Below are 41,158 nucleotides of genomic sequence, written 5' to 3' on the forward strand. Positions count from 1 at the left end.
TGCCCGGCGGCGCAGGCTTGCCGGGCCTACAGGGGCACAACACCGCCATGCCGGGTAAGCGTCAGTTTGTAGGCCGGGTAAGCGCAGCGCCACCCGGCAAAATCAAAACGCAAACCGCAGAAAGCAAAAACCCCGCCGAAGCGGGGTTCTGTAAGAAGTTGAAGCTGACCGGTAAGCCGGGTTCTGTCGTGGACAGTCATTCATCTAGGCCAGCAATCGCTCACTGGCTCAAGCAGCCTACCCGGGTTCAGTACGGGCCGTACCTTGTGAACCCCTATTTGGCCTTGCTCCGGGTGGAGTTTACCGTGCCACGGACTGTTACCAGCCGCGCGGTGCGCTCTTACCGCACCCTTTCACCCTTACCTGATCCCGCTTGCGCGGGCCATCGGCGGTTTGCTCTCTGTTGCACTGGTCGTGGGTTTCCCCCCCAGGCGTTACCTGGCACCCTGCCCTATGGAGCCCGGACTTTCCTCCCCTCCGCCCGTCTCCCCCCGAGAGGGGACGACGACGAAGCGGCGACTGTCTGGTCAGCTTCGGCGCGAAGTATAGAGGGTTTGCGCCACGATGTCACCCTTCGCTCAACATCCCGACCTGCAAGGTCGCGGCAATATTGCGCGAAGCGCGATAAATATTGTCAGACGCGCCGCGAAACGCCTCGTCCAGCGTGCAGACCGTAGTTAATACGCTGAACACGGCATCAATGCCGTGATCGTGCACCACGCCCACATCGGCGGTCAGACTCCCGGCGATACCGATCACCGGCTTATGGTATTTTTTGGCCACCGAGGCAATGCCCGCCGGTACTTTGCCATGAATGGTCTGGCTGTCGATGCGGCCTTCACCGGTCACCACCAGCGTACAATCGTGAATATGTTCTTCGAGGTTCAGCGCGTCGGTCACAATTTCAATGCCGCTGCGCAACTCGGCGTTGAGAAACGCCATCAGCGCCGCCCCCATACCGCCCGCCGCGCCTGCGCCCGGTACGTTTTTCACATCCACATGCAGGGATTTTTTAATGACGTCCGCGTAGTGAGCGAGGTTTTTGTCCAGCTCAATAATGCACGCCTCGCTCGCTCCTTTTTGCGGGCCGAAGATACGCGACGCGCCCTGGTCGCCGAGCAGCGGGTTAGTGACGTCACAGGCCACACGGAGGGTGCACCGGGCAAGACGTGGATCCAGCCCCGTCATATCGATCGAATTCAGGCTCATCAGGCTGCCGCCGCCGTTGCCGATCTCCGTGCCATTGGCATCGCACAGCTTCGCGCCCAGCGCCTGTACCATGCCTGCGCCGCCGTCGTTGGTGGCGCTGCCACCGATACCGATAATGATATGGCGCGCGCCCTGTTCCAGCGCATGCAGAATAAGCTCGCCGGTACCGCGCGAGGTGGTGATCAGCGGATTGCGTAACGCGGGCGGCACCAGCGCCAGGCCGCTGGCCGCCGCCATTTCAATAAAGGCGGTCTGCCCGTCGCCGGAGATGCCCCAGCGCGCGTCAACCACCTCCCCCAGCGGGCCGGTGACCGGGACGACGAACGCCGTGCCCCCGGTGGCGGCAATCATGGCTTCCACCGTGCCTTCACCGCCGTCCGCGACCGGGACACAGACATACTCTGCCCCGGGAAAAATTTCCCGAAAGCCTTTTTCTATTGCCTGCGCCACTTCTGAAGCGGACAGGCTTTCTTTATATGAATCAGGAGCGATGACGATTTTCATATCTGTAGCCTGTTACCGCATGTCGCAGGAGGGATTTGCTTTTCGGCTTACTTATCAGGCCCGGCAGCGTGACGCCACCGGGCGCGGGGATCAGCGGGAGACTTCCACTTTCGCCAGTTTTTCGTAATAGCAGGCAAGCGCACTGTGATCGTCGTTGCCATGACCATCGGCACGCAGGGCCTGCATCATTTCCATGACCGCCGCGGTGAGCGGCAGCTGCGCGCCCACGCCGTGAGAGGTATCCAGCGCGTTAGACAGGTCTTTGATGTGCAGATCGATACGGAAGCCCGGTTTAAAGTTGCGATCCATCACCATCGGCGCTTTCGCCTCCAGGACGGTGCTGCCCGCCAGACCGCCGCGGATCGCCTGGAAGACCAGATCCGGATTAACGCCCGCTTTGGTCGCCAGCGTCAGGGCTTCCGACATGGCCGCGATGTTCAGCGCCACTATCACCTGGTTGGCCAGTTTGGTAACGTTGCCTGCACCAATATCGCCGGTATGCACCACGGATCCCGCCATGGTTTTCATCAGATCATAATATTTATCGAAGATAGCTTTATCGCCGCCCACCATCACCGACAGCGTGCCGTCGATGGCTTTTGGTTCGCCGCCGCTGACCGGCGCATCGAGCATATCAATACCTTTGGCTTTCAGGGCTTCGCTGATTTCGCGGCTTGCCAGCGGTGCGATAGAGCTCATGTCGATCAGCACGGTGCCCGGTTTCGCGCCTTCAATAATGCCGCCTTCCCCCAGCGCCACCTCTTTTACATGCGGGGAGTTCGGCAGCATGGTGATGATCACCTCACACTGTTCGGCCACTTCTTTTGCCGTTGCGGCGGTTTCGGCACCGGCGGCAACCACTTCCGACACGGCATCATGATTGCGATCCACCACCACCACTGAGTAACCGGCTTTCATGAGGTTCTTGCTCATCGGTTTACCCATGATACCCAGGCCAATGAAACCCACTTTCATCGTCATAATTATGTCTCTCTTGTCGTCGTGGTTATTTTTTAAAGGCGTCGGCTAACTTCTGCGTGGCGGCGCGGAATACGCCTAAATCGCTGCCGACGGCAACAACGGTCGCGCCCCATTCCAGATAGCGACGGGCATCAACCTCTACCGGGGCCAGAATGCCTGCCGGTTTGCCGTGCGCTTTGGCGCGGGCAAAAATGTGTTGAATGACACGCTGCACTTCCGGGTGCGCGGCGTTGCCGAGATAGCCCAGGCTTGCCGCCAGGTCGCTCGGCCCAACGAATACGGCGTCCACGCCGTCGGTGGTGAGAATGCCGTCAAGGTTATCCACGCCAGCCTGGCTTTCGATCTGCACCATGATGGAGATGTTTTTGTTCGACTGGGCGAAGTAATCCGGTACGGTGCCGAACATATTGGCGCGATGGGATACCGATACGCCGCGAATGCCTTCCGGCGGATAACGGGTGGCGGCTACCGCCAGCACGGCTTCGGCTTCGGTTTCCACGAACGGGATCAGGAAGTTATAAAATCCGATGTCCAGCAGGCGCTTGATCACCACCGGATCGTTGGTCGGTACACGAACCACAGAGGCGCTGCTGCTGCCTTTGAGCGCCATCAACTGCGGCACGAAAGAAAGTACGTCGTTAGGGGCGTGTTCACCGTCCAGCAGGATCCAGTCAAAACCGGCAAGGCCCAGCACTTCTGTGGTAAACGGGTTTGCCAGCGCCGACCAGCAGCCAATCTGCACCTGATTCGCCGCCAGCGCAGCTTTAAATGTGTTCGGGAAAACAGTGTTATTCATTGTATATACCTTGAATTAACCGATACTTAAATTATGCGTTTCTGTCGCCAGCAAAATCCCGCTCTTAATTATTTTCTGATTAAATGCAATTCCTGATGGCATTATTTAAAACACCAGAATACAAAGAAAACGAGAATAAGTATAAATAACGTACGCCGGTTGCGCATTGTTGCAATGCTCAATTTACTCATCATAAAGAACAAAGTTATTGAGCATCTGCACAAGGTTCTGGGCGCTGATGCACATATTTTATCTTGTCTGCGCGGTGGGGCTTGCGAGGGTAACGATGAGTGATGGCGATCACATTATTCAACTGTGACACCTGCCATGCTTTATTCCGTTACCGCTCCCTTTAAATATTAATAACCAGAAAGCGACGCTTAAATTACTCATTTTTGCCCCATAAATTGACTGGAGAATACTGGACAATGGCCGATATCGAAATCCGACAATATTCGCCGGCAGCCTTTTATATTAAGGTTCATGACACTGATAACGTCGCAATTATTGTCAATGACAATGGCCTGAAAGCCGGCACCCGCTTCCCTGACGGGCTTGAACTCACAGAGCACATTCCGCAGGGGCATAAAGTGGCGCTGACCGATATTCCGGCTCATGGCGAAATCATCCGTTACGGCGAGGTTATCGGTTATGCGGTGCGTGATGTCGCGCGTGGCAGCTGGATTGACGAATCGACCGTTGAACTGCCGGAAGCCCCGCCGCTCAATACCCTGCCACTCGCGACCCGCGTACCTGAACCTTTGCCGCCGCTGGAAGGTTACACCTTCGAAGGCTATCGCAACGCGGACGGCAGCGTCGGCACCAAAAACCTGCTCGGCATCACCACCAGCGTGCACTGCGTGGCGGGCGTGGTGGATTACGTGGTGAAAATCATTGAACGCGATTTACTGCCGAAATACCCGAACGTCGATGGCGTGGTCGGCCTGAATCACCTTTACGGCTGCGGCGTGGCGATCAACGCCCCGGCAGCGGTGGTGCCTATCCGCACCATCCACAATATTTCCCTCAACCCGAACTTTGGCGGCGAAGTCATGGTGGTCGGCCTCGGCTGTGAAAAACTGCAACCGGAACGCCTGCTGGAAGGCACCAGCGATGTGCTGGCGATCCCCGCTGACGGGGCCAGCATCGTCCGTTTGCAGGATGAGCAGCATGTCGGCTTTAAATCCATGGTGGATGACATTCTCGCCGTGGCGGAACGCCATCTCGCAAAACTTAACCTGCGCCAGCGCGAAACCTGCCCGGCCTCCGATCTGGTGGTCGGCACCCAGTGCGGCGGCAGCGATGCCTTTTCCGGCGTCACGGCGAACCCGGCGGTAGGCTACGCCTCGGATCTGCTGGTGCGCTGTGGCGCGACCGTGATGTTTTCTGAAGTCACTGAAGTGCGCGACGCCATCCATCTGCTCACCCCGCGCGCCATCAATGAAGAAGTGGGTAAACGCCTGCTCGAAGAGATGGCCTGGTATGATAACTATCTGGATATGGGCAAAACCGACCGCAGCGCCAACCCGTCCCCCGGCAACAAAAAAGGCGGGCTGGCGAACGTGGTGGAAAAGGCCCTCGGCTCTATCGCCAAATCCGGCCAGAGCGCCATTTCAGAAGTGCTGTCGCCTGGCCAGCGCCCGACGAAACGCGGCCTGATTTACGCGGCCACCCCCGCCAGCGATTTTGTCTGCGGCACCCAGCAGGTCGCCTCCGGCATTACCGTGCAGGTGTTCACCACCGGGCGCGGTACGCCTTACGGTCTGATGGCCGTACCGGTGATCAAAATGGCGACCCGCACCGAGCTGGCGACTCGCTGGTATGACTTAATGGACATCAACGCGGGCACTATCGCCACCGGGGAAGAAACCATCGAGGAAGTAGGCTGGCGGCTGTTCCACTTTATTCTGGATGTTGCCAGCGGGCGTAAGAAAACCTTCTCCGATCAGTGGGGCCTGCATAACCAGCTGGCGGTGTTTAACCCGGCTCCGGTCACCTGATGCTATAGCCATAACGGCGTAGTACCCGACCTCATCTTCATCCGGAGATGAGGTTTTTTTTGTCCTCACTTCTTTGTTTCGAAAATCCATCCCTTCGATCAGGATCACAAAAATTACTTTCAAATACCTTTATTTTATTTCGAAAGAAATCATTCGAAAGGTAACGGAGAAAGTATGTATCTTATCTCGACCAGAACCATGCTCACCAAAGCGCAGCAGGAAGGCTATGCCGTACCGGCCTTCAATATCCATAACCTTGAGACTTTACAGGTGGTGGCAGAAACCGCCGCTGAACTGCGCGCGCCGCTGATTGTCGCCGGTACGCCGGGCACCTTCAGCTATGCGGGCACCGGCAACCTGATCGCCATTGCCGCGGATCTGGCACGCGCGCTTGATCATCCTCTCGCCATGCATCTCGATCACCATGAAACCCTTGCCGATATTGAAGCCAGAGTCGTGGCTGGCATTCGCTCAGTGATGATCGACGGCTCTCATCTGCCCTTTAGTGAAAACGTGGCGCTGACGCAGCGCGTTACGCAGTTCTGCCATCGCTATGACGCCAGCGTGGAAGCCGAGCTGGGGCGGCTTGGCGGCCAGGAAGACGATCTGCATGTCGACAGCCGGGATGCGCGTTTCACCAGCCCGGAGCAGGCAAAAACCTTTGTTGAACTCACCGGCGTGGACTCCCTTGCGGTCGCTATCGGCACCGCGCATGGCCTGTATGACCATGAGCCGGAACTCGATTTTGACCGTCTTGCCGCCATCCGCCAGTGCGTGGATGTGCCGCTGGTGCTACATGGCGCATCCGGTTTGCCTGATGCCGACATTCGCCGCGCCATCGCGCTTGGCGTCTGCAAAGTCAACGTGGCGACTGAGTTAAAAATGGCGTTTTCCGCCGCCCTGAAAGACTACCTGCAGGCACACCCGCAGGCCAGCGATCCGCGCCACTATCTGCAACCTGCGAAAGCCGCCATGAAAGAGGTGGTGCGCAAAGTGATAGGCGTGTGCGGCTGCGAAGGCAAACTTTGAGAGCAGGCTTCAGAAACGGAACATTACTTTTGCCTCAGCCACAGAAGATAACGAAACTAAACAAAACCAAACGGACCCTACAAAATGAAAGAAATTATCTCGCGCCATAAAGCGGGCGAACGACTGGGCATTTGCTCGGTCTGCTCCGCCCACCCGCTGGTGATCGAAGCGGCACTGCGCTTTGATTTGTATACGCAGGAAAAGGTACTGATTGAGGCCACCTCAAATCAGGTCAATCAATATGGCGGCTATACCGGAATGACGCCCGCGGATTTTCGCGACTTCGTGTTTAACATCGCCGCCGGAGTGGGCTTTCCCCGCGAGCGCATTATTCTGGGCGGCGACCACCTTGGCCCCAACTGCTGGCAGAACGAAAACGCGGCTGACGCGATGGAGAAATCCGTCGAGCTTATCCGGGCCTACGTCGCGGCAGGCTTCAGCAAGATCCATCTTGATGCTTCCATGTCCTGCGCAGACGATCCTGTTGCGCTCGATCCCGCCGTCGTCGCCAGCCGCGCCGCCCGTCTGTGCGCTGCCGCCGAAGCCACGGCCACACCGGAACAAAAACGCCAGCTCACCTACGTGATTGGCACGGAAGTACCGGTGCCCGGCGGCGAAGCCAGCAGCATTGGCAGCGTCCACGTCACCCGCGCAAGGGATGCCGCCGCCACCCTGGAAACCCATCAGGCGGCCTTCCGCGCCGCAGGCCTGGAGGACGCCATGCAGCGCGTCATCGCCCTGGTGGTGCAGCCGGGCGTCGAGTTCGACCATACGCAAATCATCCATTATCAGCCGCAGGCGGCGCGTGAGTTATCTGACTGGATCGCCGCCACGCCGCTGGTCTATGAGGCGCACTCCACGGATTACCAGACCCGCGAAGCTTACCGGGCGCTGGTGGAAGATCACTTTGCCATTCTGAAAGTTGGCCCGGCGCTGACCTTTGCCCTGCGCGAAGCGATATTTGCGCTGGCGCAGATGGAAAACGCGCTGGTTCCGCCGGAGCGCCGCAGCCATGTGCTGGAGGTGATCGACGAGGTAATGCTCGACGAGCCTGGCTACTGGAAAAAGTACTACCGCCCGACATGGAGCCAGTCGATGGTGGATATCCATTTCAGCCTTTCAGATCGTATTCGCTACTACTGGCCGCATCCGCGCATTCGCCAGAGCGTCGAAAAACTGATCGCAGGTCTTGGTGAAATTACGCTGCCGCTGGGCCTGATCAGCCAGTACATGCCGGTGCAGTTTGAACGGCTTTCCCGCAACGAACTGAACGCCACGCCGCACGCGCTGATCCTCGACCGCATCCAGGATGTGCTGCGCGCTTACCGCTATGGCTGTTCACCTGACATCGTCTGAACCTGAAAGAGGATCTATGAGCCAACTCTTTGTCCGAACCGGCATCGACTTTCCCTCCTGCCAGCATGCGTTGCAGCATATTGGCGAAACGATGCTGGCCCATGGTGTGGTGCACGACACCTACCCGCAGGCGTTGCTGGAGCGGGAAGCCGCCTTCCCGACGGGAATTGCGCTGGAACAGCATGCCGTCGCTATCCCTCACTGCGAGGCGCTACATGCCAAATCGCCCGCCATTTACCTGATCCGCCCGGACAGCCCGGTGCTGTTCCGGCGCGCCGATGACGACGATGAGATTGCCGTTTCGCTGATCATCGCGCTGATCGTTGAAAACCCCGACGCCCAGCTAAAACTGCTGCGCCGGTTATTCAGCGAGCTACAAAACCCGGCCACCCTGGAGGCGCTGCTTCATGCGCCGGACGCTGAACTGGCGTCGCTATTCAGGCAAAGGCTGCTTGAGCAAGAACCCTGTCTCTGACCTTATTAATATACTGATAATAAAAGGAATACCCTATGAAACGTAAAGTAATCGTCGCCTGTGGCGGCGCTGTGGCGACCTCCACTATGGCAGCAGAAGAGATCAAAGAGCTGTGCGAGGCCAATAACATCCCGCTCGAACTGGTGCAGTGCCGGGTAACGGAAATCGAAACCTACATGGACGGGGCGCACCTGATCTGCACCACCGCCCGCGTCGACAGAACTTTCGGCAGCATCCCTGTCGTTCACGGTATGCCTTTCGTTTCCGGCGTCGGCATCGAGCCGTTGCAGCAAAAAATCCTGACCATTCTGCGGGGGTAAGCTTATGTTTAGCGAAATCATGCGTTATATCCTCGATCTTGGGCCAACGGTAATGCTGCCGCTGGTGATCATCCTGTTTTCGAAATTGCTGGGGATGAAGCTCGGGGATTGCTTTAAGTCCGGCCTACATATCGGCATCGGCTTTGTCGGTATCGGGCTGGTGATCGGCCTGATGCTTGATTCCATCGGCCCGGCGGCAAAAGCCATGGCGGAGCAGTTCCAGATCAACCTGCATGTGGTGGATATTGGCTGGCCGGGATCGTCACCCATGACCTGGGCCTCGCAGATCGCGCTGATCGCCATTCCTGTCGCCATTGGCGTCAATATTCTGATGCTGGTGACGCGGATGACCCGCGTGGTGAACGTCGATATCTGGAACATCTGGCACATGACCTTTACCGGCGCCATGCTGCATCTGGCGACCGGCTCCTACTGGATCGGCATGCTGGGCGTAGTGGCGCATGCGGCCTTTGTTTACAAGCTGGGCGACTGGTTTGCGAAAGATACCCGCGACTTCTTTGGCCTGGAGGGCATTGCGATACCCCACGGTTCATCGGCCTATCTTGGCCCGGTGGCGGTTCTGGTCGACACGCTTATCGAAAAAATCCCCGGTCTTAACCGTATCCATTTCAGCGCCGATGATGTGCAAAAGCGCTTCGGACCCTTTGGCGAGCCGGTGACCGTTGGCTTTGTGATGGGCTTAGTGATTGGGCTGCTGGCGGGCTACGACGCGAAAAACGTGCTGCAACTGGCGGTAAAAACCGCGGCGGTGATGCTGCTGATGCCCCGCGTCATCAAGCCTATCATGGATGGTCTGACGCCTATCGCGAAGCACGCCCGTAAGCGTTTACAGGCGAAATTTGGCGGTCAGGAATTCCTGATTGGTCTGGATCCCGCGCTGCTGCTTGGTCATACCTCGGTGGTCTCCGCCAGCCTGATTTTTATTCCGCTGACCATTCTGATTGCCGTGCTGGTTCCCGGTAACCAGGTCCTGCCGTTCGGCGATCTGGCCACCATTGGCTTCTTTGTGGCTATGGCAGTGGCGGTTCATCAGGGCAACCTGTTCCGTACGCTGATCTCCGGCGTCATCATTATGGGCATTACGCTGTGGATCGCCACGCAAACTATCGGCCTGCATACGCAACTGGCGGCGAACGCAGGCGCGCTGAAGGCGGGCGGTATGGTGGCCTCCATGGACCAGGGCGGTTCGCCGGTCACCTGGCTGCTGATCCAGCTGTTTACCTGGCAGAACATAGTCGGCTTTGCCGTGATTGGCGTGATCTATCTGGCCGGGGTGTTTCTCACCTGGCGTCGCGCGCGCCAGTTCGTGATGGCGGAGAAAGCCGCGGCGGCGCAACAGGCGCAAACCGTTTCCTAATCTCCGGGGGCTGACGCCCCCATAACCTTTCCGGAGAAGTGTATGAAATCAGTGGTCATCCATGCTGAGGGACAGGTGCGCGTTGAAGAACGTCCACAGCCTCAGATTAATGCGGAAGACGAGGTGCTGGTGAAGGTCATCAGCTCGGGTCTGTGCGGCTCAGACATTCCGCGTATTTTCGCGCACGGCGCGCATTATTACCCCATCACCCTTGGGCATGAGTTTAGCGGCTATGTGGTCTCCTGCGGCGCAGCCGTCACGGATTTGCACCCAGGCGACGCGGTGGCCTGCGTCCCGCTGCTGCCCTGCTTTCAGTGTCCGCAGTGCGAGCGGGAATACTTTTCGCTCTGTAAACACTATCAGTTCGTGGGCTCGCGCAGCGATGGCGGCCACGCGGAATATGTGGTGTTGAAGCGCGCGAACCTTTTCGCCCTGCCCGCTGACATGCCGATTGAGGACGGCGCTTTTATTGAGCCCATTACCGTTGGGTTGCATGCGTTCCATCTGCTGGGCGGCTGCGCCGGGAAAAATGTCATCATTGTGGGAGCTGGCACTATCGGCTTACTTGCCATGCAGTGCGCCAGAGAGCTGGGCGCGCGAAGCATAACCGCCATTGATATTAATCCGCAAAAACTGGCGCTGGCAAAATCACTTGGGGCGACGCAAACCTTTAACAGCCGGGAGATGAGCGCGGCGCAGATCCAGGCGGCGCTGGCCGATTGTCAGTTTGATCAGCTGCTGCTGGAAACCGCCGGTACGCCGCAAACCGTCGCTCTGTCGATTGACATCGCAGGATCGCGCGCGCAGCTGGCGCTGGTAGGCACGCTGCATCAGGATCTCACGCTCCCCTCGTCAGTTTTTGGCCAGATCCTGCGTAAGGAGCTGACGATAACCGGCAGCTGGATGAACTATTCCGGACCCTGGCCTGGCGAGGAGTGGCAAATCGCCGCGCGTCTGCTGACGGAAAAACGCCTCAGTCTGACGCCGCTTATCGCCCACCGTGGCGATGCGGCGCATTTTGCGCAGGCGGTAGAAGCGCTTCAGGGCGCGCCGATGCAGGGCAAAATTCTGCTGCAGTTCAGTTAGACTTTCGGGCCAGCAACCTGAGCTGGCTCACATTTCCTTTCGAAAAATGGCATTCAACTTTCATAACCCTTCGATTACACTAAGGTCAGTTAATAATCAGGCAGATAAAGATGAACTCATTTGAACGAAGGAACGCAATCGTTGATCTGATTAATGCGCAGGGCAGCGTGCTGGTATTAGATCTGGCGTCAGCCTTTGGTATTTCAGAAGTGACAATCCGCGCAGATTTGCGTTTGCTGGAAAAAAAGGGGCTGGCGACCCGCTTCCATGGCGGTGCAGCAAGACCCGGCAGCAATCTGACGGAACCCGATAATCAGGAAGTGGTGCTGGAGGATCGCTACCAGCTTGCCAGCGATCCGAAAAAGCGTATTGCCCAGGCCGCCATCGCCATGATCCAGGAAGGAATGACCCTTATTCTGGACAGCGGCAGCACCACCATGCTTATTGCCGAAGCGTTGACAAAACACGCCAATATTACGGTGATCACCAACAGTCTGCCCGCTGCGTTTATGCTGGCGGATAACAAGGATATTACGCTGGTGGTGTGCGGCGGCACCGTGCGCCATAAAACCCACTCCATGCATGGCACCATCGCGGAGCGTTCATTACAGGGCATCAGCGCTGATTTGATGTTCGTCGGGGCCGATGGCATCGACACGCAGAATGGCATCACCACCTTTAACGAAGGCTACTCCATCAGCGGCGTGATGGCTGCCGCCGCGCATAAGGTGGTCGCCGTCCTTGATGCCACCAAATTCAATCGCCGCGGTTTTAATCAGGTGCTGCCGATTGAACAGATCGACTGCATTATCACCGATGAAAGTATTAAAGCCGAAGAAATCAAAGCGTTTCGGCAGAAAAATATGGAGATGATTATCGTCTGATAGTAAGTGCGCCGACACCTTTAAAGCAGTCTGGCATTAGCAACCTTCAAAATCTTAGGGGCGTTAGCCCCTTTTCCTACCGGATAAAACACCACCTTTTGTAAGTTTTTTGATGAATTCGTAAATCTAAACTAAGTTAATTTTAGACGCGAATTTTCTTGATGACCTTAAGGCAAATCATACCGCATGGCGCGGTGAATTAGCGCATCACTAAACGATTGCGCGTTTGCCATTCGCGACTTTCTTAAATTAAAAAAACAAGGGGTGTTATGACCTGGAAAATTATTGATTCTCTGGCGAGCCCGGATACCGGGACCTACTTCTCGATAGCCCAGACGTCAAAAAATCTTAAGCTCATCCTGTGGTGTAAAGGGGATTATTTTTTGCGGCAGGGGAACGCCTTTTTGACCGGGGAACTGGGCCTGTTCGTCGATGGAAAATTGCGGAACATCTCGGTTATTCACGCGTCGCCCTACAACGCGAAACTGTGGCAAAACCTGTTAAAAAAGACCGATTGTCCGGGCAATACACGGGATTTTGTCACCCCCTGTCCGAAAGATAAAAAGTGCCGCTTCGCGCTCTGTCCCTTCGGGCTTAAGCCGTACCAGCCTAAAAGCAGCGAGCCGCCCTGTACGCCGACGGCCCTGCGGTTTTCGCCTCCACAGCCCTGAAAATGCAGGGAGGCGGTTAACGGCTTGCAGAATTACTCTCCCTGCTGCTCCAGGGCATATTTGTACAGCGCGTTTTTCTTCACGCCATGAATTTCAGCCGCCAGCGCTGCGGCTTTTTTCAGCGGCAGTTCCGCCTGTAACAATGCCAGGGTACGCAGGGCATCCGCCGGCAGATCTTCTTCCTGCGCTTTATGCCCTTCGACGATGAGCACCATTTCACCTTTGCGGCGGTTTTCGTCCTCTTTCACCCAGGCCAGCAGCTCGCCGATAGGCGCGCCCTGGATCGACTCCCAGGTTTTGGTCAGTTCACGCGCCAGCACCACATAGCGCGATTCACCCAGCACGGCGCAAATATCTTCCAGGCTATCCAGCAGACGATGCGTGGACTCGTAGAAAATCAACGTGCGGGGCTCCGCTTCCAGCGCTTTCAGCGTGTCCCGGCGGCCTTTGGATTTGGCGGGCAGGAATCCTTCGTAGCAGAAACGATCCGACGGCAGCCCGGCGGCGCTTAACGCGGCGATGGCGGCGCACGGCCCCGGCAGCGGCACCACGCGGATCCCGGCCTCGCGGCAGGTGCGCACCAGATGGTAGCCGGGATCGTTAATCAGCGGCGTGCCCGCATCGGAAACCAGCGCGATGTTCTGGCCTTCTTTGAGCTTTGCCACCAGGGTTTCCGCTTTTTGCTGCTCATTATGATCGTGCAGGGCGAAGAGCCGCGCGCTGATGGCGAAATGTTGCAGCAGTAATCCCGTGTGACGCGTGTCTTCAGCCGCAATTAAATCAACGCTTTGCAACACGGTGAGAGCACGTTGTGTAATATCAGCCAAATTCCCGATAGGAGTGGGTACAATATAAAGCTGACCTTGAGAATTCTCAGCTGATTCGCGTTGTTTCATTGTTTCGTCCGTAGTGCCGATTTAATATTGAGCATTGCCTGAAAAATATCACTGGATACAGAATGGTACCGTCAACATTTCTTCGTTCAAAAGCCACGCGTTGTCTGCCTGTGGTGCTGGCCGCCCTGCTTTTCGCAGGCTGCGGAACGCAATCACCGGATCAGAGCAGTGCGCACATGCAGGGCGCAGAGCAGGCTGATTCGGGTTATTACCTGAACCAGATGCAGCAAAGCTCCGATGATAGCAAGACCAACTGGCAATTACTCGCCATTCGTGCACTGCTGAAAGAAGGTAAAACGCAGCAGGCGAGCGAGCTGTTCGCCCGGTTGCCGCAGGAACTCAGTGACGCGCAGCGTCGCGAGCAGGCGTTGCTGGCGGCGGAAATGAAAGTCGCGCAGAAAGATTTCCAGGGCGCGCAGGCGCTCCTCGGCAAAATGGATCCGGCAGAACTCGACAAAAATCAGCAAAGCCGATTCTGGCAGGCGGGCATTACCGCCCAGCAGGGTCGCCCTTCCCTGACGCTGTTGCGGGCGCTGATTGCGCAGGAGCCGCTGCTGGCGGCGAAAGAAAAGCAGGCCAACATAGACGCCACCTGGCAGGCACTGTCGCAGATGACGCCGGAACAGGCGCAGGCGCTGGTGATCAATGCCGATGAAAACGTGCTGCAGGGCTGGCTGGATCTGCAACGCGTCTGGTTTGATAACCGTAACGATCCGAACATGCTGAAAGCGGGCATCAGCGACTGGCAGGTGCGTTATCCGCAAAACCCTGGCGCGAAAATGCTGCCGTCACAGCTGGTGAACGTGCAGAACTTTACCCCGGCCTCCACCAGCAAAATTGCCCTGCTGCTGCCGTTGAACGGTCAGGCGGCGGTATTTGGCCGTACCATCCAGCAGGGTTTTGAAGCGGCGAAGAACGGCGTTGCTGCCGTATCAGGCCCGGCTACGCCTGCCCAGGTTGCGCAGGCCGCCACCACTGAAGAAAGCAGCGCGCCCGCGGACGTCGTCAGCCCGTCGGCGGCGCAGGTTGGCGATATCAGCGGTGAAGATCAGCCGCAGCCGGAAGCACAACCGACAGAGGCTGCTACGCCAGCGCCGTCCCCAGATGCGCCAGTGGCAGCCACTGAAACAGCAGCCGCTCCGCCGTCCGCGGTCAGTACGCCCGCTAACCCTGGCGCGCAGCTGAAAGTCTACGATACCACCACGCAGCCGCTGGATCAGATCCTCACCCAGGTTCAGCAGGATGGCGCCAGCATTGTGGTGGGGCCGCTGCTGAAATCCAACGTCGAAGAGCTGATGAAGAGCAATACGGCGCTTAACGTGCTGGCCCTTAACCAGCCGGAAACCGTCGAGAGCCGGGCGAATATCTGTTACTTCGCCCTGTCGCCGGAAGATGAGGCCCGCGATGCGGCGCACCACATCTGGGATCAGGGCCACCGCGCACCGTTAATGCTGGTGCCGCGCAGTACGCTTGGCGATCGCGTCACCAACGCCTTTGCCGATGAGTGGCAAAAACTCGGCGGCGGTACGGTGCTGCAACAGAAATTTGGTTCCACAGCAGAACTGAAGATGGGCATTAACAGCAATTCCGGTATCGCGCTCACCGGCAGCCCGGTGACGGCCAGCCTGCCTGCGCAGCAGAGCGTCACTATCGGCGGCCTGACCATTCCGGCGCCGCCCAGCGATGCGCAAATCAGCGGCGGCGGTAATGTTGATGCAGCCTATATTCTGGCAACGCCGGATGAAATTGCGCTTATCAAACCGATGATCGCCATGCGCAACGGCAGCCAGAGCCATGCCACGCTGTACGCCAGTTCCCGCAGTGCGAAAGGCATTGCCGGTCCGGATTTCCGTCTTGAGATGGAAGGCCTGCAATACAGCGAGATCCCGATGCTGGCGGGCAGCAATCCGGCGCTGATGCAGCAGGCGCTCAGCAGCGTGAATAACGATTACTCACTGGCGCGTCTGTATGCCATGGGCGTGGATGCCTGGGCGCTGGCTAATCACTTCTCGCAAATGCGCCAGGTGCCGGGCTTTGAGATTAACGGCAACACCGGCGACCTTTCCGCCACTCAGGATTGTGTGATTAACAGGAAGTTATCATGGCTGAAATACCAACAGGGGCAGATCGTCCCGGCCGGTTAACGCGTAAACAGACCGGCGAGGCGTGGGAAGTACGCGCGCGTCGCTGGCTGGAAGGCAAAGGACTGCGTTTTATCGCCGCCAACGTGCATGCGCGTGGCGGCGAAATTGATCTGATAATGAAACACGGGCCGACGACGGTCTTCATTGAAGTTCGCTACCGCAAAACGGCGACATTCGGCGGCGCTGCGGCCAGCGTTACCCGGCAAAAACAGTTGCGATTGCTGCAAACCGCGCGTTTGTGGCTTGCCCGGCACAATGGGAGTTTTGACACTGTGGATTGCCGGTTCGATGTGGTAGCCTTCACCGGAAATGATGTTGAGTGGATACAAGACGCCTTTAACGACCACTCATAATTGCTGAAATAATAGGGATTATCGTGCTCGAAAGAATTAAAGTCTGCTTTACGGAAAGCATTCAAACCCAGATTGCGGCGGCGGAAGCGTTGCCGGATGCGATTTCCCGTGCTGCCATGACGCTGGTTCAGTCCCTGCTCAACGGCAACAAAATCCTCTGTTGTGGTAATGGCACCTCTGCCGCCAATGCACAGCATTTTGCTGCCAGCATGATCAATCGTTACGAAACAGACCGCCCCAGTTTACCCGCCATTGCACTTAATACCGATAACGTGGTCTTAACTGCGATCGCCAACGATCGTCGGCATGAAGAAATTTATGCCAAACAGGTGCGGGCGCTGGGTCATGCGGGGGATGTGCTGCTGGCCATCTCCACCCGCGGCAACAGCCGCGACATTGTGAAAGCGGTGGAAGCGGCAGTGACACGCGATATGACCATTGTCGCGCTGACAGGCTACGACGGCGGGGAACTGGCCGGGCTTCTGGGGCCTCAGGATGTTGAAATTCGTATACCGTCGCATCGAAGTGCACGTATTCATGAAATGCATATGTTGACGGTGAACTGCCTGTGCGATCTGATCGATAACACGCTTTTTCCACACCAGGATGATTAAGGAGTACACATGAAGGCATTTTCGCCCCTCGCAGTCCTTATTTCCGCATTATTGCTTCAGGGATGTGTAGCTGCTGCGGTCGTAGGAACGGCAGCGGTGGGCACGAAAGCGGCAACGGATCCGCGTACCGTGGGTACGCAAGTGGATGACGGCACGCTGGAGGTACGCGTAAACAGCGCGCTGTCGAAAGACGAACAGATTAAGAAAAACACCCGCATTAACGTGACCGCTTATCAGGGCAAAGTCCTGCTGGTGGGACAGTCTCCGGACAGTTCGCTCTCCGCACGCGCCAAACAGATCGCGATGGGCGTGGAAGGCACCACCGAAGTATATAACGAGATCCGTCAGGGTCAGCCGATTGGGCTGGGCACGGCATCATCGGATACCTGGATCACCACCAAAGTTCGTTCGCAGCTGTTAGGCAGCGATCAGGTGAAATCTTCGAACGTGAAGGTAACCACTGAGAACGGCGAAGTGTTCCTGTTAGGGCTGGTGACCGAACGTGAAGCGCAGGCGGCGGCGGATATCGCCAGCCGGGTGAGCGGCGTGAAGCACGTGACAACAGCCTTCACCTTTATTAAATAATCCACTCATGTTAACCCTCTCCCGTCGGGAGAGGGTGTCAAATCTCACACCAGCGCGAGCGCGCCGACAATCATCCCGCACAATGCCACCAGCGCACCGGTAAGCCACAGAGCTTTCGCCGGGAACGACTTACGCAGCATAATCAATGACGGCAGGCTGACGGCGGGCAAGGTGATGAGCAGCGCCAGCGCAGGCGCAGTGCCCATACCAGCCAGCATCATGGTCTGCACAATCGGGATTTCGGCAGCCGTCGGGATCACGAACAGACAGCCGACGATCGCCATCGCGATGATCCACAGCAGGGAATTATCGATCGCGCCATCCGCATGAGGGAACAGCCAGACGCGCGCGGCACCCAGCACCAGTACGGCGAGGATATACACCGGAATGGTGCTCCAGAACAGCGACCACAGCGCTTTACCCCAGCGGGTCATAAAACCGCCCTGCGCCTGCGGGACCGCCACTTCCACCGGTTCAACCGGCTGCGCGCGATCTTTCACCACATGCTGCACCACGGCCGCCACCCCGATCACCGTGACCAGCCCGGCCACCAGACGGATCAACGCAAAGTGCCAGCCGAGCACAAAGCCCATAAAGACCAGGGTCGCGGGATTAAGTAACGGGTTTCCCATCCAGAATGCCAGCGCCCCGCCCATGGAAACCTGCTGACGACGCATACCCGCCGTCACTGGCGCAGCACAGCAGGAGCACATCATTCCCGGCAGGGAAAACAGCGTGCCAAGGAGCGTGCCGCGAAAGCGCGGCTGTCCGAGGGTGCGCAGCAGCCAGTCACGCGGGATCAGCACCTGAATCAGGGAACCGAGCAGCACGCCAAGCACGGCGGCTTTCCAGACGGCGAGGAAATAGACCATGGCGTAATCCAGCGCCGCCTGTAACGGGCTGCTGGCCGCCTGGCCGAGAATAGATTTACCGATGCTGTGCGTTTCGGCGGCAGTGAAGGCTTTACCGTAGTACGGCTGCCATTTCACATACCAGAGTCCGATAATAACGACGAGAAAAAAGAGTGCGGGTTTCCACCATTGGACAGGGGCAACCGCCTGAGATGAAGACTGACCAGTCATAGCATTTTCCAGGAGTAATGTTTTATTAAGCCGGAAAATACTACGCCTGCGAACCGCTTTTGGAAACGATTAATCCCGTGCGCGCTGGGCGATTTCCCGTAACTGCGCGGAATCCAGTACCGTTACGCCTTCCTGCGCCGGAGAAAGCGCGGTGATCAGCATGGCTTTTGCGACATCACGGGCCTCAATGGATTTCCAGTTTCCCGGCAGCAGACGGAATAATGGCGCCATCAGCGACTCGTTGAAGCGTTTTTTATTGCGGTCGCCGAGCAGCATCGACGGGCGGGCCAGGGTTAGCCGGGGCCAGTGCTGCGCCTTCAGCGCTTCTTCCATCTCGCCCTTAACGCGATTATAGAAAAAGGGGGAATGAGGATTCGCGCCCGTGGCGCTGACCACCAGCATATGTTTCGCCCCCACTCGCTGGCCGGTAATGGCCGTATCCACCACCAGCGTATAATCAGCATGAATGAAAGCTTCTTTGCTGCCAGCCTCGCGGCGCGTGGTGCCCAGACAGCAAAACACAATATCCAGCGGATCTTTTACCTGCGCCAGCGCATCGCTGAGCTGCGGATCGTGCGGATTAAACACGTCGTAAGCGTCCGCTAACGGGCGGCGCGTGGGCGCGGCGATGCCGGTGATTTCGGGTGTCTGCCTGAGCATACGCAGCAGATGTCCCCCTACCAGGCCGGTCGCGCCGGTGATCATTACCTGAGTCATCTCATCTCCTTTGCAGATTAGTCCGCCTTGCAATGTCGCGTCACTGAACCAGACTTAACAGTACTCTTCGTCATTATTAACGATTTATGGCGAAATCACCTGTCTGAACCCAAAACAGCGGAGGAAATATGGGCAAGAAGATTGCAGTCTTGATAACCGACGAGTTTGAAGATTCAGAATTTACGTCACCTGCCGAGGCGTTTCGTAAAGCCGGCCATGAAGTGATCACCATTGAGATGGAAGCCGGTAAAACGGTCAAAGGTAAGAAAGGGGAAGCCAGCATCACTATCGATAAAGGTATCGATGAGGTGAAGCCGGACGAGTTCGATGCGCTGTTACTGCCGGGCGGTCACTCGCCGGACACCCTGCGCGGCGACGATCGCTTTGTTACCTTTACCCGTGAATTTGTGGATTCCGGTAAACCCGTGTTTGCCATCTGTCACGGCCCGCAGCTGCTGATCAGCGCTGAGGTAGTGCGCGGACGCAAGCTCACTACGGTGAAACCTATTGTTATCGATCTGAAAAACGCCGGTGCGGATTTCTATGACCAGGAAGTGGTCATCGACAACAATCAGATCGTCACCAGCCGTACCCCGGACGATCTGCCCGCCTTTAACCGCGAAGCCCTGCGCTTACTCGGCAGCTGAGTCGCGCAACCAGTGAAGTTTTTTCCCGAAGCCCAGGGTGTTATCGGTAAATTTGATCTCGTCCGGGAGGATCTCCCAGACGGGGGCCGATAACGCTCTGGCCACCGGAAAGCGGCGATTATACTGCGCGCGCGGTACGTCGCTTTCTTCCTCGCTCAGACGCCGGATCTTCCCTTTGAACTGCACGCCGCGGATCAGCGCGACGGTTTTCGGCTGCCCGTTTATGGTGCCCGCCACCGGCGCGTTTTGCCCGGTCATCTGCGCATGGCGGGTGTGATCTTCACTCAGCACGTAGAACGCCACTTTTACGGGATCGTAGAGATAGAAGGCGTTTGCGCACCACAGCTCCCCGTCGCGGGTGACACACCAGCTCAGCACGTGTTGTCTGGCCAGCCAGCGATTAATGGCGGCGAGTGATTCCATCTGACTTCTTCCTCATGCTATGGTGCGCTCACCTTAACATAGTGAACGCTGTAATGACGCCCTGGTCTGTTTATCTTATTCGCACCGCTGATGATTCGCTCTATACCGGCATTACCACGGACGTATCCCGCCGCTTCAGCCAGCATCAGTCGGGCAAAGGCGCAAAGGCGCTACGGGGTAAAGGCGAGCTGCGGCTGGCCTTTACGGCGCAGGTTGGTGAACGCTCGCTTGCATTGCGGATCGAATACCGGATCAAACAACTGACGAAGCGCCAGAAAGAGCGCCTCGTCAGCGGGGATGGTTCATTTGAAGCGCTGTTAGCCAGCCTGCAAATGCCTGCGCTTAAAAGCGATTGAAATGATCGTGATACTCCACCAGCCCGGTTACGCCGTTGAAGGCGTCATCCGCCAGCCGATGGACGTGGAAGGCGGTTTCCGTACCCGGCCAGCGGCAGTGCAGATCGTAATGCGCCGCCCGCTCAAAACCGAGGCGGTCATAGAATGCCGCATCCCCTAAGGCTACCACGGCGGCATAGCCAAACTCATTGAGCGAATCCAGCCCTTCATACACCAGTTGCCGCGCGAGACCCTGCCCACGGTAGTTTTCGTCAATGGCCAGCGGCGCAAGCCCTACCCACTGCAAATCCTCACCCTGCACAGAGACCGGGCTGAAGGCGACATAACCCACCACCTGCCCTTCGTCATCTGTCGCCACCAGACCCAGCGTGATCAAACCATCTTCACGCAGATCATGTACCAGACCCGCTTCGCCATCGCCCGGATAAGCGCGACGAAGTAATGCGTCAATGCCTGGCGCATCAATGGGGATTTCAACTCTAATCAGCATGGTTCACCTACAGAAAGAGGTTTAGTTTCAGGGGGCGTTTTCAGGCCCGCTTCAACAAATTCCGCCAGTTGCATGAGCAGAACGCGTAACGGCTTCGGCATCTGCTCAGGTTCAATGGCATCCATCAGGTTTTTGACGTACAGACCCAGTTCAGTATCACCTTCAATCACCAGACGGCGCTGGAAGAACAGCGTATCCGGATCCTGCTTGCGGGCCGCGATCATCAGCAGGTCGCTGGCATCCGCGCTGAAGCTGACGTCGGCATTGGCAGACTGGCGCACGATTAACTGACCGTTCTCAACGGAGGTGAACCACTGAAGGCCAATGTCACGCACCTCGATACTTAACCAGCGTCCTTCGAGAAACTCAAGTTCTCCATCCACCAGCGCCTGCTGAAACTGCCAGCGCAGGACCTGTTCCAGTACCTGGCGTTTAAGGGCGAAAGGCGCGAGCTTCACAGGCACACTCAGCAAAGACGGACCCGCGAGAACGAGACGTGAGCGCAGTTTATCCAACACAAGCATTACTCCCTGAAATGATTAGTGCGCTTATTCTGCCACATCATACAAACGACATAGCGGCGCAAATCAACAATTACGACGAAGAAATACAGCATTATTGGTGTCATCAATACGCGATTAACTGCCTCAAATCAAAAATTGTCGCCGAAGGGTTAACTAAAATCCCAGTTCGTTAACAATTTTTGCACCTCTCAGGTGCGTCCGGGTCAGGCTGGCCCGTTGAACCGCAGGATATATTATGGAGTTGCTCTGCCCGGCCGGAAATCTTCCGGCGCTAAAGGCGGCCATCGAGAACGGAGCCGACGCCGTTTATATCGGCCTGAAAGATGATACCAATGCCCGCCATTTTGCCGGACTTAACTTTACGGAGAAAAAGCTCCAGGAAGCAGTGAACTATGTCCACCAGCACGGCAAAAAATTGCACATCGCCATTAACACTTTCGCCCACCCTGACGGCTATCAGCGCTGGCAGCGGGCGGTGGACATGGCGGCGCAGCTCGGCGCGGATGCGCTGATCCTCGCCGATCTGGCGATGCTCGAATATGCCGCCGAACGCTATCCCCATATTGAACGCCATGTCTCGGTGCAGGCATCGGCCACCAATGACGAAGCCATTCGTTTTTATCACCGTCATTTTGACGTGGCGCGCGTGGTGCTACCGCGCGTGCTGTCGATCCATCAGGTGAAACAGCTCTCCCGCACCACGCCGGTTCCGCTGGAGGTGTTCGCCTTCGGCAGCCTGTGCATTATGGCGGAAGGACGCTGCTATTTATCCTCTTACCTGACCGGCGAGTCACCCAATACCGTGGGCGCCTGTTCACCGGCGCGCTTTGTGCGCTGGCAACAAACGCCGCAGGGGCTGGAATCACGCCTGAACGATGTGCTGATCGACCGCTATCAGGAAGGGGAAAACGCCGGTTATCCGACGCTGTGTAAGGGGCGCTATCTGGTGGATGGCGAGCGCTATCACGCGCTGGAAGAGCCGACCAGTCTGAACACGCTGGAGCTGTTGCCGGAGCTGCTGGCGGCCAATATCGCCTCGGTGAAAATTGAAGGTCGTCAGCGCAGCCCGGCGTACGTCAGCCAGGTGGCGAAGGTCTGGCGTCAGGCTATCGATAAATGCATGGCCGCACCGGACGCCTACGCGCCGCAGGCGGCATGGATGGACACGCTGGGGGCGATGTCGGAAGGCACGCAAACGACGCTGGGCGCCTATCACCGTAAATGGCAGTGAGAAACCAATGAAATATGCATTAGGATCGGTGCTCTACTACTGGTCAAAAGAGACGCTGGAAAATTTCTATCAGCAGGCCGCTGAAAGCGAAGCCGATATTATTTATCTTGGCGAGGCGGTATGCAGCAAGCGCCGCGCCACCAAATCAGGCGACTGGCTGGATATGGCGAAAGCGCTGGCGCAAAGCGGCAAGCAGGTGGTGCTGTCGACGCTGGCGCTGGTGCAGGCCTCATCTGAACTTAATGAACTGAAGCGCTATGTGGAGAACGGCGAGTTTATGCTGGAGGCCAGCGATCTCGGCGTGGTGAATATGTGCGCGGAGCGGAAACTGCCGTTTGTCGCCGGTCATGCACTGAACTGCTATAACGCCGTGACGCTGCGCCTGTTGCACAAACAGGGCATGGTGCGCTGGTGTATGCCGGTGGAGCTGTCCCGCGACTGGCTGGTTAATCTGCTTAACCAGTGCGATGAGCTGGGGATCCGCAATCAGTTTGAAGTGGAAGTGCTGAGCTACGGTCATCTGCCGCTGGCCTATTCAGCGCGCTGCTTTACCGCCCGCTCGGAAGACCGGCCCAAAGATGAGTGCGAAACCTGCTGCATCAAATACCCGACCGGGCGCAATGTGCTGTCGCAGGAAAACCAGCAGGTGTTCGTGTTAAACGGTATTCAGACGATGAGCGGCTATGTCTATAACCTCGGCAACGAGCAGACCTCAATGCACGGGCTGGTGGATATTGTGCGCCTGTCGCCCATGGGCCCTGAGACGCTGGAGATGCTGGCGGCCTTTCGCGCTAACGCCAGCGGCGACGCCCCGCTGCCGCTGGCGGCGCACAGCGACTGCAACGGCTACTGGAGGCGGGTAGCTGGCCTGGAACTGGTGTAGCCTGCCGCGCAATTACACAGATAGCTCACTTTGTTAACAGCTTTAGCTACGCTTTAATGCAGTATTAAAGAATTAGCCTGTAACAAAGTGAGCACATTATGACCGATACATCCCCGCTTTTTTCGGTGCTCGATCTCGCACCTATCCCGCAGGGCGCTTCTGCGAAAGACGCCTTCGGACACTCTCTGGATCTGGCCCGTCTCGCTGAAAAACGTGGCTATCATCGCTTCTGGCTGGCTGAACATCACAATATGACGGGCATCGCCAGCGCGGCGACGTCCGTACTGATTGGTTATCTGGCGGCAAATACTGACACTCTGCACCTCGGCTCCGGCGGCGTGATGCTGCCGAACCACTCGCCGCTGGTGATCGCCGAGCAGTTCGGCACACTCAATACGCTCTATCCGGGTCGTATCGATCTGGGTCTGGGGCGTGCGCCGGGCAGCGATCAGCGCACTATGATGGCGCTGCGCCGTCATATGAGCGGCGATGTCGATAACTTCCCGCGCGATGTGGCTGAGCTGGTGGACTGGTTTGACGCCCGCGATCCGAATCCGCATGTGCGCCCGGTACCCGGCTACGGCGAGAAAATTCCCGTCTGGCTGCTCGGCTCCAGTCTCTACAGCGCCCAGCTCGCCGCCCAGCTTGGCCTGCCCTTTGCGTTCGCGTCGCACTTTGCGCCGGATATGCTGTTCCAGGCGCTGCACCTGTACCGCAGCAACTTTAAGCCGTCGGCGCGCCTTGAGAAGCCGTATGCGATGGTGTGCATCAATATCGTGGCCGCCGACAGTAACCGCGATGCAGAATTCCTGTTCACCTCCATGCAGCAGGCGTTTGTGAAGCTGCGCCGGGGCGAGACCTCGCAGCTGCCGCCGCCGATTGATAACATCGATCACTTCTGGTCGCCGTCAGAAAAATACGGTGTACAGCAGGCGCTGAGCATGTCGCTGGTGGGGGATAAAGCGAAAGTTCGTCACGGGCTGGAGTCGATCCTGCGAGAAACCCAGGCGGATGAGATCATGGTGAACGGCCAGATTTTCGATCATCAGGCGCGGCTGCATTCGTTTGACCTGGCGATGCAGGTGAAAGAAGAGCTGTTGGGTTAGTTCTGGCCTGCCCGGTGGCGCTACGCTTACCGGGCCTACATTTCCAGGTTTTGCCCGGTGGCGCTACGCTTACCGGGCCTACAATATTGATTTTGTAGGCCGGATAAGGCGCAGCCGCCATCCGGCAAGAGATTGACTACTGATACACCGGCAACAGATTAAAACTCGACAACAGATGCACCACCGCGTTGCCGACGCCGAAAATCAGGATCAGGGCAATCATCGGTTTGCCTCCCCAGACGCGAAACCGCGGGCTGCCAAAGCGTTTGCGGGATTTGCGCGCCAGCAGCGCCGGAACAATTGCCGCCCAGATCGTTGCTGCCAGTCCGGCATAGCCAATCGCATACAGAAAACCGTTCGGCCACAGTAAACCGCCCACCACCGGCGGCAGAAAGGTCAGCGCCGCGGTTTTCAGCCGCCCTGCCGCACTGTCATCAAACCCAAACAGATCCGCCAGATAATCAAACAGCCCCAGCGTCACGCCCAGGAACGAGCTGGCAACGGCAAAGTTAGAAAACACCAGCAGCAGTAAATCCAGGCTGCGGCTATTCAGCACGCCACTTAACGCCTGCACCAGCACATCGATATTTCCGCCCTGCGCGGCAATGGCGATAAAGGCCGGGCGCGGAATATTGCCCATCGTTCCCAGCAACCAGACCGCGTACAGACCCAGCGCCAGTAACGAGCCCAGCACGATACAACGGGTGATGGTGCGCGGATCCTTGCCGTAAAACTTCATCAGGCTGGGGACGTTACCGTGGTAACCAAAAGAGGCGAGGCAAAACGGCAGCGTCATCAGCAGATAAGGTGTATAGGAGGCGTTGCTTTCGGCCACATTAAACAGCGTGGCGGGCTGAACGTGCCCCAGCAGGCTGCCAAAGGTCAGAAAGAAGGTGATGACTTTGGCGCCCAGCACAATGGCGGTCATACGGCTGACCGCGCGGGTCGACAGCCAGACAATAAACGCCACCAGCAGCGCAAAACCAAATCCCGCCAGCCGTGCCGGAACGTTTAGCGACATTTCGCTAAAAGTATGATGCAGGATCGAGCCGCTCGCGGAAATGTAGGCGTAGGTCAGGATATAGAGCACAAAGGCAATGGAAATGCCGTTGATGACGTTCCAGCGCCTGCCGAGCAGATCGCGGGTAATGGTGTCGAAGCTGGATCCAATACGATAGTTGAGGTTCGCTTCAAGGATCATCAGCCCGGAATGCAGCATACAGAACCAGGTGAAGATCAGCGCCGCCATTGACCAGAAGAACCACGCGCCGGACATCACCACCGGCAGGGAAAACATGCCTGCGCCAATGATTGTACCCGCAATAATCACAACGCCAGCCAGCAGCGAAGGAGTGGTGTGTGTGGTCGTTAACGTCGCCATCCGTTTTATCTCCGGTGTTATAACAGCTTCGGTCAGTGAAGCATTGCGCCAGCATTGTACCAGTACATGAGTACAAAGCAGATAAAAAAAGCCCCGATTGTTAAGATCGGGGCTGGAACTTTTACTTTACAGTAAAGCGTAATGCGTTACGCGATTATGCATCACCGAAGCGACGACGACCGGATGCGGCACCGTCTTCGCGACGCGGACCACGGCTGCCTTCACGACGTTCGCCGCTGAAACGGCCAGCGCCTGGCGCTGCGCCTTCACGACGTGGGCCACGGCCACCTTCGCGACGCTCACCGCCACCGAAGCGACGTTCGCCGGCAGGACGATCGCCACCGCGACGTTCGTGCGGCTGTGCATCACCCAGCAGCTGCATATTCATCGGCTTGTTCAGGATACGCGTACGGGTAAAGTGTTGCAGAACTTCGCCCGGCATACCTTTCGGCAGTTCGATGGTGGAGTGAGTACCGAACAGCTTGATGTTACCGATGTAACGGCTGCTGATGTCGCCTTCGTTAGCGATAGCGCCAACGATATGACGAACTTCAACACCATCATCACGGCCCACTTCAATACGATACAGTTCCATTTCGCCAGCGTCACGACGCTCACGACGCGGACGATCTTCACCGCCACGCTCAGCACGCGGACCACGGTCGTTGCGATCGCCACGGCGTTCGAAACGCTCGTCACGGTCACGGAATTCACGCTTCGGACGCATCGGCGCTTCTGGTGGCAGGATCAGCGGACGTTCGCCCTGCGCCATTTTCAGTAGCGCAGCAGCCAGCGTTTCGATGTCCAGCTCTTCGTCAGCGGAAGGCTGAATTTTTGACAGCAGGCCACGGTACAGATCCAGATCGCTGCTTTCCAGCTGTTGCTGGACTTTGGCGGCGAATTTTTCCAGACGGCGTTTGCCCAGCAGTTCTGCGTTCGGCAGTTCAACTTCCGGAATGGTCAGCTTCATGGTGCGTTCGATGTTACGCAGCAGACGACGCTCGCGGTTCTCAACGAACAGCAGTGCGCGACCTGCACGACCTGCACGACCGGTACGGCCGATACGGTGCACGTAAGACTCGGAGTCCATCGGGATGTCGTAGTTAACGACCAGGCTGATACGCTCAACGTCCAGGCCACGGGCCGCAACGTCGGTCGCAATCAGGATGTCCAGACGACCATCTTTCAGACGCTCCAGGGTCTGCTCACGCAGCGCCTGGTTCATGTCACCGTTCAGCGCGGCGCTGTTATAACCGCTGCGCTCCAGCGCTTCAGCCACTTCCAGGGTCGCATTTTTGGTACGCACGAAGATGATCGCCGCGTCAAAGTCTTCTGCTTCCAGGAAACGCACCAGCGCTTCGTTTTTACGCATACCGTATACAGACCAGTAGCTCTGGCTGATGTCCGGGCGAGTGGTTACGCTGGACTGAATGCGCACTTCCTGCGGCTCTTTCATAAAGCGGCGGGTAATGCGACGGATCGCTTCCGGCATGGTGGCGGAGAACAGCGCGGTCTGATGTTCAGCCGGGATCTCAGCCATGATGGTTTCAACGTCTTCGATGAAGCCCATACGCAGCATTTCATCCGCTTCGTCCAGTACCAGACCTTTCAGGTTGGACAGGTTCAGCGTGCCGCGTTTTAAGTGATCAAGCAGGCGACCCGGGGTACCCACAACAATTTGTGGGCCCTGACGCAGGGCGCGCAGCTGCACGTCATAACGCTGGCCGCCGTAAAGGGCTACCACGTTTACGCCGTGCATATGTTTAGAGAAGTCCGTCATGGCTTCAGCAACCTGAACCGCCAGTTCGCGGGTCGGGGCCAGCACCAGAATCTGTGGCGCTTTCAGCTCAGGATCGAGGTTGTGCAGCAGCGGTAAAGAGAACGCTGCGGTTTTGCCGCTACCGGTCTGGGCCATACCCAGAACATCGCGGCCACCCAGCAGATGTGGGATACACTCTGCCTGGATTGGAGATGGCTTTTCGTAACCCAGATCGTTCAGGGCCTGAAGGATGGAGGCATTCAGCCCAAGATCAGAAAAAGTGGTTTCGATGGTATCAGTCATGTAGTACATGTGCCTCATTGATGGCGGCCAGTCTACGTAACTCATCGTGAAATTGATCTGCAATTTTCATTGAAAAGTGTGAACCGGCTCAAATTTAGTTGATTAACGAACAAAAACGCCCTCACCCGTCAGGATGATGACTTTAGTAAAAAAGTTGGTGGGCTGATCGTTGTTCGTCAGCTATTGCTGGTCCGATTCTGCCAGGTCATCTTGCTCCTGGCCCAAGAGCGATAATTCCAACAATGCATAACGATGCTCAACGTAGTTGTGTACGTTGTTAGCGACCGCTAACTTGAACAGTGCCGTAGCGCTGTCCTTTTCCCCCAGACTTAGGTAGAACTTACCTAAATAGAAGTTGGTTTCACTGAGATGCTCAGCGAGCGAGGTGTTATCCGTTGCGTCCGCCTTCAGGCGATCCATTAACGTTGCTTCGTTAATGTCACCGAGGTAGAACTCGACAATGTTCCATCCCCATTGCTCTCTATCCGATTTCTCGAAGCGCTGTCTTAGTGCTTCTTTGGCCTGCTTTTCGTCAAGCTTACGCTCGGCGATGTAAAGCCACAGGCTACGGAAAGGATCATTGGGATCGTCTTGATAAAACGCCAGCAGATCATCTTGCGCTAACTTGTCACGACCGCCGTAATACAGAGCGATACCGCGATTCAAGTGCGCGTAGTTGTAAGTTGGATCAAGCTCAAGTACAGAATCAAACGCTTCATAAGCGGCGTCAAAATTGCCCGCTTGCGTTAAGTAAATGCCTAAGTAATTGAATACTTCAGGCATATCGGGTCGGATGGCCAGTGCTTGTGAAAAATCATTTCGCGCCAGTGCCCTCAGACCGAGACTATCATACAACACTCCGCGCTCATATAAAAGCTGTGCGCGTTCATCATCGGTTAAAGCCCGACTGGCAAGAATTTGTTCCATGCGCGCCAGAATCACTTCTTGCTGCAAAGTCGGTTGCAATGGCACCGCCAGGACTTCGCTCTTACGCCAGGCAGAGTTGCTGCATCCTGCCAGCGTTAAAGCTGTCGCAACGAAACACCAGCGCAAAAAAGGCTTCATTTCCCACTCCCGAAGACAACAATTAGATGGACATCCTGTCCCCCGGCTGCAAACACAGCATCCTGCCCGGAATGAAAACTCTCCGTCAACGACGGAGAGCTAAACAGCAACCTTACTCGCCTTGTTCTGCTGCCGGCGCTTGTGCCGCTTCAGCAGGCTGAGATTGTTCAGTCGCTTCTTTGATGCTCAGACGGACGCGGCCCTGGCGATCGACTTCCAGAACTTTAACCGGGACTTCCTGACCCATCTGCAGATAGTCGGTCACTTTCTCTACACGCTTGTCAGCGATCTGAGAAATGTGCACCAAACCTTCTTTACCGCCGCCGATGGCAACGAACGCGCCAAAGTCAACGATACGGGTCACTTTACCATTGTAGACGCGACCCACTTCGATTTCTGCGGTGATCTCTTCGATACGACGGATAGCGTATTTCGCTTTCTCGCCGTCGGTCGCTGCGATTTTCACGGTGCCGTCATCTTCGATTTCGATGGTGGTGCCGGTTTCTTCGGTCAGCGCACGGATCACAGAGCCACCTTTACCGATGACGTCTTTGATCTTGTCCGGATTGATCTTGATGGTGTGAATACGCGGCGCGAACTGAGAAATATCGCCACGCGGCGCGTTGATTGCCTGTTCCATCACGCCCAGGATGTGCAGACGCGCACCTTTAGCCTGGTTCAGCGCAACCTGCATGATCTCTTTGGTGATGCCTTCAATTTTGATATCCATCTGCAGCGCAGAGATACCGTCGCGGGAACCCGCCACTTTGAAGTCCATATCGCCCAGGTGATCTTCGTCGCCGAGGATGTCAGACAGCACAACGAAGTTGTCGCCTTCTTTCACCAGACCCATTGCGATACCCGCAACGGCGGCTTTGATCGGCACACCCGCATCCATCAGCGCCAGAGAAGCACCGCATACGGACGCCATGGAAGAAGAACCGTTGGATTCGGTGATTTCAGAAACCACACGTACGGTGTACGGGAATTTCTCAGCGTCAGGCATTACTGCCAGCACGCCACGCTTCGCCAGACGACCGTGACCGATTTCACGACGCTTCGGTGAACCTACCATGCCCGTCTCGCCAACGGAGTACGGAGGGAAGTTATAGTGGAACAGGAAGCTGTCAGTGCGCTCGCCCATCAGTTCGTCGATGTTCTGCGCGTCACGGGTGGTGCCCAGGGTCGCAGTAACCAGCGCCTGAGTTTCGCCACGGGTGAAGAGTGCGGAACCGTGGGTACGCGGCAGCACGCCGGTACGCACGTCCAGACCACGGATCATGTCTTTTTCACGGCCATCAATACGCGGCTCGCCTGCCAGTACGCGGCTACGAACAACGTTTTTCTCGATAGCGTGCAGGATGTCGCCCAGTTCGTTGGCGTCCAGGGTTTCATCTTCAGCCAGCAGCGCAGCCACAGTTTCAGCTTTGATAGCATCAACCTGCGTGTAACGCTCCTGTTTGTCGGTGATGCGGTAAGCATCGCTCAGACGGGATTCAGCCAGCGCAGCAACACGTGCATTCAGGGCTTCGTTAGCCGCTTCTGGCTGCCAGTCCCAACGCGGTTTACCGGCTTCTTTCACCAGGTCGTTGATGTTCTGGATCACGATCTGCTGCTGTTCGTGGCCAAATACCACGGCGCCCAGCATCTGGTCTTCGCTCAGCAGTTCAGCTTCGGATTCAACCATCAGCACTGCGCCTTCGGTACCGGCAACCACCAGATCCAGTTTGCTTGCTTTCAGCTCTTCCTGGGTCGGGTTCAGCACGTACTGGTCATTGATGTAACCTACACGCGCCGCGCCGATTGGGCCGTTGAACGGGATACCGGACAGGGACAGCGCAGCGGATGCGCCGATCATTGCCACGATGTCCGGGTTAACCTGCGGGTTAACGGAAACTACGGTGGCGATAACCTGTACTTCGTTAACGAAGCCTTCCGGGAACAGCGGACGAACCGGGCGGTCAATCAGACGCGCGATCAGCGTTTCGCCTTCGCTTGGACGGCCTTCACGACGGAAGAAGCCACCCGGGATTTTACCAGCAGCGTAAGTACGCTCCTGATAGTTAACCGTCAGCGGGAAGAAGTCCTGGCCCGGTTTCGCTTTTTTCTGACCCACAACGGTAACGAATACCGCGGTGTCGTCCATGCTTACCATAACAGCTGCAGTTGCCTGACGCGCCATCATGCCGGTCTCCAGCGTTACGGTATGTTGACCGTACTGGAATTTACGAATGATCGGATTAAGCAAAATTTTATCCTTTCTTAATGAATGACAGCACACCATTGGGTGTGCTGACGTTAATACCCGATCTTCTGTGCATCCTCGCGACTAATGACAACCCTAACCCAAACCGGGTAAAGCCTCTCATTAGCCGCGCGAACCTCTGCAACGAAGATCATTCATAGCAACAATACAATAGTTTAGGTCGAATTGCTGCCGTCTGGTTGAAAAAAGGGGCCGTTAAGGCCCCTTTCTGTGAAACTCGCCAGACTTAGCGACGCAGACCCAGACGCTCGATCAGCGCGGTGTAGCGTGCAACATCTTTACGTTTCAGGTAGTCGAGCAGTTTACGACGCTGAGAAACCATGCGCAGCAGACCACGACGGCTGTGGTGATCTTTTTTGTGCTCTGCAAAGTGACCCTGCAGGTGGTTGATCTGAGCAGTCAGCAGGGCAACCTGAACTTCGGTAGAACCGCTGTCGTTCTCGCCACGACCAAACTCGGAAACGATTTTTGCTTTAGCTTCAACGCTTAGAGACATTTTAAACTCCAAAATTAAAAGAATGAAAGGGTGCCGATCTCTAATTCAGCAACCCCAGGTTTAACGCCGGAAGATGTTAAACATCTAACCTGACGTTAAGCGGCAATATTCTACTCGCAGTACCCTGTTATCGCAAGGTAACTGCAATGGATTACGCCGGGTACTCAACCACCAGGCGGCGTGGCGCCACGCGACCCTGATCGTCGATTTCTGCCATGCCGATAAATACCGACTCTGGCCCTTCCGTCACGCGCACCAGGCCTTCTGTCGGCGTTTGTGCCGCGCGAACGGGCTGGCCGTTTTTGAAATAAGCGGCGCTGACGGCAGGAATATTCACGACCGGGAAGTCCGCTGCCGGACTGTCCATCGGCATCAGCAGAGGATCAAGCAACTGAGCGGCAGGAATATCCTGCTCACCGGCCTGCTCAACCAGCGACTGCAATTGCTCAAGCGTCACCATGCGATCAACCGGGTACTTGCTCACGGCCAGACGGCGCAGGAAAATCACATGTGCGCCGCAGCCGAGCTTTTCACCGAGATCGTCCACAATGGTGCGGATATAGGTGCCTTTCGAGCAGTGTACTTCCAGCTCCAGCTCATCCCCTTCGTGGCGGATAAACAGCAGCTCGTAAACGGTAATCGGACGAGCCTCACGCGGCACATCAATACCCTGGCGCGCGTACTCGTAAAGCTTCTTCCCCTGATACTTCAGAGCCGAATACATGGACGGGATTTGCTGAATATCACCGCGGAAGGTTTCCAGGGCGGCAGCAAGCTGCTCTGCGCTGAAGGTGATCGGGCGTTCTTCAACAATCTGTCCATCGGCATCGGAGGTATCCGTGCGCTGACCCAGACGAGCAATCACGCGGTAACGCTTATCCGAATCCAGCAGATACTGGGAAAACTTTGTCGCCTCTCCCAGGCAAATCGGCAGCATGCCGGTCGCCAGCGGATCCAGCGCGCCAGTATGCCCGGCGCGATTCGCGTTATAGAGACGTTTTACTTTTTGCAGCACGTCGTTGCTGGACATCCCTTGCGGCTTATCCAGCAACAGTACGCCGTGCACATCGCGACCGCGACGACGAGGACGACTCATCAGTCCTCCTTGGTGTCGTCCGGGTTCACACGACGTTCATCGTCATGACGCACCACGTTGGTCACCAGGTTAGACATACGCATACCTTCCACCAACGAGTTGTCGTAGAAGAAGGTCAGTTCCGGCACGATACGCAGACGCATGGCTTTACCCAGCAGCGAACGGATAAACCCGGAGGCGTCCTGCAATGCTTTGATGCCGCCTTTAATGGCTTCTTCGTCTTTGTCGTTCAGAAAGGTCACAAACACTTTCGCATAAGCCAGGTCGCGGGACATTTCCACACCGGAAACGGTGGTCATCATGCCCAGACGTGGATCTTTAATTTCGCGTTGCAGGATAAGCGCGATCTCTTTTTGCATCTCCTGCGCGACACGCTGAGGGCGGCCAAATTCTTTCGCCATAATAAGTCCTCCAGATAAAGACAAAAAAGGGGCTAAAAGCCCCTTTTGAAATAGTTGCCAGGTGGTGCTCTCAGGCCTGAAGGCGCTACGCTTATCAGACCTGCAACCCAGCCACCGGGCATTACGAAGGTTAAGCGATGGTACGCTTGATCTCGATGATTTCGAACACTTCGATCATATCGCCAACGCGAACGTCGTTGTAGTTCTTCACGCCGATACCACATTCCATGCCGTTACGAACTTCGTTAACGTCATCTTTGAAGCGGCGCAGGGACTCCAGCTCGCCTTCGTAGATAACCACGTTGTCACGCAGAACGCGGATCGGGTTGTGACGCTTGATGGTGCCTTCGGTAACCATACAGCCCGCGATCGCACCGAATTTCGGTGATTTGAACACGTCACGCACTTCAGCCAGACCGATGATCTGCTGTTTCAGTTCCGGAGACAGCATGCCGCTCATCGCTGCTTTCACTTCGTCGATCAGGTGGTAGATGACGGAGTAGTAACGCAGATCCAGGCTTTCCGCTTCGATCACTTTACGCGCAGAGGCGTCAGCACGAACGTTGAAGCCAACCAGAATAGCATTGGATGCCGCAGCCAGGGTCGCGTCGGTTTCGGTGATACCACCTACGCCGGAACCAATGATCCTTACTTTTACTTCGTCGGTAGACAGTTTCAGCAAGGAATCGGAAATCGCTTCTACAGAACCCTGTACGTCAGCTTTCAGAACAACGTTCACTTCGTGAACTTCGCCTTCAGTCATGTTAGCGAACATGTTCTCAAGTTTGGATTTCTGCTGACGCGCCAGTTTGACTTCACGGAATTTGCCCTGACGATACAGTGCAACTTCACGCGCTTTCTTCTCGTCACGTACAACGGTCACTTCATCACCGGCTGCCGGCACACCGGACAGACCCAGGATTTCAACCGGAATAGACGGGCCGGCTTCCATAACTTCCTGACCCAGTTCGTTACGCATTGCACGAACACGGCCATATTCGAAGCCACAAAGCACGATGTCGCCTTTGTTCAGCGTACCTTCACGTACCAGAACCGTTGCTACCGGACCACGACCTTTATCCAGGAAGGATTCGATAACCGCGCCGCTCGCCATACCTTTGCGAACCGCTTTCAGTTCCAGAACTTCAGCCTGCAGCAGGATAGCGTTCAGCAGGTCATCAATACCGGTACCGGCTTTCGCGGATACAGGGATGAACTGAGACTCGCCGCCCCACTCTTCCGGCATAACGCCGTACTGGGACAGTTCGTTTTTAACGCGATCCAGGTCAGCTTCCGGCTTATCAATTTTGTTCACCGCAACCACGACCGGCACCTGCGCCGCTTTCGCGTGCTGGATTGCTTCGATAGTCTGCGGCATCACGCCATCGTCCGCTGCCACAACCAGCACAACGATATCCGTTGCCTGCGCGCCACGAGCACGCATAGAGGTAAAGGCGGCGTGGCCCGGGGTATCCAGGAAGGTGATCATACCGTTGTCAGTTTCAACGTGGTACGCACCGATGTGCTGAGTAATGCCGCCCGCTTCGCCAGAGGCCACTTTCGTTGAACGAATGTAGTCCAGCAGCGAGGTTTTACCGTGGTCAACGTGACCCATGATGGTCACAACAGGTGCGCGAGCTTCTGCCGCAGCGCCAGTGTCACGGTCGCTCATTACCGCTTCTTCCAGCTCGTTTTCACGACGCAGGATAACTTTGTGGCCCATTTCTTCCGCAACCAGCTGCGCAGTTTCCTGATCGATAACCTGGTTGATGGTGGCCATTGCGCCCAGTTTCATCATCGCTTTGATGACCTGAGAGCCTTTCACTGCCATTTTGTTAGCCAGTTCGCCCACGGTGATGGTTTCACCGATGATAACGTCACGGTTAACCGCCTGAGCCGGTTTCTGGAAGCCCTGCTGTAAAGAAGAACCTTTACGCTTGCCGCCTTTACCGCCACGAACAGCAGCGCGCGCTTCTTCGCGATCGGCTTTCGATTCGGAATGCTTGTTGCCTTTTTTCGGGCGCGGTGCTTTAGCAGTACGCGTACGGCTGCGGCCACCTTCTACTTCGCGGTCGCTGTCGTCTTCTGCCTGACGCGCATGTTGAGAAGTGGTTACATGATAGTCACTGGACTCTTCAACCGGTTCAGCAGCCACATTAACACCATTTTTCTCGTTTTCTTCGGCCATACGACGCGCATCTTCTGCCACGCGGCGTGCTTCTTCTTCCAGTTTACGACGTGCCTCTTCTTCAGCTTTGCGCTTGAGTTCCTGCGCTTCGGCTTCACGACGGGCTTTTTCAGCCTGGGCAGTCCTGGTCATTTCGTCAGATTGTTGATTGCTCACTTTGCTCGTTTCCGCAGCTTCGCGTTTCACCGGGTTAGCGGATTCGCGTTTCGCTTTTTCTTCGGCTTCACGTTTCGCTTTCTCTTGTGCGTCACGCTTGGCTTTTTCCTCGGCTTCACGCTTAGCAGCTTCCTGCGCTTCACGACTGGCCTTCTCTTCCGCTTCGCGCTTCGCCTCTTCTTCCGCGGCGAGACGTTCAGCCTCTTGCGGATCGCGTTTTACAAAGGTGCGTTTTTTGCGGACTTCGATCTGCACCGATTTGCTTTTACCGCCGGTGCCAGGGATGTTCAGTGTGCTGCGCGTTTTGCGCTGCAACGTCAGCTTGTCAGGCGCTGAACCATGTTCACGGTTCAGGTGCGCTAACAATGTCTGTTTTTCTTGTGCTGTCACTGAGTCGTCAGATGACTTCGGGATCCCTGCATCAGCAAATTGCTGTACCAGGCGGTCCACGGAGGTCTGAATCTCAGCGGCCAGCGCTTTTACGGTTACATCTGTCATGCTGTTCCTTCCTGCTACAGTTTATTACGCTTCGTCACCGAACCAGCAAATATTACGTGCGGCCATAATCAGCTCGCCCGCTTTCTCGTCGGTCAGACCTTCAATATCACTCAGGTCATCGATGCCCTGGTCGGCGAGGTCTTCCAGCGTACAAACACCACGAGCAGCCAGTTTAAACGCCATTTCGCGATCCAACCCTTCAAGGCTCAGCAGGTCATCAGCCGGTTTATTATTACCGAGGCTTTCTTCCTGTGCCAGCGCCAGGGTGGTCAGTGCGTTCTTAGCGCGATCGCGCAAGGCTTCGACGGTCGCTTCATCAAGACCGTCAATTTCCAGCAGCTCTTTCATTGGCACATAGGCCAGTTCTTCCAGCGTCGAGAAACCTTCTTCTACCAGTACAGTGGCAAAATCTTCGTCAATGTCGAGATACTTGGTAAAGGTGTCGATCGCTGCATGGGCTTCCGCCTGATGCTTAGACTGAAGATCGTCAACGGTCATGACGTTGAGTTCCCAGCCGCTCAGTTGAGAAGCAAGGCGCACGTTTTGGCCGTTACGGCCAATCGCCTGCGCCAGGTTACCCGCTTCTACCGCGATATCCATGGTGTGCTTATCTTCGTCCACCACGATAGAGGCGACATCCGCCGGTGCCATCGCGTTGATAACGAACTGCGCCGGATTGTCATCCCACAGCACGATATCGATACGCTCGCCGCCCAGTTCGGTAGACACCGCCTGGACACGGGCACCGCGCATACCTACGCAGGCACCTACCGGATCGATACGCTTGTCGTTGGTTTTCACGGCGATTTTCGCACGAGAACCTGGATCGCGAGCAGCGGCTTTGATTTCAATAACTTCTTCGCCAATTTCTGGCACTTCAATGCGGAACAGTTCAATCAGCATTTCCGGTTTGGAACGCGTCACGAACAGCTGCGCACCACGCGCTTCCGGACGCACGGCATAAAGCACGCCACGAATACGGTCGCCTGGACGGAAGTTTTCACGCGGCAGCATATCTTCACGCAGGATCACAGCTTCAGCATTGCTGCCCAGATCCAGAGAGATGTTGTCGCGGTTCACTTTTTTCACCACGCCGGTGATGATCTCACCTTCGTGCTCACGGAACTGATCCACAACCATCGCGCGTTCAGCTTCACGTACTTTCTGTACGATAACCTGTTTCGCTGTTTGTGTAGTAATGCGGTCAAAGGTGACAGATTCAATCTGATCTTCAACGTAATCACCCACATTCAGGCTTTCATCTTCGTAACGTGCAGCTTCCAGCGTGATTTCACGGGTCGGCTGCGTCACTTCTTCAACGATAACCCAGCGACGGAAGGTGTCGAAGTCGCCGCTTTTGCGATCGATTTCTACGCGAACGTCGATCTCTTGCTCGTATTTTTTCTTGGTTGCTGTCGCCAGAGCACTTTCCAGCGCTTCAAAAATTTTCTCACGCGGCAACGATTTTTCGTTGGAAACTGCTTCAACAACAGCCAAAATTTCTTTGTTCATTGGGGGCCTTTCACCTCAATCCAGACTGTTAAAAGTGGGGGACCAGGTTCGCTTTCTGGATATTGCTTAAAGCGAACACTTCATCTTTACCGTCGACCGTAACGGTGATCATTTCACCGTCAACACCCTTAATTACACCCTGCCACTTGCGACGGTTTTGTACCGCCATACGCAGTACCAGCGTTGCTTCTTCGCCGATATAACGCGCGTAGTGCTCGGCGGTGAATAAAGGACGATCGAGACCCGGTGAGGAGACTTCCAGGTTGTAAGCGACGGTAATAGGATCTTCAACGTCCATTACTGCGCTCACCTGGTGGCTGACATCAGCACAATCATCAACATTGATGCCATTATCACTATCAATATAGATGCGCAGCGTAGATGTGCGACCGCGTACAAATTCGATGCCGACCAGTTCATAGCCCAGAGCCTCAACCGGTGCAGTGATCATCTCTGTTAATTTTTGCTCTAATGTGGACAAACCCACCCCCAAGACATAAAAAAAGGGCGCTAAGCCCAGTTATTCTGTAGTCAGATAACAAAAAACCCCGATAAATCGGGGCTTTAGATAACTGAACCCTATAGCCGCAACTGCGGCCTGGAGAACCTTCCAGAAGTATTTTTTTCAAATCCAAAAAGAGGAAGGCTCAAACGTCTTCACAGTATATTTGAAAAAGAACACTAAGGGAAAGTGGTTGCGGGGGCCGGATTTGAACCGACGACCTTCGGGTTATGAGCCCGACGAGCTACCAGGCTGCTCCACCCCGCGCCTGAAACGTGGCAAATACTACGCCGATCATGCATTAAATGCAAGTTAAGACAGGTGTAAACACCGGGAACTACTGATAAGACGAGTATTATAATCAATTGATTTTGTTCATTGCAAGGAAAACTACGCGCGCGTGCCGGAAACCGCAGAATGAACGCCAGGCAGAGGGGTTTACCTGCCGCCACGCACAGATTTGCATAGCGTGGAATACGCAATGAAGCAGGTATTGACGCGAAAGACACATCGTTAAACGCCCGCCCGGCGGCTACGCCAGCGATTTTTTAACTATTCTGTCACTCTTCGCTTTCGATCGTCGCCAAAAGATGTTTAAATGAAAACTCACTAATTTTGCATAAAAATGCATTAATGATGAGAAGCTAAGCGGTATCATCTTCCGGTGACAACACATCATGGCGTGGCTGTTAAGTCTCTCACCATCAGTATATTAAGCAGGGATTTATTTTATGACGACGATTCTCAAGCATCTTCCGGTTGGACAACGTATTGGTATTGCATTCTCCGGTGGTCTCGACACCAGCGCGGCCCTGCTGTGGATGCGCCAGAAAGGTGCCGTTCCTTACGCCTATACAGCAAACTTGGGTCAACCGGACGAGGATGACTATGACGCGATTCCACGCCGTGCAAAAGAGTATGGTGCCGAGAATGCCCGCCTGATCGACTGCCGTAAGCAGCTGGTCGCCGAAGGCATTGCCGCTATCCAGTGTGGCGCGTTTCATAACACCACCGGTGGGTTGACCTACTTCAACACCACGCCGCTGGGCCGTGCTGTGACCGGAACAATGCTGGTCGCCGCCATGAAAGAAGACGGTGTGAATATCTGGGGCGACGGCAGTACCTATAAAGGCAACGATATCGAACGTTTCTACCGCTACGGTCTGCTGACTAACGCTGAGCTGAAAATCTATAAACCGTGGCTGGATACCGACTTTATTGATGAGCTGGGCGGCCGTCAGGAAATGTCCGAATTCATGATCGCCTGCGGATTCGATTACAAAATGTCCGTGGAAAAAGCCTACTCCACCGATTCCAATATGCTGGGCGCAACGCACGAAGCGAAGGATCTGGAATTCCTGAACTCCAGCGTGAAAATCGTTAACCCGATCATGGGCGTAAAATTCTGGGATGAGAACGTTAAGATCCCGGCGGAAGAAGTCACCATCCGTTTTGAACAGGGCCACCCTGTTGCGCTCAACGGCCAGACCTTCAGCGATGATGTGGAACTGATGCTGGAAGCGAACCGTATTGGCGGCCGTCACGGTCTGGGGATGAGCGATCAGATTGAAAACCGTATCATTGAAGCGAAAAGCCGTGGCATTTACGAAGCCCCGGGCATGGCCTTGCTGCACATTGCCTATGAGCGTTTGCTGACCGGTATTCATAACGAAGATACCATTGAGCAGTATCACGCCCATGGCCGTCAGCTGGGTCGTCTGCTGTATCAGGGCCGCTGGTTTGACTCTCAGGCGCTGATGCTGCGTGACGCGCTGCAACGCTGGGTGGCAAGCGCTATTACCGGCGAAGTGACGCTTGAACTGCGTCGCGGCAATGACTACTCGATCCTGAATACCGTGTCTGACAACCTGACCTATAAAGCAGAGCGTCTGACCATGGAAAAAGGGGATTCCGTATTCTCTCCGGACGATCGTATCGGGCAGCTGACCATGCGTAATCTGGATATCGCCGATACCCGCGAGAAGCTGTTTGGTTATGCGCAGTCTGGCCTGCTTACCGCCTCCGCCAGTACGGGCCTGCCGCAGATGGACAGCCTGGAACACAGCGAGAAGAAATAACCTTTTCAGTGAGAACAAAGGGCGCGATAAGCGCCCTTTTTTTGTTTGTCCGTGTCTGCCAGGTAAATTACAGACGAAAAAAAAGACATCTTTCGATGTCTTTCTTTCGGAATATTGGTACTGAGGATGGGACTCGAACCCACAAGCCCGTTAGGGCACTACCACCTCAAGGTAGCGTGTCTACCAATTCCACCACCTCAGCACTGATACTGCTATTACTGCGGGATATCGCTGGTCGGCTTAGCCGGAGCAGCTGGCTGAGTTTGCTCAGATTTCGCTGGCGCGCTCAGATTTTCCCACTCGCTTCCTTTACTGGTTTTGTTGCTGTTAATGTTACCCAACACCAGGCTGATGATGAAGAACAGGGTACCCAGTACAGCTGTCATGCGGGTCATGAAGTTACCAGAACCACTTGAACCGAACAGCGTAGCAGATGAGCCTGCGCCAAAGGAGGCTCCCATATCAGCGCCTTTACCTTGTTGCAGCATAATCAGACCGACAAGGCCAATCGCCACAATAAGGAAAACTACCAAAAGAGCTTCGTACATAATCAACCTGTTCCTTGCGGGGCTGCCGCGTAACATTAGCTTCTGACCATAAAAGCGGGACGTTATTTCGTTTCCCACTGAAGCGGGTGTGAATACTAACCAAAGCGCATGACCTGCGCAAGGGCAATTTCAACGCATTGTATCAAGTGCGGAAAAAAACAGCAAAAAC

The 41,158-nt window shown here is 56.0% G+C and carries 40 protein-coding genes, 2 tRNA genes and 1 other RNA gene; 19 read left to right on the forward strand and 24 right to left on the reverse strand.

Annotation, left to right across the window (positions count from 1 at the left end; all coding sequences use genetic code 11):
* Positions 1 to 156 precede the first annotated feature (156 nt).
* From rnpB to garL, 4 genes are all read right to left on the reverse strand, one after another.
* Positions 157 to 535: RNase P RNA component class A (gene rnpB / locus QRD42_RS02210), an RNA gene on the reverse strand.
* Between the two features lie 32 nt (positions 536 to 567).
* Positions 568 to 1,713 carry a glycerate 2-kinase gene (gene garK, locus QRD42_RS02215; RefSeq protein WP_321988104.1) on the reverse strand — a complete coding sequence of 382 codons (1,146 nt, stop codon included), beginning with the start codon at positions 1,711 to 1,713 and terminating at the stop codon, positions 568 to 570.
* Positions 1,714 to 1,803: 90 nt separating this feature from the next.
* Entirely contained in the window at positions 1,804 to 2,694 is an 891-nt protein-coding gene (garR, locus tag QRD42_RS02220) for a 2-hydroxy-3-oxopropionate reductase (RefSeq protein ID WP_318363396.1), read from the reverse strand.
* A gap of 25 nt (positions 2,695 to 2,719) precedes the next feature.
* On the reverse strand, positions 2,720 to 3,490 hold the full coding sequence (gene garL / locus QRD42_RS02225) for a 2-dehydro-3-deoxyglucarate aldolase (RefSeq protein WP_321988105.1): 771 nt from the start codon (positions 3,488 to 3,490) through the stop codon (positions 2,720 to 2,722).
* 428 nt (positions 3,491 to 3,918) lie between these two features.
* On the opposite strand from garL, the gene garD reads away from it, so the two are divergent.
* From garD to QRD42_RS02270, 9 genes are all read left to right on the forward strand, one after another.
* Positions 3,919 to 5,490, forward strand: coding sequence for a galactarate dehydratase (gene garD / locus QRD42_RS02230; RefSeq protein ID WP_072569622.1), 1,572 nt, complete (start codon positions 3,919 to 3,921; stop codon positions 5,488 to 5,490).
* 174 nt (positions 5,491 to 5,664) lie between these two features.
* Positions 5,665 to 6,519: a tagatose bisphosphate family class II aldolase gene (locus tag QRD42_RS02235; protein WP_072569621.1), complete on the forward strand. Its 855-nt coding sequence runs from the start codon at positions 5,665 to 5,667 to the stop codon at positions 6,517 to 6,519.
* A gap of 84 nt (positions 6,520 to 6,603) precedes the next feature.
* Positions 6,604 to 7,875 (forward strand): tagatose-bisphosphate aldolase subunit GatZ, encoded by a 1,272-nt coding sequence (gene gatZ, locus QRD42_RS02240; RefSeq protein WP_318375760.1) that lies wholly within the window; start codon positions 6,604 to 6,606, stop codon positions 7,873 to 7,875.
* 16 nt (positions 7,876 to 7,891) lie between these two features.
* Entirely contained in the window at positions 7,892 to 8,350 is a 459-nt protein-coding gene (gene gatA, locus QRD42_RS02245) for a PTS galactitol transporter subunit IIA (protein WP_072569619.1), read from the forward strand.
* Between the two features lie 35 nt (positions 8,351 to 8,385).
* A complete protein-coding gene (gene gatB, locus QRD42_RS02250; RefSeq protein WP_072569618.1) occupies positions 8,386 to 8,670 on the forward strand; it encodes a PTS galactitol transporter subunit IIB in 285 nt (94 codons plus the stop codon).
* Between the two features lie 4 nt (positions 8,671 to 8,674).
* Complete coding sequence (locus tag QRD42_RS02255) at positions 8,675 to 10,048, forward strand: PTS galactitol transporter subunit IIC (protein ID WP_318363392.1); 1,374 nt, start codon at positions 8,675 to 8,677, stop codon at positions 10,046 to 10,048.
* 42 nt (positions 10,049 to 10,090) lie between these two features.
* Positions 10,091 to 11,134: a galactitol-1-phosphate 5-dehydrogenase gene (gatD, locus tag QRD42_RS02260; protein ID WP_321988106.1), complete on the forward strand. Its 1,044-nt coding sequence runs from the start codon at positions 10,091 to 10,093 to the stop codon at positions 11,132 to 11,134.
* Between the two features lie 110 nt (positions 11,135 to 11,244).
* A complete protein-coding gene (locus tag QRD42_RS02265) occupies positions 11,245 to 12,018 on the forward strand; it encodes a DeoR/GlpR family DNA-binding transcription regulator (protein ID WP_321988107.1) in 774 nt (257 codons plus the stop codon).
* 269 nt (positions 12,019 to 12,287) lie between these two features.
* Positions 12,288 to 12,689 carry an anti-adapter protein iraM gene (locus tag QRD42_RS02270; protein WP_321988108.1) on the forward strand — a complete coding sequence of 134 codons (402 nt, stop codon included), beginning with the start codon at positions 12,288 to 12,290 and terminating at the stop codon, positions 12,687 to 12,689.
* A 32-nt stretch (positions 12,690 to 12,721) separates the two neighbouring features.
* Here QRD42_RS02270 and rsmI read toward each other — a convergent pair whose 3' ends face one another.
* Complete coding sequence (gene rsmI / locus QRD42_RS02275; RefSeq protein ID WP_318363391.1) at positions 12,722 to 13,585, reverse strand: 16S rRNA (cytidine(1402)-2'-O)-methyltransferase; 864 nt, start codon at positions 13,583 to 13,585, stop codon at positions 12,722 to 12,724.
* A 62-nt stretch (positions 13,586 to 13,647) separates the two neighbouring features.
* Between rsmI and QRD42_RS02280 the strand changes: the two genes are divergently transcribed.
* The 4 genes from QRD42_RS02280 to dolP are packed head-to-tail and all read left to right on the forward strand — an operon-like array spanning position 13,648 to position 17,281.
* A complete protein-coding gene (locus QRD42_RS02280; RefSeq protein ID WP_321988109.1) occupies positions 13,648 to 15,729 on the forward strand; it encodes a penicillin-binding protein activator in 2,082 nt (693 codons plus the stop codon).
* A complete protein-coding gene (locus QRD42_RS02285; protein WP_072569611.1) occupies positions 15,687 to 16,082 on the forward strand; it encodes a YraN family protein in 396 nt (131 codons plus the stop codon). The genes QRD42_RS02280 and QRD42_RS02285 overlap by 43 nt, the downstream gene beginning before the upstream one ends.
* Before the next feature lie 23 nt (positions 16,083 to 16,105).
* Positions 16,106 to 16,696, forward strand: a complete 591-nt coding sequence (gene diaA, locus QRD42_RS02290; protein WP_072569610.1) for a DnaA initiator-associating protein DiaA — start codon at positions 16,106 to 16,108, stop codon at positions 16,694 to 16,696.
* Between the two features lie 9 nt (positions 16,697 to 16,705).
* Complete coding sequence (dolP, locus tag QRD42_RS02295) at positions 16,706 to 17,281, forward strand: division/outer membrane stress-associated lipid-binding lipoprotein (protein WP_072569609.1); 576 nt, start codon at positions 16,706 to 16,708, stop codon at positions 17,279 to 17,281.
* 44 nt (positions 17,282 to 17,325) lie between these two features.
* Here the strand turns inward: dolP and QRD42_RS02300 are convergent, their stop codons facing one another.
* Positions 17,326 to 18,363: a permease gene (locus QRD42_RS02300; RefSeq protein ID WP_321988110.1), complete on the reverse strand. Its 1,038-nt coding sequence runs from the start codon at positions 18,361 to 18,363 to the stop codon at positions 17,326 to 17,328.
* Positions 18,364 to 18,432: 69 nt separating this feature from the next.
* On the reverse strand, positions 18,433 to 19,080 hold the full coding sequence (locus QRD42_RS02305) for an NAD-dependent epimerase/dehydratase family protein (protein WP_321988111.1): 648 nt from the start codon (positions 19,078 to 19,080) through the stop codon (positions 18,433 to 18,435).
* Positions 19,081 to 19,208: 128 nt separating this feature from the next.
* Between QRD42_RS02305 and QRD42_RS02310 the strand changes: the two genes are divergently transcribed.
* Entirely contained in the window at positions 19,209 to 19,727 is a 519-nt protein-coding gene (locus QRD42_RS02310) for a type 1 glutamine amidotransferase domain-containing protein (protein ID WP_321988112.1), read from the forward strand.
* On the opposite strand, the gene QRD42_RS02315 is transcribed toward QRD42_RS02310, so the two are convergent.
* The gene (locus QRD42_RS02315) at positions 19,713 to 20,150 is read right to left on the reverse strand and encodes a YhbP family protein (protein ID WP_072569605.1); all 438 of its coding nucleotides are present in this window, start codon (positions 20,148 to 20,150) and stop codon (positions 19,713 to 19,715) included. The two genes, QRD42_RS02310 and QRD42_RS02315, sit on opposite strands and share 15 nt — an antisense overlap.
* A gap of 14 nt (positions 20,151 to 20,164) precedes the next feature.
* On the opposite strand from QRD42_RS02315, the gene QRD42_RS02320 reads away from it, so the two are divergent.
* The gene (locus tag QRD42_RS02320; RefSeq protein ID WP_321988113.1) at positions 20,165 to 20,506 is read left to right on the forward strand and encodes a GIY-YIG nuclease family protein; all 342 of its coding nucleotides are present in this window, start codon (positions 20,165 to 20,167) and stop codon (positions 20,504 to 20,506) included.
* Here QRD42_RS02320 and QRD42_RS02325 read toward each other — a convergent pair.
* Positions 20,493 to 20,996 (reverse strand): GNAT family N-acetyltransferase, encoded by a 504-nt coding sequence (locus QRD42_RS02325; RefSeq protein ID WP_318363386.1) that lies wholly within the window; start codon positions 20,994 to 20,996, stop codon positions 20,493 to 20,495. The genes QRD42_RS02320 and QRD42_RS02325 overlap by 14 nt on opposite strands.
* Positions 20,990 to 21,514 (reverse strand): ubiquinone anaerobic biosynthesis accessory factor UbiT, encoded by a 525-nt coding sequence (gene ubiT, locus QRD42_RS02330; protein WP_321988114.1) that lies wholly within the window; start codon positions 21,512 to 21,514, stop codon positions 20,990 to 20,992. The genes QRD42_RS02325 and ubiT overlap by 7 nt, the downstream gene beginning before the upstream one ends.
* 241 nt (positions 21,515 to 21,755) lie before the next feature.
* On the opposite strand from ubiT, the gene ubiU reads away from it, so the two are divergent.
* The 3 genes from ubiU (at position 21,756) to QRD42_RS02345 (ending at position 24,740) form a co-directional block, all read left to right on the forward strand.
* Positions 21,756 to 22,751, forward strand: a complete 996-nt coding sequence (ubiU, locus tag QRD42_RS02335; RefSeq protein WP_321988115.1) for a ubiquinone anaerobic biosynthesis protein UbiU — start codon at positions 21,756 to 21,758, stop codon at positions 22,749 to 22,751.
* Between the two features lie 7 nt (positions 22,752 to 22,758).
* Complete coding sequence (locus QRD42_RS02340) at positions 22,759 to 23,634, forward strand: U32 family peptidase (RefSeq protein WP_321988116.1); 876 nt, start codon at positions 22,759 to 22,761, stop codon at positions 23,632 to 23,634.
* 98 nt (positions 23,635 to 23,732) lie between these two features.
* Positions 23,733 to 24,740: a luciferase-like monooxygenase gene (locus QRD42_RS02345; protein ID WP_318363384.1), complete on the forward strand. Its 1,008-nt coding sequence runs from the start codon at positions 23,733 to 23,735 to the stop codon at positions 24,738 to 24,740.
* Between the two features lie 136 nt (positions 24,741 to 24,876).
* Here QRD42_RS02345 and mtr read toward each other — a convergent pair whose 3' ends face one another.
* The 12 genes from mtr to QRD42_RS02405 all read right to left on the reverse strand — a co-directional run bounded on the left by mtr (position 24,877) and on the right by QRD42_RS02405 (position 38,630).
* A complete protein-coding gene (mtr, locus tag QRD42_RS02350; RefSeq protein WP_321988117.1) occupies positions 24,877 to 26,121 on the reverse strand; it encodes a tryptophan permease in 1,245 nt (414 codons plus the stop codon).
* A gap of 154 nt (positions 26,122 to 26,275) precedes the next feature.
* Positions 26,276 to 28,183, reverse strand: a complete 1,908-nt coding sequence (locus QRD42_RS02355) for a DEAD/DEAH family ATP-dependent RNA helicase (protein ID WP_321988725.1) — start codon at positions 28,181 to 28,183, stop codon at positions 26,276 to 26,278.
* Positions 28,176 to 28,253, reverse strand: coding sequence for a protein YrbN (gene yrbN / locus QRD42_RS02360; protein WP_099458804.1), 78 nt, complete (start codon positions 28,251 to 28,253; stop codon positions 28,176 to 28,178). Before yrbN ends, QRD42_RS02355 begins: the two co-directional genes overlap by 8 nt.
* 110 nt (positions 28,254 to 28,363) lie before the next feature.
* Positions 28,364 to 29,248, reverse strand: a complete 885-nt coding sequence (gene nlpI, locus QRD42_RS02365; protein WP_072569598.1) for a lipoprotein NlpI — start codon at positions 29,246 to 29,248, stop codon at positions 28,364 to 28,366.
* 112 nt (positions 29,249 to 29,360) lie between these two features.
* Positions 29,361 to 31,496 carry a polyribonucleotide nucleotidyltransferase gene (gene pnp / locus QRD42_RS02370; RefSeq protein ID WP_072569597.1) on the reverse strand — a complete coding sequence of 712 codons (2,136 nt, stop codon included), beginning with the start codon at positions 31,494 to 31,496 and terminating at the stop codon, positions 29,361 to 29,363.
* 244 nt (positions 31,497 to 31,740) lie between these two features.
* Complete coding sequence (rpsO, locus tag QRD42_RS02375; protein WP_004385056.1) at positions 31,741 to 32,010, reverse strand: 30S ribosomal protein S15; 270 nt, start codon at positions 32,008 to 32,010, stop codon at positions 31,741 to 31,743.
* A 151-nt stretch (positions 32,011 to 32,161) separates the two neighbouring features.
* Complete coding sequence (gene truB / locus QRD42_RS02380; protein WP_318363382.1) at positions 32,162 to 33,106, reverse strand: tRNA pseudouridine(55) synthase TruB; 945 nt, start codon at positions 33,104 to 33,106, stop codon at positions 32,162 to 32,164.
* Positions 33,106 to 33,507, reverse strand: a complete 402-nt coding sequence (gene rbfA / locus QRD42_RS02385; RefSeq protein WP_072569595.1) for a 30S ribosome-binding factor RbfA — start codon at positions 33,505 to 33,507, stop codon at positions 33,106 to 33,108. Before rbfA ends, truB begins: the two co-directional genes overlap by 1 nt.
* 130 nt (positions 33,508 to 33,637) lie before the next feature.
* Positions 33,638 to 36,349 (reverse strand): translation initiation factor IF-2, encoded by a 2,712-nt coding sequence (gene infB, locus QRD42_RS02390; RefSeq protein WP_072569594.1) that lies wholly within the window; start codon positions 36,347 to 36,349, stop codon positions 33,638 to 33,640.
* 24 nt (positions 36,350 to 36,373) lie between these two features.
* The gene (gene nusA, locus QRD42_RS02395; RefSeq protein WP_072569593.1) at positions 36,374 to 37,861 is read right to left on the reverse strand and encodes a transcription termination factor NusA; all 1,488 of its coding nucleotides are present in this window, start codon (positions 37,859 to 37,861) and stop codon (positions 36,374 to 36,376) included.
* A 28-nt stretch (positions 37,862 to 37,889) separates the two neighbouring features.
* Positions 37,890 to 38,342 (reverse strand): ribosome maturation factor RimP, encoded by a 453-nt coding sequence (gene rimP, locus QRD42_RS02400; RefSeq protein WP_158684874.1) that lies wholly within the window; start codon positions 38,340 to 38,342, stop codon positions 37,890 to 37,892.
* 211 nt (positions 38,343 to 38,553) lie between these two features.
* Positions 38,554 to 38,630 (reverse strand) — tRNA-Met (locus tag QRD42_RS02405).
* A 464-nt stretch (positions 38,631 to 39,094) separates the two neighbouring features.
* On the opposite strand from QRD42_RS02405, the gene argG reads away from it, so the two are divergent.
* Complete coding sequence (gene argG / locus QRD42_RS02410) at positions 39,095 to 40,441, forward strand: argininosuccinate synthase (RefSeq protein ID WP_072569591.1); 1,347 nt, start codon at positions 39,095 to 39,097, stop codon at positions 40,439 to 40,441.
* A 115-nt stretch (positions 40,442 to 40,556) separates the two neighbouring features.
* Here the strand turns inward: argG and QRD42_RS02415 are convergent.
* Positions 40,557 to 40,643 (reverse strand) — tRNA-Leu (locus tag QRD42_RS02415).
* Between the two features lie 13 nt (positions 40,644 to 40,656).
* Positions 40,657 to 40,989 carry a preprotein translocase subunit SecG gene (gene secG / locus QRD42_RS02420; RefSeq protein WP_072569590.1) on the reverse strand — a complete coding sequence of 111 codons (333 nt, stop codon included), beginning with the start codon at positions 40,987 to 40,989 and terminating at the stop codon, positions 40,657 to 40,659.
* Positions 40,990 to 41,158: the final 169 nt, after the last annotated feature.

It is taken from the genome of Enterobacter sp. PGRG2, assembly GCF_030291195.1.
In the GTDB taxonomy this organism is placed as follows: Bacteria; Pseudomonadota; Gammaproteobacteria; order Enterobacterales; family Enterobacteriaceae; genus Enterobacter_D.

Coding starts and splice junctions, on each gene's coding strand:
- yrbN (WP_099458804.1), bottom strand. CDS start 28,253: ATGAAAATTGCAGATCAATTTCACGATGAGTTACGTAGACTGGCCGCC.
- garD (WP_072569622.1), top strand. CDS start 3,919: ATGGCCGATATCGAAATCCGACAATATTCGCCGGCAGCCTTTTATATT.
- QRD42_RS02235 (WP_072569621.1), top strand. CDS start 5,665: ATGTATCTTATCTCGACCAGAACCATGCTCACCAAAGCGCAGCAGGAA.
- rsmI (WP_318363391.1), bottom strand. CDS start 13,585: ATGAAACAACGCGAATCAGCTGAGAATTCTCAAGGTCAGCTTTATATT.
- nlpI (WP_072569598.1), bottom strand. CDS start 29,248: ATGAAGCCTTTTTTGCGCTGGTGTTTCGTTGCGACAGCTTTAACGCTG.
- QRD42_RS02305 (WP_321988111.1), bottom strand. CDS start 19,080: ATGACTCAGGTAATGATCACCGGCGCGACCGGCCTGGTAGGGGGACAT.
- gatB (WP_072569618.1), top strand. CDS start 8,386: ATGAAACGTAAAGTAATCGTCGCCTGTGGCGGCGCTGTGGCGACCTCC.
- QRD42_RS02315 (WP_072569605.1), bottom strand. CDS start 20,150: ATGGAATCACTCGCCGCCATTAATCGCTGGCTGGCCAGACAACACGTG.
- secG (WP_072569590.1), bottom strand. CDS start 40,989: ATGTACGAAGCTCTTTTGGTAGTTTTCCTTATTGTGGCGATTGGCCTT.
- truB (WP_318363382.1), bottom strand. CDS start 33,106: ATGAGTCGTCCTCGTCGTCGCGGTCGCGATGTGCACGGCGTACTGTTG.
- rbfA (WP_072569595.1), bottom strand. CDS start 33,507: ATGGCGAAAGAATTTGGCCGCCCTCAGCGTGTCGCGCAGGAGATGCAA.
- QRD42_RS02255 (WP_318363392.1), top strand. CDS start 8,675: ATGTTTAGCGAAATCATGCGTTATATCCTCGATCTTGGGCCAACGGTA.
- QRD42_RS02300 (WP_321988110.1), bottom strand. CDS start 18,363: ATGACTGGTCAGTCTTCATCTCAGGCGGTTGCCCCTGTCCAATGGTGG.
- QRD42_RS02285 (WP_072569611.1), top strand. CDS start 15,687: ATGGCTGAAATACCAACAGGGGCAGATCGTCCCGGCCGGTTAACGCGT.
- QRD42_RS02325 (WP_318363386.1), bottom strand. CDS start 20,996: ATGCTGATTAGAGTTGAAATCCCCATTGATGCGCCAGGCATTGACGCA.
- gatZ (WP_318375760.1), top strand. CDS start 6,604: ATGAAAGAAATTATCTCGCGCCATAAAGCGGGCGAACGACTGGGCATT.
- QRD42_RS02270 (WP_321988108.1), top strand. CDS start 12,288: ATGACCTGGAAAATTATTGATTCTCTGGCGAGCCCGGATACCGGGACC.
- argG (WP_072569591.1), top strand. CDS start 39,095: ATGACGACGATTCTCAAGCATCTTCCGGTTGGACAACGTATTGGTATT.
- gatA (WP_072569619.1), top strand. CDS start 7,892: ATGAGCCAACTCTTTGTCCGAACCGGCATCGACTTTCCCTCCTGCCAG.
- QRD42_RS02320 (WP_321988113.1), top strand. CDS start 20,165: ATGCTATGGTGCGCTCACCTTAACATAGTGAACGCTGTAATGACGCCC.
- gatD (WP_321988106.1), top strand. CDS start 10,091: ATGAAATCAGTGGTCATCCATGCTGAGGGACAGGTGCGCGTTGAAGAA.
- garL (WP_321988105.1), bottom strand. CDS start 3,490: ATGAATAACACTGTTTTCCCGAACACATTTAAAGCTGCGCTGGCGGCG.
- nusA (WP_072569593.1), bottom strand. CDS start 37,861: ATGAACAAAGAAATTTTGGCTGTTGTTGAAGCAGTTTCCAACGAAAAA.
- QRD42_RS02265 (WP_321988107.1), top strand. CDS start 11,245: ATGAACTCATTTGAACGAAGGAACGCAATCGTTGATCTGATTAATGCG.
- garK (WP_321988104.1), bottom strand. CDS start 1,713: ATGAAAATCGTCATCGCTCCTGATTCATATAAAGAAAGCCTGTCCGCT.
- QRD42_RS02345 (WP_318363384.1), top strand. CDS start 23,733: ATGACCGATACATCCCCGCTTTTTTCGGTGCTCGATCTCGCACCTATC.
- rpsO (WP_004385056.1), bottom strand. CDS start 32,010: ATGTCTCTAAGCGTTGAAGCTAAAGCAAAAATCGTTTCCGAGTTTGGT.
- infB (WP_072569594.1), bottom strand. CDS start 36,349: ATGACAGATGTAACCGTAAAAGCGCTGGCCGCTGAGATTCAGACCTCC.
- mtr (WP_321988117.1), bottom strand. CDS start 26,121: ATGGCGACGTTAACGACCACACACACCACTCCTTCGCTGCTGGCTGGC.
- QRD42_RS02340 (WP_321988116.1), top strand. CDS start 22,759: ATGAAATATGCATTAGGATCGGTGCTCTACTACTGGTCAAAAGAGACG.
- dolP (WP_072569609.1), top strand. CDS start 16,706: ATGAAGGCATTTTCGCCCCTCGCAGTCCTTATTTCCGCATTATTGCTT.
- QRD42_RS02310 (WP_321988112.1), top strand. CDS start 19,209: ATGGGCAAGAAGATTGCAGTCTTGATAACCGACGAGTTTGAAGATTCA.
- ubiU (WP_321988115.1), top strand. CDS start 21,756: ATGGAGTTGCTCTGCCCGGCCGGAAATCTTCCGGCGCTAAAGGCGGCC.
- garR (WP_318363396.1), bottom strand. CDS start 2,694: ATGACGATGAAAGTGGGTTTCATTGGCCTGGGTATCATGGGTAAACCG.
- QRD42_RS02280 (WP_321988109.1), top strand. CDS start 13,648: ATGGTACCGTCAACATTTCTTCGTTCAAAAGCCACGCGTTGTCTGCCT.
- QRD42_RS02355 (WP_321988725.1), bottom strand. CDS start 28,183: ATGACTGATACCATCGAAACCACTTTTTCTGATCTTGGGCTGAATGCC.